This is a genomic window from Mycolicibacterium bacteremicum, from assembly GCF_002086115.1.
GTDB classification, from domain to species: domain Bacteria; phylum Actinomycetota; class Actinomycetes; order Mycobacteriales; family Mycobacteriaceae; genus Mycobacterium; species Mycobacterium bacteremicum.
This window is the reverse complement of record NZ_MVHJ01000002.1, coordinates 168919-226589: the sequence shown is the minus strand read 5'-3', so window position 1 is coordinate 226589 and position 57671 is coordinate 168919. Positions and strand designations below refer to the sequence as shown.

The 57671-nt window shown below is 67.1% G+C and carries 53 protein-coding genes (2 of these 53 only partly in view); 18 read left to right on the top strand and 35 right to left on the bottom strand.

From position 1 onward, the window contains the following. The 5 genes from rpsG to BST17_RS03380 form a co-directional block, all read right to left on the bottom strand. Positions 1-122, bottom strand: partial view of a 30S ribosomal protein S7 gene (rpsG, locus tag BST17_RS03400; protein ID WP_018601866.1) — the start only. It extends 349 nt beyond the left edge of the window; 122 of the gene's 471 nt are visible here — the first part of the coding sequence; the start codon lies at positions 120-122; the stop codon falls past the left edge of the window. Continuing rightward, complete coding sequence (gene rpsL, locus BST17_RS03395; RefSeq protein WP_003929602.1) at positions 122-496, bottom strand: 30S ribosomal protein S12; 375 nt, start codon at positions 494-496, stop codon at positions 122-124. Before rpsL ends, rpsG begins: the two co-directional genes overlap by 1 nt. A 357-nt stretch (positions 497-853) precedes the next feature. After that, positions 854-1420 (bottom strand): TetR/AcrR family transcriptional regulator, encoded by a 567-nt coding sequence (locus tag BST17_RS03390; protein WP_109749976.1) that lies wholly within the window; start codon positions 1418-1420, stop codon positions 854-856. A gap of 62 nt (positions 1421-1482) precedes the next feature. Next, positions 1483-1974, bottom strand: coding sequence for a DUF3558 domain-containing protein (locus tag BST17_RS03385; RefSeq protein WP_083055666.1), 492 nt, complete (start codon positions 1972-1974; stop codon positions 1483-1485). A gap of 31 nt (positions 1975-2005) precedes the next feature. Further along, complete coding sequence (locus tag BST17_RS03380; protein ID WP_083055520.1) at positions 2006-2539, bottom strand: DUF3558 domain-containing protein; 534 nt, start codon at positions 2537-2539, stop codon at positions 2006-2008. 98 nt (positions 2540-2637) lie between these two features. On the opposite strand from BST17_RS03380, the gene BST17_RS03375 reads away from it, so the two are divergent. From BST17_RS03375 to BST17_RS03365, 3 genes are read left to right on the top strand one after another with little or no spacing between them, the layout of a single operon-like run. Next, positions 2638-3015 carry a DUF3060 domain-containing protein gene (locus BST17_RS03375; protein ID WP_083055519.1) on the top strand — a complete coding sequence of 126 codons (378 nt, stop codon included), beginning with the start codon at positions 2638-2640 and terminating at the stop codon, positions 3013-3015. A gap of 3 nt (positions 3016-3018) precedes the next feature. After that, on the top strand, positions 3019-3687 hold the full coding sequence (locus tag BST17_RS03370; protein ID WP_083055518.1) for a M15 family metallopeptidase: 669 nt from the start codon (positions 3019-3021) through the stop codon (positions 3685-3687). 32 nt (positions 3688-3719) lie between these two features. Next, positions 3720-4118: a DUF3060 domain-containing protein gene (locus BST17_RS03365; RefSeq protein ID WP_083055517.1), complete on the top strand. Its 399-nt coding sequence runs from the start codon at positions 3720-3722 to the stop codon at positions 4116-4118. 11 nt (positions 4119-4129) lie between these two features. Here the strand turns inward: BST17_RS03365 and BST17_RS03360 are convergent, their stop codons facing one another. Genes BST17_RS03360 through BST17_RS03345 form a run of 4 tightly spaced genes read right to left on the bottom strand, consistent with a single transcriptional unit; the run spans position 4130 to position 8134 of the window. Next, entirely contained in the window at positions 4130-4897 is a 768-nt protein-coding gene (locus tag BST17_RS03360; RefSeq protein WP_083055516.1) for a crotonase/enoyl-CoA hydratase family protein, read from the bottom strand. Next, on the bottom strand, positions 4894-5607 hold the full coding sequence (locus BST17_RS03355) for a PaaX family transcriptional regulator C-terminal domain-containing protein (protein ID WP_083055515.1): 714 nt from the start codon (positions 5605-5607) through the stop codon (positions 4894-4896). Before BST17_RS03355 ends, BST17_RS03360 begins: the two co-directional genes overlap by 4 nt. Beyond that, complete coding sequence (locus tag BST17_RS03350; protein ID WP_083055514.1) at positions 5607-6518, bottom strand: crotonase/enoyl-CoA hydratase family protein; 912 nt, start codon at positions 6516-6518, stop codon at positions 5607-5609. The genes BST17_RS03355 and BST17_RS03350 overlap by 1 nt, the downstream gene beginning before the upstream one ends. Further along, positions 6515-8134 (bottom strand): acyl-CoA dehydrogenase family protein, encoded by a 1620-nt coding sequence (locus tag BST17_RS03345; RefSeq protein WP_083055513.1) that lies wholly within the window; start codon positions 8132-8134, stop codon positions 6515-6517. The genes BST17_RS03350 and BST17_RS03345 overlap by 4 nt, the downstream gene beginning before the upstream one ends. Before the next feature lie 62 nt (positions 8135-8196). Between BST17_RS03345 and BST17_RS03340 the strand changes: the two genes are divergently transcribed. Together BST17_RS03340 and BST17_RS03335 are read left to right on the top strand one after the other, a co-directional pair. Continuing rightward, positions 8197-8532, top strand: coding sequence for a cupin domain-containing protein (locus tag BST17_RS03340; RefSeq protein WP_165762207.1), 336 nt, complete (start codon positions 8197-8199; stop codon positions 8530-8532). 2 nt (positions 8533-8534) lie between these two features. Continuing rightward, the gene (locus tag BST17_RS03335; protein ID WP_083055512.1) at positions 8535-9131 is read left to right on the top strand and encodes a TetR/AcrR family transcriptional regulator; all 597 of its coding nucleotides are present in this window, start codon (positions 8535-8537) and stop codon (positions 9129-9131) included. A gap of 48 nt (positions 9132-9179) precedes the next feature. Here BST17_RS03335 and BST17_RS03330 read toward each other — a convergent pair whose 3' ends face one another. From BST17_RS03330 to BST17_RS03320, 3 genes are all read right to left on the bottom strand, one after another. Beyond that, positions 9180-10277, bottom strand: a complete 1098-nt coding sequence (locus tag BST17_RS03330; RefSeq protein ID WP_083055511.1) for a phosphatase PAP2 family protein — start codon at positions 10275-10277, stop codon at positions 9180-9182. Between the two features lie 61 nt (positions 10278-10338). Beyond that, positions 10339-11088, bottom strand: coding sequence for a deoxyribonuclease IV (locus BST17_RS03325; protein WP_083055510.1), 750 nt, complete (start codon positions 11086-11088; stop codon positions 10339-10341). A 30-nt stretch (positions 11089-11118) separates the two neighbouring features. After that, the gene (locus BST17_RS03320) at positions 11119-12030 is read right to left on the bottom strand and encodes a calcium/sodium antiporter (protein ID WP_234807526.1); all 912 of its coding nucleotides are present in this window, start codon (positions 12028-12030) and stop codon (positions 11119-11121) included. Positions 12031-12226: 196 nt separating this feature from the next. Between BST17_RS03320 and BST17_RS03315 the strand changes: the two genes are divergently transcribed. Beyond that, positions 12227-13066 (top strand): putative endonuclease domain-containing protein, encoded by an 840-nt coding sequence (locus BST17_RS03315; RefSeq protein WP_083055509.1) that lies wholly within the window; start codon positions 12227-12229, stop codon positions 13064-13066. A gap of 114 nt (positions 13067-13180) precedes the next feature. Here BST17_RS03315 and BST17_RS03310 read toward each other — a convergent pair whose 3' ends face one another. The 9 genes from BST17_RS03310 to BST17_RS03270 form a co-directional block, all read right to left on the bottom strand. Continuing rightward, positions 13181-17134, bottom strand: coding sequence for a DNA-directed RNA polymerase subunit beta' (locus BST17_RS03310; protein ID WP_083055508.1), 3954 nt, complete (start codon positions 17132-17134; stop codon positions 13181-13183). Positions 17135-17173: 39 nt separating this feature from the next. Beyond that, entirely contained in the window at positions 17174-20668 is a 3495-nt protein-coding gene (rpoB, locus tag BST17_RS03305; RefSeq protein ID WP_083055507.1) for a DNA-directed RNA polymerase subunit beta, read from the bottom strand. A 452-nt stretch (positions 20669-21120) separates the two neighbouring features. Then, positions 21121-22191, bottom strand: a complete 1071-nt coding sequence (locus BST17_RS03300) for an ABC transporter ATP-binding protein (RefSeq protein ID WP_083055506.1) — start codon at positions 22189-22191, stop codon at positions 21121-21123. A gap of 168 nt (positions 22192-22359) precedes the next feature. Next, on the bottom strand, positions 22360-22749 hold the full coding sequence (gene rplL / locus BST17_RS03295; protein ID WP_083055505.1) for a 50S ribosomal protein L7/L12: 390 nt from the start codon (positions 22747-22749) through the stop codon (positions 22360-22362). A 33-nt stretch (positions 22750-22782) separates the two neighbouring features. Then, positions 22783-23319 (bottom strand): 50S ribosomal protein L10, encoded by a 537-nt coding sequence (rplJ, locus tag BST17_RS03290; protein WP_083055504.1) that lies wholly within the window; start codon positions 23317-23319, stop codon positions 22783-22785. Positions 23320-23609: 290 nt separating this feature from the next. Then, the gene (locus BST17_RS03285) at positions 23610-24488 is read right to left on the bottom strand and encodes an ROK family protein (RefSeq protein ID WP_083055503.1); all 879 of its coding nucleotides are present in this window, start codon (positions 24486-24488) and stop codon (positions 23610-23612) included. Further along, positions 24489-25055 carry a DUF7158 domain-containing protein gene (locus BST17_RS03280; protein ID WP_083055502.1) on the bottom strand — a complete coding sequence of 189 codons (567 nt, stop codon included), beginning with the start codon at positions 25053-25055 and terminating at the stop codon, positions 24489-24491. It abuts the gene before it with no gap. Further along, complete coding sequence (locus BST17_RS03275; protein ID WP_083055501.1) at positions 25052-29155, bottom strand: glycoside hydrolase family 38 N-terminal domain-containing protein; 4104 nt, start codon at positions 29153-29155, stop codon at positions 25052-25054. Before BST17_RS03275 ends, BST17_RS03280 begins: the two co-directional genes overlap by 4 nt. Positions 29156-29254: 99 nt before the next feature. Next, on the bottom strand, positions 29255-30205 hold the full coding sequence (locus BST17_RS03270) for a helix-turn-helix transcriptional regulator (RefSeq protein WP_083055663.1): 951 nt from the start codon (positions 30203-30205) through the stop codon (positions 29255-29257). A 63-nt stretch (positions 30206-30268) separates the two neighbouring features. Here BST17_RS03270 and BST17_RS03265 point away from each other — a divergent pair, with 63 nt between their 5' ends. Beyond that, positions 30269-30787 carry a DinB family protein gene (locus BST17_RS03265; protein WP_083055500.1) on the top strand — a complete coding sequence of 173 codons (519 nt, stop codon included), beginning with the start codon at positions 30269-30271 and terminating at the stop codon, positions 30785-30787. 1 nt (position 30788) lies between these two features. Next, positions 30789-31391, top strand: a complete 603-nt coding sequence (locus BST17_RS03260) for a DinB family protein (RefSeq protein ID WP_083055499.1) — start codon at positions 30789-30791, stop codon at positions 31389-31391. Between the two features lie 60 nt (positions 31392-31451). Here the strand turns inward: BST17_RS03260 and BST17_RS03255 are convergent, their stop codons facing one another. After that, the gene (locus tag BST17_RS03255) at positions 31452-32276 is read right to left on the bottom strand and encodes a type IV toxin-antitoxin system AbiEi family antitoxin (RefSeq protein ID WP_083055498.1); all 825 of its coding nucleotides are present in this window, start codon (positions 32274-32276) and stop codon (positions 31452-31454) included. 141 nt (positions 32277-32417) lie between these two features. Next, positions 32418-32996 (bottom strand): TetR/AcrR family transcriptional regulator, encoded by a 579-nt coding sequence (locus tag BST17_RS03250; protein WP_083055497.1) that lies wholly within the window; start codon positions 32994-32996, stop codon positions 32418-32420. Between the two features lie 77 nt (positions 32997-33073). On the opposite strand from BST17_RS03250, the gene BST17_RS03245 reads away from it, so the two are divergent. The 7 genes from BST17_RS03245 (at position 33074) to BST17_RS03215 (ending at position 40367) form a co-directional block, all read left to right on the top strand. After that, on the top strand, positions 33074-34063 hold the full coding sequence (locus BST17_RS03245; protein WP_083055496.1) for an oxygenase MpaB family protein: 990 nt from the start codon (positions 33074-33076) through the stop codon (positions 34061-34063). A gap of 52 nt (positions 34064-34115) precedes the next feature. Next, on the top strand, positions 34116-35459 hold the full coding sequence (locus BST17_RS03240) for an ABC1 kinase family protein (RefSeq protein WP_083055495.1): 1344 nt from the start codon (positions 34116-34118) through the stop codon (positions 35457-35459). Between the two features lie 153 nt (positions 35460-35612). Continuing rightward, entirely contained in the window at positions 35613-36509 is an 897-nt protein-coding gene (locus tag BST17_RS03235) for an alpha/beta fold hydrolase (protein WP_083055494.1), read from the top strand. A 94-nt stretch (positions 36510-36603) separates the two neighbouring features. Further along, on the top strand, positions 36604-37473 hold the full coding sequence (locus BST17_RS03230) for a cyclopropane mycolic acid synthase family methyltransferase (RefSeq protein WP_083055493.1): 870 nt from the start codon (positions 36604-36606) through the stop codon (positions 37471-37473). A 268-nt stretch (positions 37474-37741) separates the two neighbouring features. After that, positions 37742-38626 carry a cyclopropane mycolic acid synthase family methyltransferase gene (locus tag BST17_RS03225; protein WP_083055492.1) on the top strand — a complete coding sequence of 295 codons (885 nt, stop codon included), beginning with the start codon at positions 37742-37744 and terminating at the stop codon, positions 38624-38626. A 30-nt stretch (positions 38627-38656) separates the two neighbouring features. After that, positions 38657-39574, top strand: a complete 918-nt coding sequence (locus tag BST17_RS03220) for an endonuclease/exonuclease/phosphatase family protein (RefSeq protein ID WP_083055491.1) — start codon at positions 38657-38659, stop codon at positions 39572-39574. A 331-nt stretch (positions 39575-39905) separates the two neighbouring features. Next, positions 39906-40367: a hypothetical protein gene (locus BST17_RS03215; RefSeq protein WP_083055490.1), complete on the top strand. Its 462-nt coding sequence runs from the start codon at positions 39906-39908 to the stop codon at positions 40365-40367. 408 nt (positions 40368-40775) lie between these two features. On the opposite strand, the gene BST17_RS03210 is transcribed toward BST17_RS03215, so the two are convergent. From BST17_RS03210 to BST17_RS03155, 12 genes are all read right to left on the bottom strand, one after another. Then, positions 40776-41534, bottom strand: coding sequence for an alpha/beta hydrolase (locus tag BST17_RS03210; RefSeq protein ID WP_083055489.1), 759 nt, complete (start codon positions 41532-41534; stop codon positions 40776-40778). After that, a complete protein-coding gene (locus BST17_RS03205; protein WP_165762204.1) occupies positions 41531-42355 on the bottom strand; it encodes a glycoside hydrolase family 16 protein in 825 nt (274 codons plus the stop codon). The genes BST17_RS03210 and BST17_RS03205 overlap by 4 nt, the downstream gene beginning before the upstream one ends. Next, positions 42352-43167 (bottom strand): glycoside hydrolase family 16 protein, encoded by an 816-nt coding sequence (locus BST17_RS03200; RefSeq protein WP_083055487.1) that lies wholly within the window; start codon positions 43165-43167, stop codon positions 42352-42354. Before BST17_RS03200 ends, BST17_RS03205 begins: the two co-directional genes overlap by 4 nt. A gap of 73 nt (positions 43168-43240) precedes the next feature. Next, positions 43241-44380: a hypothetical protein gene (locus BST17_RS03195; RefSeq protein ID WP_083055486.1), complete on the bottom strand. Its 1140-nt coding sequence runs from the start codon at positions 44378-44380 to the stop codon at positions 43241-43243. A 65-nt stretch (positions 44381-44445) separates the two neighbouring features. Beyond that, positions 44446-46191 (bottom strand): DUF2339 domain-containing protein, encoded by a 1746-nt coding sequence (locus BST17_RS03190; RefSeq protein ID WP_083055485.1) that lies wholly within the window; start codon positions 46189-46191, stop codon positions 44446-44448. Next, entirely contained in the window at positions 46185-46538 is a 354-nt protein-coding gene (locus BST17_RS03185) for a hypothetical protein (protein ID WP_083055484.1), read from the bottom strand. The genes BST17_RS03190 and BST17_RS03185 overlap by 7 nt, the downstream gene beginning before the upstream one ends. Further along, positions 46535-47794, bottom strand: coding sequence for a glycosyltransferase family 2 protein (locus BST17_RS03180; RefSeq protein WP_234807513.1), 1260 nt, complete (start codon positions 47792-47794; stop codon positions 46535-46537). Before BST17_RS03180 ends, BST17_RS03185 begins: the two co-directional genes overlap by 4 nt. Then, positions 47791-49134 (bottom strand): polysaccharide pyruvyl transferase family protein, encoded by a 1344-nt coding sequence (locus tag BST17_RS03175; protein ID WP_165762203.1) that lies wholly within the window; start codon positions 49132-49134, stop codon positions 47791-47793. The genes BST17_RS03180 and BST17_RS03175 overlap by 4 nt, the downstream gene beginning before the upstream one ends. After that, positions 49131-50402: a lipopolysaccharide biosynthesis protein gene (locus BST17_RS03170; protein ID WP_083055481.1), complete on the bottom strand. Its 1272-nt coding sequence runs from the start codon at positions 50400-50402 to the stop codon at positions 49131-49133. The genes BST17_RS03175 and BST17_RS03170 overlap by 4 nt, the downstream gene beginning before the upstream one ends. After that, on the bottom strand, positions 50399-51580 hold the full coding sequence (locus BST17_RS03165; RefSeq protein ID WP_083055480.1) for a glycosyltransferase family 4 protein: 1182 nt from the start codon (positions 51578-51580) through the stop codon (positions 50399-50401). The genes BST17_RS03170 and BST17_RS03165 overlap by 4 nt, the downstream gene beginning before the upstream one ends. Next, on the bottom strand, positions 51577-52521 hold the full coding sequence (locus BST17_RS03160; protein ID WP_207573560.1) for a glycosyltransferase family 2 protein: 945 nt from the start codon (positions 52519-52521) through the stop codon (positions 51577-51579). The genes BST17_RS03165 and BST17_RS03160 overlap by 4 nt, the downstream gene beginning before the upstream one ends. Positions 52522-52567: 46 nt before the next feature. Then, positions 52568-53413 (bottom strand): glycosyltransferase family 2 protein, encoded by an 846-nt coding sequence (locus BST17_RS03155; protein ID WP_083055479.1) that lies wholly within the window; start codon positions 53411-53413, stop codon positions 52568-52570. Positions 53414-54747: 1334 nt separating this feature from the next. Between BST17_RS03155 and BST17_RS03150 the strand changes: the two genes are divergently transcribed. From BST17_RS03150 to BST17_RS03140, 3 genes are all read left to right on the top strand, one after another. Continuing rightward, a complete protein-coding gene (locus BST17_RS03150) occupies positions 54748-55212 on the top strand; it encodes a hypothetical protein (protein WP_133053503.1) in 465 nt (154 codons plus the stop codon). A gap of 166 nt (positions 55213-55378) precedes the next feature. Beyond that, a complete protein-coding gene (locus tag BST17_RS03145; protein ID WP_083055661.1) occupies positions 55379-57139 on the top strand; it encodes a DUF4012 domain-containing protein in 1761 nt (586 codons plus the stop codon). A 79-nt stretch (positions 57140-57218) separates the two neighbouring features. Continuing rightward, positions 57219-57671: the 5' portion of a tyrosine-protein kinase domain-containing protein gene (locus BST17_RS03140; protein ID WP_083055477.1), read on the top strand. 1011 nt of this gene lie beyond the right edge of the window; the window shows 453 of its 1464 coding nt (coding positions 1-453); it begins with the start codon at positions 57219-57221; its stop codon lies beyond the right edge, outside the window.

Genomic DNA, 57671 nt, shown 5'->3' with positions numbered 1-57671 from the left:
CGCTCGGCGAGCGACTTCTTACCGTCCAGCAGCACCTTGTTGACCAGCTGGGTGACCAGCTGCGACCCGTAGACGGGGTCGTTGACCAACGGACGCTTCGGCGCGGGGCCCTTGCGCGGCATCAGCTCTTCTCCTTCTTGGCGCCGTAACGGCTGCGTGCTTGCTTGCGGTTCTTGACACCCTGGGTGTCCAGCGATCCGCGGATGATCTTGTAACGCACACCCGGGAGGTCCTTCACACGACCACCGCGCACCAGCACCATCGAGTGCTCCTGCAGGTTGTGGCCCTCACCGGGGATGTAAGCCGTCACCTCGACCGCACTGGTCAGGCGGACGCGGGCGACCTTGCGAAGCGCCGAGTTCGGCTTCTTCGGGGTGGTGGTGTACACGCGGGTGCACACGCCGCGGCGCTGCGGGCTGCCCTTGAGGGCCGCGGTCTTCACCTTGGCGATCTTGTCGCGGCGACCCTTGCGGACCAGCTGGTTGATGGTTGGCATGTACCGGCTTTCTGTGTTGCTAGTCGAACGTCTAAGTCTCTGTACTGCAGTTTTCGCCTGGCCGCGTCCCCCGCGTCCGGGCGTGTCGCAGCCAGCTGGAATCCATCCGTACGATGAAATCTCGATGCCTGCAGACATACGAATTCGCCCGGTGCGAAGGCGGGCTGATTGTTACGGCAGCGCGCGCCCCTGTCGACCAGGCACGAGGCTCCACAATACCCGCCCGGTGCAGTACAGGTCAAAGCGCCGCTGACCAGCAGCGTTACCACCCGAAACGGCTACTCGGCCGCCGTTGGGCCTGACTGTAGCCGCTCTCGGCCGGTTTTTCGGGATTCGCCGTCATTCGCCGGGCGCGAGTCACCGGCGTTCCATGCCGGCCGCGAGCCGCAGCACCATATCGGTGAACACGGCGTCGGTGTCGATGTCGTCCATCACCCCGGTCATCTCCAGGAGCACGAAGCCGTGCAGTGCCGACCAGAACTCCAGGGCCGCATAGAACGCGTTATCGCCGGCCAGTCCGTAGGAGGCCAGGGCCGCCAACACCGGCCCCGCCGCCTCCCGGGCGGCGGCGGTGTACTCGGGGTCGTCGCCGCCCAGCGGCATCCGGGTGAACGCCGAATAGCGACCCGGATGGTGATGGGCGTAGCTGCGGTAGGCACTGGCCATCGTGACGACCGCGTCGTCGCGGGTGCGGCCCTCGCCGACCGCCCGCAGCATGCCGATGATGTCCTGGATGACGTGCATCCGCACTGTTCGGCGCAGGTCTTCCAGGCTCTGCACGTGGTTGTACAGCGACGGGCCCTTGGTGCCGAGCTGGGTGGCCAGCGCATTGATGGTCAGGGCGTCCCAGCCCTCGCGGTCCAGGAATGCCAGCGCGGCGTTGACGATGGCGTCGCGGCTCAGTTTGGTCGCCCGCGTTGCCATCGCGCCCCTCCCCCACATTCAGCAGTCCCCGGAGACGTCTGTCGCGAGGCTGACGAATGACTCTAGTTCACCCGGTCCTGACTCAGCTCGGCGAGCTGATCGGTGATCGAGCACAGCGGGGGCAGGGTGGACGGATTGATGGTCTGGATGGACCAGGTGATCACGTCATCGCCCTTGGCCACATAGATGCTGCAGGCGTTGGCGTCGTAGGCCTTGAAACCCTCGTTGCCGCCGACGCTCAGATCGGTGACCGTGCGCCCGGCCCGCTGTTCCAGCGCTCGCTCCACATCGAGTTCACTGCCCCGGTACCACCACGTCGAGATGCCCATCCCCGCTCCGAAGGTCCCGATGACGGGGTTCTCCTGCCAGAAGCAACCGACATCGTTGATCACCGCCGCGGCGAAGGCCGTCGACCCCGTCGCGCGGGTGATGTCGGCACCGGTGATGCCGTTGCAGTCCGACCCGTCGAAACCGGCACCGGCCACCGTCGGCGCTGCGGGCGCGGCCTGCTCGGCGCGATCATCGGCGCAGCCGGACAGCCCCGCCACCGCCATCAGCGCGGCGACCAGCCGGACGGCACGCACCTCACATGTCCGATCGCAATGTCGCCGACAGCAGCTTCTGCGCGTCGGGACACGGGTCGGACAACACGTCGCCACGGGTCTGCACCCACCAGCTGAGCACCCCGCCGCCGGCGTCCGCGGTCGCCGAGCAGCCGGCACCGGCGGCATCGCGGCGCGCCAGGAACGCCGGACGCCGCTCGATGACGGTGTCATTGACCGTCGCGCCACGTTCGACGGCGACGCCACGCTCGCGCGCCAGTGTCCCGGTGTCGAACCACGCGAACGTCACGTCGACCGGGCCGCTCCGGCGGTCCAGGATGTACTGGCACACCGCGCCGCTGTAGGGCCGCACCACGTCGTCGGCGCCCAGCAGGTCCCCGACGGTGACATCGGTCAGCAACCCACAGCGGTTGTCGGCGTAGCCGTAACTGCGCTCGACATCGGCCGCGCCGGCGGCGGCCGATCGTGCGCTGCCCGAGACGTGCTGGGTGCAGCCGACCGCGGCCGTCGCGGCGAACGCGACGACGAACGTCGACAGCACCGCACGCCCGGACATGGATGGCAACGCTACCGACGCCGGGCCGGGCCGGCGACCGGACGGCAAATCCCGAACACCTGCCGTGAGCGGGCCGCGGCACCGTACTCTGTTGTCCCATGGCGAGCCTCAGTGTCCGAACCCGTTGTCTGACGGCCGGCGCCCTCTCGGTGGCCCTGCTGCTGGCCGGCACCGCCCCCGCGCAGGCCAAGAACGGCGACACCCACATCACCGGCCAGGGCATCGTGCAGACCCTCGACTGCAACAACGCCACGCTGCTGGTCAACGGCACCGGCAACACCATCAACGCCAAGGGCACCTGCTGGGCCGTCACCATGCAGGGTTCGTCGAACATCGTCATCGCCGACAACGTCATCAACGACATCACCGTCTACGGGTTCGACCAGACCGTGATCTACCACAACGGTGCGCCCAAGCTGATCGACCGCGGCCGCGAGCTCGGCATGACCAACCGGATCAACTGGGCGCCCGCCTGACCCGTGCGCCGGTTCCTCACACTGTTCGCCCTGCTCTGCGGAATAGGTGGCCTCGCCGTGAATCCGGAGGTGACATCCCCAGCCCGTGGTGAGCCCGCGCTCGGAGTCTCGGCGGCGGCGCGCGCCGTCGGGTTCATCGATGTCCGCTCCGCGGTACCCGATGCGCTGATCGATCTGCGCTACGCCACCGCCAACAACTTCGTGGGCGTGCCGCTGTACCCGGCGGGCGCCCGCTGCCTGGTGCACGAGTCACTCGCCGGGGGGCTCGCGACGGCGGCGGCGCAGCTGCGGGCCCGTGGCCTGCGGCTGGTGTTCTGGGACTGCTACCGCCCGCACGATGTGCAGGTCCGGATGTTCGAGGTGGTCTCGAATCCGGCGTGGGTGGCCCGCCCCGGCGACTACTCCAAGAGCCACGAATCGGGGCGCTCGGTCGACGTCACCACCTACGGCGCGGGCGGCCTGACCGATATGGGCACCGACTTCGACTCGTTCACCCCGGACGCGCTCGCCTATGCCACCACGGGCGTGAGCGCCGCTGCGCAACGCAACCGCGCCGTGCTGCGCGAGGCCATGGCCGCCGGCGGGCTGTCGGTGTACGACGGTGAATGGTGGCATTTCGACGGTCCCGGCGCCGGCCAGCCGCGACCCATCATCAACGTGCCACTCGCCTAACCTGGAACGCCCAGCCAACGAATCGAGGAAGCATGCGCACCCAGATCGTCGGGATGTCGGCCGCGGCACTGCTCGCGCTCGGCCTGGCCGGTTGCGGGTCCGGCGGCGACACCGGCTCCCCCACCGTGACCGCGGGCAGCTCGGGTGCCCAGGTCGAGATCGGCAACACCATCAATTACGGCTCGGTCGGCACCACCGCCGATATCGACTGCGCCGATGGCAAATCGCTGAACATCGGCGGCTCCAACAACACGTTGACCGTGACGGGCTCGTGCGCCAGCGTCAACGTGGGCGGCGCGGACAACAAGATCACCCTGGACAACGTCGAAACCGAGATCAGTGTCGTCGGCCTGGACAACACCGTCGTCTACCGGGCCGGCAACCCGAAGGTCGAGGATCTGGGTAGCGGTAACAAGGTCGACAAGGGCTGACGCGCGGCTCGTCAGGCCTGTGCGCCGTGCCGACCCGCGCCGTCGGCGAACCGCCGGGCCCCGGCCAGCAGCTCGGCCGATGACTTCTCCAGGCTGCCGAACTCGAAAGCGATTGCCGCCTCCTCGGTTTCACCCCATTGCCGCAATGCCGAGAGCCGGTCGGCGCGCAGACAGGCCTGCGGTAGCTCGGCGAGGCGCGCCGCCATCTCCTCGGCGGCCGCGCGGGCCTGACCGGTCGGCACCACCCGGTTCGCCAGACCGATCTGCAGCGCCTCCTCGGCGTCCACGGACCGCCCGGTCAGGATCAGATCCATCGCCCGACTGTGCCCGATCAGCCGCGGCAACCGGACCGTGCCGCCGTCGATCAGCGGCACCCCCCACCGCCGGCAGAACACCCCGAACACGGCATCGCGTTCGACCACCCGCAGGTCGCACCACAGCGCCAACTCCAACCCGCCCGCCACGGCGTATCCGCTGACCGCGGCGATCACGGGCTTGGAGAGCACCATCCGGGTCGGGCCCATCGGGCCCGGGCCGTCGGGATGCACCCGATTGCTCTGTGGTGTCCCCATCGCTTTCAGATCGGCTCCCGCGCAAAAGGTTCCGTTGTCACCCCAGAGCACCGCCACCGCAGCCGCCGGGTCGGCGTCGAACTCCTCGAACGCCGCATACAGCGCGGCCGCGGTCGGTCCGTCCACGGCGTTGCGTGCGGCGGGCCGGTTCAGGATCACCGTCGTCACCGGGCCGGTGCGCTCGACGCGTACCTCGGAACCGGTCATATCGCCTCCACGTGCTCGTCGCGCCGCGCGACCAACTCGGCGGCGAAATTTCGGTAGGCCAGCCGCAACCGATCACCCGGCCAGCGCGTCGGCAGCAGTTCGGTGGGCAGCACCGGATCGGTCAGCAGATGCCGTACGATCGCGGCGGCCGCCACGAAACGCTCGGGAACGTCGTCCGCGCCCTCGATCTCGTCGACCAGCCGGTTCCCCTCGCGCGCCCAGTCCGTCAGGTCCCACAACTGTGCGGCCAATCCGACGGGATCCTCATCGCGACTGCGCAGCACCCGCGTCCGGGCCAGCACATCGGCGGGAAGCACCACCTCGAGATTGTCCGGCCGCAGCCACACACCGTCGCGTAGCTCGCCGAACCGGTTCTGCACCAGCGTGTTCCGCAGCTCCGCGCGGGTTCGGGCGTCGGCGCCGACGCTGGTGATCAACACCGTCGTCCACGTCCCGTCCCACGGCCGCTCCCGCGGATCGATGGCGGCGTCCTGGCGCCGCTGCCGGGCCAGCAGGCGGTCCGAGAGTCGATAGCCGTCGGCCGAGCGCACCAGATCACCGGCACCCACCATCCGGGTCAGCGCCACCCGTAGCGTCGACTCACGGATACCGAAATCAGCAGTCAGCGTGATTAATTCGGCTGCCGATGCCCACGCCGGGTGAGCGCCGAGCAGCACGCTCAGCACCACCGAACGCGCGGTCAGCCGCATCAGACTCCCGACGCGCGGCGGCCGTGGTCGCCGAGCGGCTCGTCACGGTGCCGCACCGCCTCGCGGAATCCGTGCTCGACGGCGTCGGCAACGAATGCGTGTCCCTCCGGGGTGTGCCGCGCGATGCCGTCGAAGACGGTACTGACCATCCGACTGGTGGCCACCCCCTGGTGCAGCAGCGCGGTGTTGCAGGCCAGCTTGGCCATGATGAGCTGGTTGACAGGCATGGCCGCGATGCGCGCGACGAGCCGTTCGGTGCGCTCATCGAGATCCTGGGGTTCGGGCGCCTCGACGGCCAGCCCCCACTCGGCGGCCTGCGCGCCGGTGATGCAGTCACCGGTGAACAGCAGCCTTTTCGCGCGTTGATCACCGAGCCGGTGCGCCCACAGCCCGGCCGCCGGCACGCCCCACACCCGCATCGGCGGGTAGCCGATTTTTGCGTCGGCGGCGGCGATCACCTGATCGGCATGGAGCGCGATATCGGTGCCGCCGGCCACGCAGTAGCCGTGGATCTTGACCACGGTCGGCTTGTCGCAGTGCATCAGGCTGGCGAAGCCGCGGACGAACCGGCTCATCATCTGATAGTCGATCATCGGATCCCACGGGCGGTCCGGCAGGTGGTTGACGGCCTGGGTCTTGCCGTCGAGCACCGTCCCCCGGTAGTCATTACCGGGCGAGGAGGATCCGTCGGCGTACGCCCCGAGGTCGAATCCGGCGCAGAACCCCTCTCCGGCACCAGAAACCAGGATCACGTGCACGTTCGGGTCGAGGTCGGCGCGCTCGACGCAGGCGGCCAGCTCGACCGGGGTGTCGGCGATGATGGCATTGCCCTTGCCGGGGCGGTTGAAGGTGATCCGAGCGATCCGGCCGGTCACCTCGTAGGTGAGGGTGCTCAGTATGTCGACGCTCATCCCTTGACCATCGCCCGCTCGATCACCGGCGACAGGTCCAACCCGACCGGGAGGGTGCCGAATGCCCCGCCCCACTGCCCGCCGAGTCGGCTGGCCAGAAAGGCCTCGGCGACGGCGGGGTGGCCGTGCCGCACCAGCAGCGCTCCCTGCAATGCCAGCGCGATGTCCTCGGTGATCTTGCGGGCCCGGTACTGGATGTCGGCGAAATCGCCCAGCGATGTCTTCAACTGCGCCACATGCGCGTTCAATCGCGGCTCCGAGGCCAGCGCCAGCTCCTCGAACAGCACGTCGATGCACTCGGGCCGGGTGGCCATGGCGCGCAGCGTGTCCAGGGCGCTGACGTTGCCGGAGCCCTCCCAGATGCCCATCAGCGGCGCCTCACGGTAGAGCCGCGGCATCCCGGAATCCTCGACGTAACCGTTGCCGCCCAGGCATTCCATCGCCTCGGCGGCGTGCGGGGTGGCCCGCTTGCACACCCAGTACTTTGCGGCGGCCAGACCGATGCGGCGCAGCAGCGCCTCCCATTCGTCGCCACGCACCGCGGCGTCGGTGGCACCGGCCATCCGCATGGCCAGCATGGTGGCGGCCTCGGCCTCCACCGCCAGGTCGGCGAGCACGTTGCGCATCTGGGGCTGATCGATCAGATACGCGCCGAACGCCTTTCGGTACTGGGCGTGGTGTACGGCGCGGGCCAGGCCGGTGCGCATGCTGGTGGCGCTGCCCAGCGTGCAATCCAGCCGGGTCAGGTTGACCATCTCGATGATGGTCTTGACCCCGCGGCCCTCCTCGCCGACCAACCAGGCCGTCGCACCGTCGTACTCGACCTCACTGGAGGCGTTCGCGTGATTGCCGAGCTTGTCCTTGAGGCGTTGCAGGAACATCCGGTTGCGGGTGCCGTCGGGCAGCACGCGCGGCAGGAAAAAGCAGCTGACGCCATTCGACGTCTGCGCCAGGACGAGGAACACATCGCTCATCGGCGCCGAGGTGAACCACTTGTGCCCGGTCAGGGTGTAGCTGCCGTCGGCGTTGGGCACCGCCTCGGTGGTGCCGGCCCGCACATCGGAGCCGCCCTGCTTCTCGGTCATCGACATGCCCGCGGTGATACCGGCTTTCGTCGCGGGCACCGCGAGTTCGGGGTCGTAGACCCGGCTGGCCAGCAGCGGCTCGTAGACCGCGGCGAGATCCGGGTTGAACCGCAGTGCCGGCACGACGGCGTAGGTCATCGAGATCGGGCAGATGTGTCCCGGCTCGGGGGTCCACACCGAGGTCTTGGCCGCCCGCACGACGTGCGCCCCGGCGCGGTCATCGGCCCACGGGGCGGCGTGCAGGCCGTGGCCGACGGCCACGGTCATCAGCTCGTGATAGGCGGGGTCGTATTCGACCTCGTCGACGCGGTGCCCGTATCGGTCGTGGGTGTGCAACTCGGGGCGGTGCCGGTCGGCGAGCTCGCCCCAGCGCTGCGCCTTGTCCGACCCGCTGAGCGCGCCGAGCTCGGTGATCTCATCGGCGCCCCACCCGCCGCCCTCGCGGACCAGTGCCTCCATCAGCACCGGCGACGAGGCGGGGTTGTGGTCGCGCAGCGGCGGAACCTGGTTGGTGACGACGTGTGTGGCCATATCTCACTGTTACATTTTTGCGACAACTGCACAAGATCCGTAACACGGTGCATACTCGTGCGGTGCAACCCAATACCGTCGTCCACGCCGCCGACCTCACGCTCGAGCACGAGCCGGTGCCCGCCGAGCAGTCGGTCGCGGGCGACCCAGGCACCGCGGCAACCACCCTCACCGAGTTCGGCGGGCTGGAGGTCGGCGTCTGGGAGATGTCCGCCGGCACCATGACCGACACCGAGGCCGATGAGATCTTCGTGGTGCTCTCCGGCGCCGCCACCGTCGAGTTCGCCGACGGCTCCCCCGATCTGGAGCTACGTGCCGGTGATGTCGGGCGGCTCGCCGCGGGTGCGCAGACGACCTGGACCGTCACCGAGACGCTGCGCAAGATCTACCTCACCTAGCCATGCCCTACATCGAAGCCTCCGTACGCAGCAAGCAGTTCGTCGCTGCCGCCCGCGCGGTGATGGCCCGCCAGGGTGTCGCGGCCACCGCGCTGCGCGCCGTCGCCGCCGAGGCAGAGGTGCCACTGGGCACGCTGCAGTACGTGTTCCCGAGCAAGGAGCTGCTGCTGCGTGCGGTCATAGAGGATGTCATCGCGGAGATCGCCACCGTCCTCACCGCCGGCGTCGAGGTGAATTCCGGTCTGGCACATGCCATTCGGCAGGGGCTCACGGTCTTCTGGTCCCAGCTCGTCGCCGGGAAGATCGACTCCCAGCTGATGCAGTTCGAACTGGTCAATTACGCACTGCGCCAACCCGGCCTCGACCACCTGGCGCAGTGGCAGTACCAGCGCTACTCCGATGCCATCGCGCAGTGGTGCCAGACCGCCGCCACCAACGCCGGCGAGGTCAGCGCGGTCCCCTATGACCAACTCGCGCGCCTCATCCTGGCCGGGATCGACGGGCTCACCATGCAGTACGCCTGCGATCCCGACGACGCGCGGGCCGCCGCCGATCTGGACACCATCGCCGACATGGTCATCACGCTGGCCCGGATCTGACGCCCGTTGCCTTCGGCGGGGCAGCGAGACCGCGACCGCGCACCCGGGCTATCTGGACGGCGCGATCGAGTCCGGCGTGCGAGCGGCCGGCGAGGTCATCGCCGCGCTGCGACGCGACTCGTGCCATCGCAGGGCGTAGAGCACCACCGCGGCCAACGCCCAGCCGAGCAGGATGTCGATGACGTAGTGCTCGGCGGTGTAGACCAGGGTGAACGCCATGATCAGCGGGTAGGCCAGCAGCGCCGGGCGCCACCCGCGGTTGAGCCGGTTCCACAGGAACACCGCCAACGCGGCGGACATCCCGGCATGCAGGGAGGGGATGGCCGCGACCAGGTTGACGCTGGCCTGCCCCTGATCCAGCAGCGCGGTGGCGGTGTGCAGATCCAATGCACGCCAACCCCGCCCGACGATCCGTTCGATCCAGTCGTTGGCGCCCTCGATGTTGGTCTGCATCGCGCCGAGCACGCCACCGTCGGGAACCCCGCGCGCGGACCTGAACATGCAGTCCGGGCCGGACGGCCCGTCGGCGACGTCGGCGGCCGTGCAGCGCGCCGCGGCCCACGGTGGGGCGGCCGGCACCAGCGTGTAGATGACCAGGCCGACGAAGTTCAGCCCGACGAACAGCTTGACGAAGCTCTTCCATTCCTCGCGGTTACGCAGCCACAGCACACCGGCGATCACGTACGGGAGGATGAAGAAGGACATGTAGACCGAGCTGATCAGCACTTCCCACATCGGGGGTTCGGGCAGTTTGAGTCGTTCCTGCAGCCACACCGTCGGCATGGTCCCGGAGAACAGCCACCGGTCGGCGTCGGCCTGCCAATGCCACAGCGTCGGCCGGCCCACCAGATCCGCCGCCCCGCGACTGAGGTCGTAGGCGATGAGCAGCAGCGCGAACGGCAACCAATCGCGGATGACATAGAGCATCCTGCGGCCCTGGCCGATGCTCGCGGCCATCAGCCCAGTGCTGATGTAGACCAGCACCAGCTCACGGTTGAACGCGAAACCGTCGGTGACGGTCCGGTACACGATGACCGCCGCCCAGATTGCGACCGCGGCGTAGCGCAGGTATCTCAGCCGCTGCGCGCGGCGGTCCGGGGCGGCCAGAGTCGGCACGATCGACTGTTCCTCGTCAATCGTGGCCACGATACGGCAGCCTAGTTCACCTCTGGGTCACCGGACGTTTGCCGGAGGTTGCGGTGTGGTGTCAGATGTTGTCGCGCAGGAACGCGATGTCGTCCTTGCGCCCGTCCTCGGACGTCTCGCAGATCACCGGGGCATCGGCGGCCCTGACGACGGCGACCAGCAACTCGGGATCGATCTGGCCGGTGCCGAAGTTGGCGTGCCGGTCGGCGCCGGAGCCCGCGGCGTCACGCGAGTCGTTGCAGTGCACCAGGTCGATGCGGCCGGTGATGGCCTTGATCCGGTCGACGGCGTCGATCAACGCCTCACCTGCCGCCCAGGCGTGGCAGGTGTCCAGGCAGAAGCCGATTCCCTTGTCGCCGATGCGTTCCCACAACCGGGCGATGGTGTCGAAATGCCGCGCCATGGCGTGATCGCCACCGGCGGTGTTCTCCAGGTAGACCGGCACGTCGGTCTCCAGGTAGTCCAGCGCCTTGGCCCAGCGCTCGAAACCGGCCTCCATGTCGTTGTCGTCGGCGTGGCCACCGTGCACGATCACCGCGGTGGCATCGATCGCGGCGGCGGCATCGCAGGTGTCCTGCAGGATCTTGCGCGACGGGATGCGGACGCGGTTGTTGGCCGAGGCGACGTTGATCAGATACGGCGCGTGCACGTAGAGCGGGACGCTCGCAGCCTTGAGGGTCTCGGCGTCCTCCCGCGGCTTGGGCTTCTTCCAGCTCTGCGGGTTGCCGAGGAAGAACTGCACGACGTCGGCGTTCTCGGCGGCGGCCGCGGCCAGCGGGTCGTCGGGGTTCACATGCGATCCGATGAGCACCCGGCCAGTCTAGGCGCGCGGGGCGACAGCTCAGCTCTGGGTGACGAGCAGGAAGGTCAGGTAGGCGAGGTAGATCGCGACCATCGCGCCGCCCTCGCCGCGGCTGACGCGACGCCCGGTGACGAAGATCGGCACGCACGCCAGCGCGACCGCCACCATGATCGGGATGTCGATGCGCACCAGGCTGGCCGGCAGCAGCAGGCCGTCGCCGGCGACCACACAGGTGAGGCCGAGTATCAGCAGGATGTTGTAGATGCTGCTGCCGAGCAGGTTGCCGACGGCGATGTCACGGTTACCGCGCACCGTCGAGACCACCGTCGTCACCAGCTCCGGGGCGCTCGTCCCGATGGCGACGACCGTCAGACCGATCAGTGCATCGGAGACCCCGAATCCGCGGGCCATGCCGACGGCCCCGTCGACCAACCAGTCCGCGCCGACCACGACCACGGCGATGCCGGCCACCATCATCAGCACATGCACCCAGGTGGGCCGCGTCGTCGTCGCGACCTCCGTCGGGGCGTACGTCTCGGTGTACTCCCCGGCCACCACGCGCGATTCACGCCGCGTCATCCGGACCACCGCGACGGTGTAGGCGATTGCACAGCCGACGAGGATGATGCCGTCGACCCGGGACAGCTCCCCGTCCAGGGACAGCACCAGCATCAGCACGGCGGCGCCGGCCATCACCGGCAGCTCGAAACGCAGGGTGCGCGTCGCCATCGCCAGCGGCAGGATGAGGGCGCTCAGGCCGAGGATCAGCAGCAGGTTGACGACGTTGGTGCCGGCGATGTTGCCGACCGCGAGTGCGCCGCTGCCCTCCTGCGCGGCGACGACGCCGACGGCCAACTCGGGCAGGCTGGTCCCGATCGACACCACGGTCAGCCCGATCACGATCGGGCTGATGCCCAACCGGGCGGCCACCTCGGCGCCACCGCGGACCATCACCTCGGCCCCGAGCACCAACGCGGCGAGGCCGATCACGAACCAACCCGCATCGACCCACACGGCGATCACCCTAGAGGCACGCTCGAATGTGAATCGTCGACGGGTCCCGGCCGAATTCTCCGCAGAGATTTCCTATTCGGCGCCAGCGGAACTCTCAGAGGTCTCATAACACGCGCGGACCGACACTTTTCGGATGGGCACACCGTTTCTCGGCAGCGAAGCCGTCGCCGCCGGCGTGCTGACGGCACACCGCCTACGCACCCGGTACGACGCCCTATATCCGAACGTCTACCTGCCCCGCGACACCGAGATGACGGCAGCGCTTCGTGCCGAGGCGGCCTGGCTGTGGTCGAAACGACAGGCGATCGTCGCCGGGAACTCGGCTGCCGCACTGCACCGCACCAAGTGGATCGATGCGCGCAGTCCTGCCGAGCTGATCTACGCCAACCGACATCCGCCGCGTGACATCAACACCTGGGGTGACCGCATCGAGGCCGACGAGATCATCGAGATCCGCGGGATGCGGGCCTGCACGCCGGCGCGGGCAGCACTGGACATCGCCTGCCGGTACCCGCTCAATCGGGCCGTGGCCGCAATCGACGCGTTGGCCAACAGAACACGGCTGGACATGGTGGCCGTCGAGAAACTGATGTCCCGCTACCCCGGTCGCCGCGGACTCCGCAGAGCTCGTGCAGCGGTCGATCTCGTCGACCCCGGATCGGAATCTCCGCGCGAGACCTGGCTGAGGCTGCTTGTCATCCGAGCCGGATACCCGCGCCCGCAGACGCAGATCCGCGTGCGGGACCGCTACGACTACGAATTCGCGCGCATTGACGTCGGCTGGAAGGAACGAAAGATCGGCCTGGAGTACGAAGGCCGCCATCACCAGACCGACCCGGTCACCTATGAGCGCGACATCCGACGGCTCGAAGAACTCGCGCGGCTCGGCTGGACCATCATCCGGGTCACCGCCGCCGACACCGAGGACAGCGTCCTGGTCCGGCTCGGCGATGCGTGGACCCGCCGAGTGTGAATCGTGTGCGGCTCAGCGCCCTGGAACCCGACGACGATTCACACTCGGTGACATCGGCCCCTGACAACGAAAAGAGCCCTCGGAACGAATCCCGAGGGCTCTTCTCTGTCGTGCTTACCGGTAGTCGGAGTATCCGTAATCGTCCAGCGGCACGGCAGCGCCGGTGCTCTGGCCGAAGTCCGGGCTGTAGTACTGATCCTCGTAGGACGGGATCGTGTACGCCGCAGCGCGGGCCTCTTCGGTCGGGTTGACCTGGATGTCGCGGTAGCGGGCGATACCCGTACCGGCCGGGATCAACTTACCGATGATCACGTTCTCCTTCAGACCCATCAGCTTGTCGCTGCGGCAGTTGATCGCCGCATCGGTCAGCACGCGAGTGGTCTCCTGGAACGACGCCGCCGACAGCCACGAATCGGTGGCCAGCGATGCCTTGGTGATACCCATCAGCACCGGACGTCCGGCCGCGGGCTCGCCACCCTCGGCCACGACGCGACGGTTCTCCGACTCGAACTCGGCACGCTCGGTCAGCGAGCCGGGCAGGAACTCCGTCGAACCCGAGTCGATGATCGTGACGCGACGCAGCATCTGCCGGACGATGACCTCGATGTGCTTGTCGTGGATCGACACGCCCTGGGCCCGGTAGACCTCCTGGACCTCCTTGACGAGGTGGATCTGCACCTCGCGCGGGCCCTGCACACGCAGCACCTCGTGCGGATCGGCAGCACCCTCCATGAGCTGCTGGCCGACCTCGACGTGGTCGCCGTCGGAGAGCAGACGCTCGGAGCCGTCGTCGTGCTTGAACACCTTCAGGCGCTGGCGACGGGTCAGCTTGTCGTAGACGACTTCCTCGCCACCATCGTCGGGAACGATGGTGATCTTGTAGAACTTGTCGGTCTCCTCCAGCTGCACCCGGCCGGTGACATCGGCGATCGGGGCCTTGTTCCGCGGAACGCGGGCCTCGAACAGCTCCTGCACACGCGGCAGACCACCGACGATGTCGGCGCCACCGGTGACACCACCCTGGTGGAAGGTACGCATGGTCAGCTGCGTACCGGGCTCACCGATCGACTGCGCGGCGACGATACCGACGGCCTCGCCGATGTCGACGAGCTTGCCGGTGGCCATCGAGCGGCCGTAGCACATGGCGCAGACGCCGGTGCCGGTGGTGCAGGTCAGCACGGAGCGGACCTTCACCTCGGTGATGCCGGCGGCCAGCAGCGCATCGATCGCGGGATCGCCGAGATCATGGCCGCGGGCGACGACGACGTTGCCGTCCGCGTCCACCGCGTCGGTGGCCAGCGTGCGGGCGTACGTCGAGGTCTCGATGTGCTGATCGCGGACCAGCGTGCCGTCTTCCTGCTTCTCGGCCAGGGTGACGTTGATACCGCGCTCGGTCTGGCAATCGGTCTCACGGACGATGACGTCCTGCGACACGTCCACCAGACGACGGGTCAGGTAACCCGAGTCGGCGGTACGAAGCGCCGTGTCGGCCAGACCCTTACGGGCACCGTGGGTGTTGATGAAGTACTCCAGCACGGTCAGGCCCTCGCGGAAGGAGGACTTGATCGGGCGCGGGATGTACTCACCCTTCGGGTTGGTCACCAGACCCTTCATGCCCGCGAGCGTGCGGGTCTGGGTGATGTTGCCCGTGGCGCCGGACTTCACGATCGTGATGATCGGGTTGTCCGACGGGTAGTACTCCTCCAGCGCCTTGCCGACCTCTTCGGTGGCCTGCTGCCAGATCTTCACCAGCTCGCCGTTGCGCTCGTCGTGGTTGAGCTTGCCGCGCTGGTACTGCTTCTCGATCGCGTCGGCTTCGCCCTCGTAGCGCTCCAGGATCTCCTGCTTCTGCGGGGGAACCAGCACGTCGGCCATCGACACGGTGACACCCGAGCGGGTGGCCCAGTAGAAGCCGGCGTCCTTGAGCTTGTCGACGGTCTGGGCGACGACGATCATCGGGTACCGCTCGGCGAGATCGTTGATGATCGACGCCTGCGCCTTCTTGAACATCTGCGCGTTGACGAAGGGGTAACCCTTCGGCAGCAGCTCGTTGAAGAGCACGCGGCCCAGCGTGGTCGACGCGGTCCAGGCGTCACCGGTGTTCCAGCCCTCCGGGAACAGTTCGGCCTCGATGTCGGCCGGCGGACGCAGGGTGGTCAGCCGCACCTTGATCTTGGCGCGCACGCTCAGCACACCGCGGTCCATGGCCATGATGGCCTCGGCCGGGCTGCTGTAGACGCCGGTCTCCGGGGTGTCCTTGGCGGCCGGTGTGTATTCGCCCTTGTCACCGTCGATCTCGGTGGTCAGGAAGAACAGACCGGTCACCATGTCCAGACGCGGCATGGCCAGCGGACGACCCGACGCGGGCGACAGGATGTTGTTCGAGGACAGCATCAGGATGCGCGCCTCGGCCTGCGCCTCCGCCGACAGCGGAAGGTGCACGGCCATCTGGTCACCGTCGAAGTCGGCGTTGAACGCCTCACACACCAGCGGGTGGAGCTGGATGGCCTTGCCCTCGACCAGCTGCGGCTCGAAGGCCTGGATGCCCAGGCGGTGCAGGGTCGGTGCACGGTTCAGCAGCACCGGGTGCTCGGCGATGACCTCTTCGAGGACATCCCACACCTGGGGACGCTGACGCTCAACCATGCGCTTGGCGCTCTTGATGTTCTGCGCGTGGTTCAGGTCCACCAGGCGCTTCATCACGAACGGCTTGAACAGCTCGAGCGCCATCAGCTTGGGCAGACCGCACTGGTGCAGCTTGAGCTGCGGGCCGACGACGATGACCGAACGGCCCGAGTAGTCGACGCGCTTACCGAGCAGGTTCTGACGGAAGCGGCCCTGCTTGCCCTTGAGCAGATCGGACAGCGACTTGAGCGGACGGTTGCCCGGCCCGGTGACGGGCCGGCCGCGCCGGCCGTTGTCGAACAGCGCGTCCACCGACTCCTGCAGCATCCGCTTCTCGTTGTTGACGATGATCTCGGGCGCACCGAGGTCGATCAGTCGCTTCAGCCGGTTGTTGCGGTTGATGACGCGGCGGTACAGGTCGTTCAGGTCGGAGGTGGCGAAGCGGCCACCGTCGAGCTGAACCATCGGGCGCAGCTCCGGCGGGATCACCGGAACGGCGTCGAGCACCATGCCCATCGGCGAGTTGCCGGACTGCTGGAACGCCGCGACGACCTTCAGTCGCTTGAGCGCGCGCAGCTTCTTCTGGCCCTTGCCGTTCTTGATGGTGTCGCGCAGCGACTCCGCTTCGGCGTCGATGTCGAAGGTCTCGATGAGCTTCTTGATCGACTCGGCACCCATGGCGCCGGTGAAGTACTCGCCGTAGCGGTCGACGAGCTCGCGGTAGAGCACCTCGTCGACGATGAGCTGCTTGACGGCCAGCTTGGTGAAGGTGGTCCAGATCTCGTCGAGCCGGTCCAGCTCACGCTGGGCCCGGTCGCGCAGCTGGCGCATCTCGCGCTCGCCACCGTCGCGCACCTTGCGGCGCACGTCGGACTTGGCGCCCTCCTTCTCCAGCTCGGCCAGGTCGGCTTCGAGCTTCTGGGCCCGGGCCTCCAGGTCGGCGTCGCGCTGATCCTCGACGGCCTTCTTCTCGACGACCATCTCGGCTTCGAGCGTGGACAGCTCGTTGTGCCGCATCTCGGTGTCGACGGCGACGATGACGTAGGCCGCGAAGTAGATGATCTTTTCCAGATCCTTCGGGGCCAGGTCCAGCAGGTAGCCCAAGCGCGACGGGACGCCCTTGAAGTACCAGATGTGCGTGACGGGTGCGGCCAGCTCGATGTGGCCCATCCGCTCACGGCGCACCTTGGCGCGGGTCACCTCGACGCCGCAGCGCTCACAGATGATGCCCTTGAAGCGGACACGCTTGTACTTGCCGCAGTAGCACTCCCAGTCGCGAGTCGGTCCGAAGATCTTCTCGCAGAACAGGCCGTCCTTTTCCGGCTTCAGCGTGCGGTAGTTGATGGTCTCCGGCTTCTTGACCTCACCGTAGGACCAGTTGCGGATGTCGTCCGCGGTCGCCAGACCGATGCGGAGTTCATCGAAGAAGTTGACGTCTAGCACGTAACTCCCTTTCCCCTTGCGGGTGTTGAAACTTGACTATCAGGCCAGATCTTCGACAGAGGCGGATTCGTTGCGCGACAGGTTGATTCCGAGGTTGGCAGCAGCACGCTCCAGGTCCTCGTCATCACCGTCACGCATCTCGATCGCCGCGCCGTCCGAAGACAGCACCTCCACATTCAGGCAGAGCGACTGCAGCTCCTTGAGAAGCACCTTGAACGACTCCGGGATGCCCGGCTCGGGGATGTTCTCGCCCTTGACGATGGCCTCGTACACCTTGACGCGACCCACCGTGTCGTCGGACTTGATGGTGAGCAGCTCCTGCAGCGTGTAGGCAGCGCCGTAGGCCTGCATGGCCCAGCACTCCATCTCGCCGAACCGCTGACCACCGAACTGCGCCTTACCACCGAGCGGCTGCTGGGTGATCATCGAGTACGGACCGGTCGAACGGGCGTGGATCTTGTCGTCCACCAGGTGGTGCAGCTTCAGGATGTACATGTAGCCGACCGTCACCGGGTACGGGAACGGCTCGCCACTGCGGCCGTCGAACAGCTCGGCCTTACCCTGCGCATTGACCATGACCTCGCCGTCGCGGTTGGGCAGCGTCGAGCCGAGCAGGCCTTCGAGCTCCTTCTCCTGCGCGCCGTCGAACACCGGGGTGGCCACGATGGAATCGGCCGGGGCCGACTGCATGCCCTCGGGCAGGTTGCCCGCCCATTCGGGACTGCCCTCGACGTTCCAGCCGGCCTTGGCCACCCACCCGAGGTGGGTCTCCAGGATCTGGCCGATGTTCATACGACGGGGCACACCGTGGGTGTTCAGGATGATGTCCACCGGGGTGCCATCGGGCATGAACGGCATGTCCTCGACGGGCAGGATCTTGCCGATGACGCCCTTGTTGCCGTGGCGTCCGGCGAGCTTGTCACCGTCGGAGATCTTGCGCTTCTGCGCCACGTAGACGCGGACCAGCTCGTTGACACCGGCGGGCAGCTCGTCGTCATCCTCGCGGCTGAACACGCGGATGCCGATGACCTTGCCGGACTCACCGTGGGGCACCTTGAGCGACGTGTCACGGACCTCGCGGGCCTTCTCACCGAAGATGGCGCGCAGCAGGCGCTCCTCGGGGGTCAGCTCGGTCTCACCCTTCGGGGTGACCTTGCCGACCAGGATGTCGCCGTCGCGGACCTCGGCGCCGATGCGGATGATGCCGCGCTCGTCGAGATCGGCGAGCACCTCATCGGAGACGTTCGGGATGTCCCGGGTGATCTCCTCGGCGCCCAGCTTGGTGTCGCGGGCATCGATCTCGTGCTCTTCGATGTGAATCGAGGTGAGCACGTCCTCCTCCACCAGACGGTTGGAGAGGATGATCGCGTCCTCGTAGTTGTGACCCTCCCACGGCATGACCGCGACCAGCAGGTTCTTACCGAGGGCCATCTCACCGTTCTCGGTGCAGGGGCCGTCGGCGAGGACCTGGCCGGCCTCCACACGCTGTCCGGTGTCCACGATCGGGCGCTGGTTGGCGCATGTGCCGTGGTTGGACCGGGCGAACTTGCGCATCCGGTAGGTCTGGCGGCTGCCGTCATCGGCCATCACGGTGATGTAGTCGGCCGAGACCTCCTCGATGACACCGGTCTTGTCGGCGACGACCACGTCACCGGCATCGATGGCGGCACGAAGCTCCATACCGGTACCGACCAGCGGTGCCTCGCTGCGGACCAGCGGAACGGCCTGGCGCTGCATGTTGGCACCCATCAGGGCACGGTTGGCGTCGTCGTGCTCGAGGAACGGGATCATCGCGGTCGCGACCGACACCATCTGGCGCGGCGAGACGTCCATGTAATCGACGTCGGTGGCCGAGACGAACTCGACCTCGCCGCCCTTACGACGGACCAGGATGCGGTCCTCGACGAAGTGGCCGCTGCCGTCGACCGGCGAGTTGGCCTGCGCCACGATGTGGCGGTCCTCCTCGTCGGCGGTCAGGTAGTCGATCTGGTCGGTGACGACACCGTCGACGACCTTGCGGTACGGGGTCTCGATGAAGCCGAACGGGTTGACCCGGGCGTACACCGACAGCGAACCGATCAGGCCGATGTTCGGACCTTCCGGGGTCTCGATCGGGCACATCCGGCCGTAGTGGCTGGCGTGCACGTCGCGCACCTCCAGGCCGGCGCGCTCACGGGACAGACCGCCGGGACCCAGCGCCGACAGGCGGCGCTTGTGGGTCAGACCCGACAGCGGGTTGTTCTGGTCCATGAACTGCGACAGCTGGCTGGTGCCGAAGAACTCCTTGATCGCCGCCACGACGGGACGGATGTTGATCAGGGTCTGCGGCGTGATCGCCTCGACGTCCTGGGTCGTCATCCGCTCGCGGACGACGCGCTCCATACGGGACAGGCCGACCCGGATCTGGTTCTGGATCAGCTCACCCACGGTGCGCAGACGACGGTTGCCGAAGTGGTCGATGTCGTCGACCTCGACGGGCACCTCGACGCCGCCGGGCGCGGTCATCACCTTGTCGCCCTGGTGCAGCCGCACCAGGTACTCGATGGTGGCGACGACGTCCTCTTCGGTCAGCGTCGAGTTGGTGATCGGCTCGCCGGCGTTGAGGCCGAGCTTCTTGTTCACCTTGTAGCGACCGACGCGGGCCAGGTCGTAGCGCTTGTCCTTGAAGAACAGGTTCTCCAGCAGGGTCTGCGCCGACTCCTTGGTGGGCGGCTCGCCCGGGCGCAGCTTGCGGTAGATGTCCAGCAGCGCCTCGTCGGTGCCTGCGGTGTTGTCCTTCTCCAGCGTGCTCATCATGATCTCGGAGAAGCCGAAGCGCTCGGTGATCTGCTCGTTGGTCCAGCCCAGCGCCTTCAGCAGCACGGTGACCGGCTGGCGACGCTTGCGGTCGATGCGGACACCGACGGTGTCGCGCTTGTCGACGTCGAACTCCAGCCACGCACCGCGGCCGGGGATGACCTTGACGCTGTGCAGGTCCTTCTCGGTCGCCTTGTCGATCGACGAGTCGAAGTACACGCCCGGCGAACGGACCAGCTGGCTCACCACGACACGCTCGGTGCCGTTGATGATGAAGGTGCCCTTCTCGGTCATCATCGGGAAGTCACCCATGAAGACCGTCTGGCTCTTGATCTCACCGGTGTTGTTGTTGATGAACTCGGCCGTGACGAACAGCGGGGCCGCGTACGTCATGTCCTTGTCTTTGCACTCGTCGACCGGGGCCTTGACCTCGTCGAAGCGCGGGTCCGAGAAGCTCAGCGACATCGAGCCGGAGAAGTCCTCGATCGGGGACAGTTCGGCAAGGACCTCTTCCAGGCCGCCGACGGGGTTCACATCGCCGCGGTCGACTGCCTTGGTGCGCCACTTGTCCGAGCCGACCAGCCACTCGAACGAGTCGGTCTGGACGTCGAGCAGCCCCGGAACCTCAAGAGGCTCGCGGAGCTTGGCGAAGGAAATACGATTGGGCGCTCCCGGAACGGAGCTATTAGTGGAATCTGACTTGCTCTGGCTCGAGACTGCCAAGATGCACCCTTCCAGCTATATCTGCATCGGTTCGGCTGGCTCTCCGAGCCCGGATTCCTCTCCGAGCCATGGCACGCGTCTAGCTCACTGAGCAGGGCTCAGGCTAGGTCACGAACTCAGGTGCAGTGAAGGGTGGGCAGGATGCAGCCAGCGCAACGTCCAACAATAGCGGAACATGGCGCATTCCTCAACCACAGCATGTATGGGGTGCGTCCGGCGCTGGCTGGCGGCTGGATCCTGCACATTGCGTCATACATTGCTGCCCAACAGACTGGCCCGTTTGCCTCCGTCCGTCAAGAGATAGGGCCGTGTCGGCTGTGGAGTTTTCAGATTTGCCGGTACGCAATGTTCCGCTGACAGCCGCGCCGTGCCTATCTATCCACGACGGGGCTGACAGGGGAACATTGCGATCCGAACGAGAAACCGCCCGGGCTGACAGCCCGGGCGGTTTCTCGTGTACGGCGGCGTTACTGGTTGGACACCGGGATGGACTGCGTCGGGGCGTCGTCCTCGTGGTGGGCGCGGGTGACGTGACCCGGCTCGTGCGAGGCGTACTTGTGCGTGCCCTCCAGGTCGTCGCGGATGGCCTCCTGGGCGGCCGGGGGCAGCGTGTGCAGGATCTCGCGCACCCGCGCCTGCCGGCGCGCCACACCCTTGCGCTCGGGCATACCGGGGGTGGCCGAAAGCTGCGGCGGCACACCTTCGATCTCTTCCACACCACCGTCGTGCTGACCGGCGTCCAGCATGGCCTGCTCGGCGGCCGCGGTCGCCTCGTCCTTCTCCTCGCTCATACCGATCGGGCCGATACGACGACCGTTGAGGAACTGCTTGACCACCGGCTCGTCGGAGGTCAGCAGCACCTCGCGCGGCCCGAACATCACCAGCTGCTTGCGGAACAGCATGCCGATGTTGTCCGGCACCGTGCGGGCGATGTTGATGTTGTGCGTCACGATCAACACCGTCGCGTCGATCTGGGCGTTGATATCGATCAGCAACTGCGACAGATAGGCCGTACGCACCGGGTCCAGACCCGAGTCCGGCTCGTCGCACAGGATGATCTGCGGGTCCAGCACCAGCGCGCGGGCCAGACCGGCACGCTTGCGCATACCGCCGGAGATCTCACCGGGGAACTTGTGCCCGTCGTTGGGCATACCGACCAACTCGAGCTTTTCCATCACGATGTTGCGGATCTCGGACTCGCTCTTCTTGGTGTGCTCACGCAACGGGAAGGCGGTGTTGTCGTAGATGTTCATCGAGCCGAACAGCGCGCCGTCCTGGAACAGCACCCCGAACAGCGTGCGGATCTCGTAGAGCTCCTTGGCCGAGCACTCCAAGATGTTGGTGCCGTCGATGACGATCGACCCGCGCTCCGGCCGCAACAGACCGATCAGCGACTTCAGGAACACCGACTTACCCGTACCCGAGGGGCCCAGCAGCACGCTGACCTCACCCGCGGGAATCGACATCGTGACGTCTTCCCAGATCTTCGACGACCCGAACGACTTGCTCAGATTGGTCACGTCGATTTGGACGCCCATAGGTGTTCCTTCCGCTTGCAGCCCCGCCCGTGCCACCTGCCAGGAGCGCCTGTGGCTTGAGTCACTGTAACCTACCCGGTTTTTCAGCAACGACGAACCGCAGCACTGCAAACCCGGAAATGACTGGGCCCCGGGTCGAACATCGCCCCGGCCCACAGTGCGAGTGAACTACTTGACGGTGACGGTGGCGCCGGCGGCCTCGAGCTTGGCCTTGGCGTCGTCAGCGGCTTCCTTGTTGACCTTCTCCAGCAGCGGCTTGGGAGCGCCGTCGACCAGATCCTTGGCTTCCTTCAGGCCCAGGCCGGAAACGATCTCGCGGACGACCTTGATGACGCCGATCTTCTTGTCGCCGGCACCCTCGAGGATGACGTCGAACTCGGACTGCTCCTCGGCGGCCTCGGCCGGGGCACCACCGGCGGGGCCGGCAGCGGCAACCGCGACGGGGGCGGCGGCGGTGACGTCGAAGGTCTCCTCGAACTGCTTCACGAACTCAGAGAGCTCGAGCAGGGTCATTTCCTTGAACGCGTCGAGCAGTTCGTCGGTGGACAGCTTTGCCATGGTGATTCCTTATCTCTGTGGGTGGTGGGTTGCTTATGCGGCGTCGGTGTTTTCCGAGCCGGCCTTCTTCTCTTGCAGAGCTGCAGCCAGGCGGGCGATCTGGGACGCGGGCGCCACGAACAGCGCCGCGGCCTGGGACTGCTTCGCCTTCAGCGCGCCGGCCAGCTTGGACAGCAGGACCTCGCGCGATTCCAGATCGGCGATGCGGTTGACCTCATCGACGGAAAGAGCCTTTCCGTCCATGTAGCCGCCCTTGACGACCAGGGCCTTATTGTCCTTGGCGAACTTCTTGATCGCCTTGGCGGCATCGACGGGCTCGCCGTTGATGAACGCGATGGCGGTCGGGCCGGCAAACAGGTCGTCCAGACCCTCGATGCCGGCTTCGGCGGCCGCACGCTTGACCAAGGTGTTCTTGGCAACCGTGTAGGTGGCTCCGTCGCCCAGCGACCTGCGCAGCTCGGCAAGATTGGTCACCGTCAGGCCGCGGTACTCGGTGACGACGGTGGCCGTCGCCTCCTTGAACTTCTCGGCGATGTCGGCGACCGCGGTGGCCTTTTCAGCCTTGGCCATGCTTGCCTCCTCGTGATGGTTGGGTCGTCCACCGCCTGAGGGGCCGGAAATCACAAACGCCCCGACGCAGACAGGTCGGGGCGCGCAAGAATGCTTCTACCTCGTCCTCCTGCGTGGGCCGCCGGGAAATCCCGGACCTTCAACCTGTTGCCAGGTGACCTACGGTCTTCGGTGGAACCGCCAAAGAATAGCCTGCCGGGGCACGATCAGCCAAAACGAGCGCCGAGCGTCGGCGTGAATGCGGGTTTCAACCCGGAAGATGGCACACCCGTCGACGCTGGGCGGGCGGCTCAGAGCGCCAGCGCACCGGCGCCGATCAGGCCCGCATCGGAACCGAGCGCGGCAGGCACCACCCGCAGATCGCGCAGGAACGTCAACCCGGCGTAGTCGGCCAGCGCCGCGCGCAGCGGGTCGAACAGCACCGGCCCGGCCTTGGCCACCCCGCCGCCGATGACCACCAGGTCCAGGTCACACACCGCGGCCGTCGACGCGATCATCGCGGCCACCGCGGTGGCGCCACGACGGAACGCCTCGACGGCCACCGGGTCGTTCTCGCCGACCGCGGCCGCGAGTTCCCGGGCGTCGGCACCCGCCCACCCCTGCGCGCGGGCCCACCGGGTCATCGCGGGACCGGAGGCCACCGTCTCCACGCATCCCCGACCGCCGCACGGACAGCGCTGCCCGTCGAGCTCGATCACCGTGTGCCCCACGTGCCCGGCGTTGCCGGTGCGGCCGTCATAGGGCAGGCCGTCGAGCACCAGTCCCCCGCCGATACCGGTCGAGACCACCATGCCGAGCAGGAACTGCGCATCCCGACCGGCACCGAAGCGGTGCTCCCCGAGCGCCATGCACAGCCCGTCACCGCCGAGTCGTACCGGCAGGCCGGTCAGCTCCGCGACCCGGGCCACGATCGGGAAATCGCGCCACACCGCGATGTTCACCGGGCTGACGGCGCCGGCGCCGAGGTCGACCGGTCCGGCCGAGGAGATACCGATCGCCTCGACCTCGCCGACGGACAGCGTGTCGGTGATCAACGCCGCGGTCGCCTGCCAAGCGTCCTGCGCCGAGGTCTGCGGGGTCGGCACCTGCGCCCGGTGGGTCAATGTGCCGTCGTCGACGAGCGCGGCCGCGATCTTCGTGCCACCGATGTCTATTGCGAGAACCGTCATTCAGTGCCTGTGGGTGTTGTCGGGTTGGCGGGGGTCGCCGGGATGCTCATAGCCCGGTGACAGCTGCACCAGTTCGGCGCAGCGGGCATCCAACCACTGTCGGAACACGCGTCGCTGCGCCGCCGAGCGCAGGTGTTCGGCGATCAGCAGGTACGCCTCGTCCAGTGGCAACGGCACCGACCGTCGGGAGGAGAAGCGGCCGGGGTTGCGCCGGTGGTAGTCGGCGATCTCGATATCGGTGATGTCGACATCGGCGGTGACGACCGCGAAGGCTGCCCGACCGGCGGTGGTGGTGAGTACCGCCGCGGCGATGCTGCCGATTTCCAGTCGCGCGGTCATATCGGGCAGCACTTCTTCGATCGACGGAACCGATTGCCGGGAAACATCTTCCAGCTCGACCACTCGTTCGGCCACCAGCAGCTGGGTGAGCCAGCGCCGCAGCTGACGTCCCTCGCTGGTGCCCGGACGGGGTAACGCCCACGCGCCGTTGCTCTCGCGCAGGGCGCGCTCGGCCGCATCGACCTCGGCGACCGTGACGGCGACGCCGGCCACCAGCGCCGCGGTCACGTCACCACCACCCAGACCGCCGGGGAGTAGATCAGCCGACCCGCGCCCGCCACCCTGACCAGTGCCCACCACCGGCCCGGGGTCACCCATTCGGGCGGGGTCACGTCGAAGTCCAGGGTCGTCAGGCCCGCGGCAGGCAGCTCCGCGCCGATCACCGCCGGCCCCAGCCATTCCCAGGTACCCCACGGGCTGATCAGGTGGCCCTCCACGGCCAGATCCGCGCGGGCATCGGTGCCGACGGTGACGTGCAGGCGACCGCGTCCGCCACGCCGCACCCGTACCTCCGACGGCCCGGCCACCAGCCGCAGCACCTCGTGGCCTGCGGTGTCGCCGACCTGTACCAGGCACACATCCTCGACGACCTGCCGCCACGAGGTCGGCAGACCGCGCCCACCGGTCACGGCCAACTCGACGCGCACCGGGTACAGCCCGGGTGCGGCATCGGCGGGCACCTCGACGGCCACCTCGGCATCGAGGTACTCCCCCGGCGGCAGCACGAAGGTCACCTCGCCCGGATCCGCGGACCACTGCGGCGGACAGATCAGCCGGACCCGGCCCCGCAGTGCGGCGTCGGTGCAGTCGCTGGCGGCGGTCAACCGCAGATTCAGCTGCGTCCCGGGTTCGGTGCGGACCTGGTGCGGATGCACATGCGCGACGACCGGCAGCCCACCCAACGGCGCCGGGCCGCGGTTGTGCAGCCAGTATCGCGCGTAAACAGGCTGGGCCGCTTCGGCTTCCGGACCGATCGACTCGTTGTCGGCATGCAGGATCTGCACCGTGTCCAGATGTGCCAGCAGCGTGGCGATCTGATAGCCGTGCAGGGTCTCGGTGGCCGGCCCGGTGTCGTTCTCCAGCAGGTCCGCGTGGCGCAGACCCGAGACGGCGCACAGCCCCGAGCGCACCACGAAAGGTGTCTGCCTGCCGTGCGTCTCGACCAGCCGCAGCGCCACCGACCCCGGGTCGACGCCGGCGACACTGGCCGAGGTGATCGGATTCCCCGCGGCCTTGAGTGCCCCGAGGTGGACACCGTCGGCATCGACATCGAGGAGGGCGCCGTGCGCAGGCAGCCGGTCGGTACCGGCGCGACGGTTGACCAGCGCCAACAGGGGGTGGCCGAATTCCGCGCTGTGGCGTGGCAATCCACAGTCCCGCCAGTCGCCGTCGCCGGCTACCACCGCATAGTCGAAGGTGTGCGTCCAGTGCTGAAGCTGGAAGTTGGACCCGTCGGGTGCGGTGCGCCGGGGCGGGTCGATCCAGGTACCGGACGGCCAGCCGGTGCACGAGCGCATCAGCGAGGTGTGCAGGGTGCCGTCCGGTTCGACCGCGAAGCCGGGGACGCCCCGATTCAGCAGTGCCACCGTCGCCGGTTCGAACGGCTCCAGGCCGGCCGGCGCCTGCTGGGCGACGACGATCTCGGCATCGGCGATATCCTCGATCAGCGCGGTGAGCCCGCCGGCGACGATCAGCACCGGCAGCGCCCGGTCACCACGCAGGTCGGCACCGGGCACCCATTCGTCGGCCAACGGAGATACCGCGGGAACCCATACCCGGGCCGCGCCGGTGGCGGCCAGCTGCCGGTCGAACTCCGCACGGTGGTCGGGTGCGGACGCCAAAATCGCTGCGGTGAAATCGTTCTCGTCGGGTCCGCCGATGGCGATCCGGGTGTCGGGCAGGTTGGAGTCCACCGCCAGGTCACCGTAGCGGGCGCGACCGGCCACGCTGCAGGTCGCGGTGACACCGGCCCGCACCAGCGCCACCATCAGCTCACGCGCGTCGAACTCCTCGTCGGGGCTGACCACCTCGGCCACCGCGATGGCCCTCACGCCGGCCCCGATGCGCACCCGCAGCGTCGCGGACAGACCGAACCAACCGTAGGCCGGATTGTCCAGGGTGGACGGGTGCACGGCCGCGTCGACCGCATCGCCGCCCTGATGGAAGAGTCCGAAGCCGCGGCCGATGACGGCATCACCGACCTCACTGACCGGGGTCGCCCCGGGCACCGGGCACGGCCACCGCAGTCGCAGCAGCTTGTCCGACCCGACGAATTCGTCGACGACGGTCCGGCATTCGACTCGCTCGACACCGTGCCACAGGGTGATGGTCTGGGTATAGCTCAGCACGTCCTGGATGTGCCCGGTCACCACCACCCGCTCCCCCAGCGCACAGCGCCAGACCTGTACCGCCGCAGGGTGTTCCGACGAGCAGGTGACCGGCCCTCTGGGCAGCAGGTGCCACGGCCCCTCGCCGGCCTGCGGGTGGGCCGGGTATTCGTCGTATACGGCCAGTTCGTTGCCGACGCGGCCATCGGCGATGAGTTCGCGACCGTCGACCAGCAGTGAACACACCGCGCCGCCACGTTCGGGATCGACGGTCAACGAGTGGCGCGCGGTGGTGATGCTCACCCCGTCGTGGGGCTCCCAGCGCGAGCCGCGGCCGTCGGCGTCGAGCCGGTAACCCTGCCAGCCCAGCGAGCCCACCCCGGCGGCCAGCCAGGTGACGGTGTGGTCCTCGATCAGGGTGGGCAGCGCGGTGCCGTCGACGTCACGCACCACACCGGTGAAGCTGTGCTCCAGCTGTGCGGTGACGATATCGGTCCTGTTGTGCGCCAGCGGATTCCACACCACCACCGCGGCATTGACCGCACCGGAGAGCAATCGCAGGGCGTTGTCGCGGGTCCCCCGGCCGATCTCCCAGGCGTCGCGCCAGCCGGTCAGCAGGTCCAGGTACACCTGGTCGGACTCGGACCCGGTGATGGCGTCATGGTGGGCGCCGTAGGCCAGCTGTACCCAGGCCTTGGCCAGGGCGGCCTGCGGATACGTTGCCCCGCCCAGGATTCCGGCGAACACCGCAAAGCGTTCGGCCTCCAGCACGGCGTTCTCGGCGGCCCGGTTGGCCTGTTTGGTGTCGATGTAGGAGACGTCTTTGCCGGTGTAGATCGGGTTCATGTCCCGTGTCTGCACCGAGGCGCGGCGTCCGCCGGCAGCGAGTTCGGACCGGACCGCGGCGAAGAACTCCCGCGGCAGCGCGCAGACGAACCGCGGCCACGTGTAGCGGGCGTTCCAGTCGCGGTGGATCTCGGTGACCCACTTGTTCGGCGGGGTGTAGTCGGTGCCGACCGGCAGCAGCACGTTACGGGTCAGGGCGACCTTCTTGAGCCCGGTGAACAGTTCGAAGGTCTGCGCCTCGGCCTCCGCCAGGGTCGGCGCCGAGTCCATCCACCAGCCGGCGGCGTAGTGCGCGGGCATGTAGTGGGTCAGCAGGCCGCGACCGGACGGGGCGGTCCACTCGAACTCGCTGGCGAACTGCATCCGCTCCGGGTCACCGTGATCTGCCATCGGCCCCCACTGGTGATGCGGTCCGCGCGCCCAGGAGCTCGATGTCAGCCCGGCATCGGCGGCCATCCCGGGGAACTGCGGGTCGTGACCGAAGACGTCGAGCTGCCAGGCGGTGGCCGGGTCACCGCCGAGCACGTCCCGCTGGAATCCGATGCCGTGCACGAAGTTCCGGATCGCCGTCTCGGGACTGGTCAGGTTGGTGTTGGGCTCGTTGTAGGTGCCGCCCATGATCTCGACGCGTCCCTCGGCGATGAGCCGGCGCAGGTCGGTGCGTTCCTCGGGGTGGGTGTCCCAGAACGGTTTGAGATAGTCGACCTCGGCGAGCACGAATTTGTACTCCGGCACCCGGCGGGCCATCTCCAGATGCGCGGTGACGAGGTCGAAGCCGTTGGTCTGCCGGCAGGCGCCGGGCGGGTCCTCGGTCCACACGCTGGTGTAGGCGGACTGGGTGTTCCACCAGACCGGGTCGTAGTGGAAGTGGCTGATCATGTGCATGGTCCAGCCCGGCTCGGCAACCACGAAATCAAAGGTGGTGTCCCCGATCCGCGCCTGGCGCACCTGGCCGGGAACCGGGTCGTCGACGTAGACCGGGATCTCGACGGAGGTGTCACCCGGTTGGGCGACGGCCTCGCCGTGGATGCCGTATCCGCTGACGCGCACCGGGGTGGGAACCGTACCGGCGGTGTGGTGGGCGCGGACCAGCTGCAGTGGCGCATCCGGCGGACCGACGAACAACTCCGTCGACTCCGCAGCGGTCACACGCATGCTCCGCACCCTACGTTCGCCGACCCCGACTTTCCGCCGAAACTCGCGTACCCGGGGTCCTCGCGCGCGTGCGGACCCCCGTTGCGCGTGATTCGGGGGTCATCGCGCCCCCGCGCGCTGCAGTCGTTCGGCCGCGGCCCGCACCGCATCGGCCACCTCGACCGGTTCCAGCACCTCGAACTCGCAACCCGGCATCGCCAGGTACAGGGCCATCACCGCTGCGTCGTCGGCGCCGGTGGTCAGGATGCAGGCGTCGGCGCCGTCGGGTTCGATGTGCACCGAGGCGGCCGAGAACGTCTGCGCCACAACGTCGCGCGGCGCGTGATACCGGACCCGGGCGATGTAGCGGTAGGGAGAACTGCTGATGGCGCGTTGCACATAGTCGGCGGCGTCGGGCGCGGGCCGGGGCGCGAAGGTGCTGCCCTGCGCGCCGACGGTGTCCATCCGGTCCAACCGCAGACTGCGCCAGTCCTGCTTGTCGCGGTCGAAGGCCAGCAGGTACCAGCGCCGCCCGGTGGTGACCAGCTGGTAGGGCTCCAGGCGTCGCTGTGTGGCATTGCCGCGGATGTCGGTGTAACCGCAGGTGACGTGTTCGTGGTCGCGGCAGGCCCGGGCCAGGGTCATCAGTACCTCGGGGTCGACGGGCACATCCCGGCTGGTCGGGGTCAGCGTGACGGTGGCGTCGTGTACGGCGGCGACCTGCGAGCGCAGTCGCGACGGCATCACCTGGTCGAGTTTGGACAGCGCGCGCAGCGCCGACTCCCCGACGCCGGCGACGCTGCCACCCGCCGCCAACCGGAGGCAGACCGCCATCGCCACGGCCTCGTCGGGGTCCAGCAGCAGCGGCGGCAGCGCGGCCCCCGCGCCGAGTTGGTAGCCGCCACCGTGCCCCTTGCTGGCATGCACCGGATATCCGAGCTCACGCAGGCGGTCGACATCGCGACGGACGCTGCGGGTGGTCACCTCGAGCCGCTCGGCCAGTTCCTCGGATGTCCACACGCGGCGCGACTGCAGCAGGCCGAGCAGCTGCAGAACCCTGGCGGTACTCATGTCCACCATGCTGCCGCATTCATAGGACCAGAACTGTCCTATATGGGTGACAGGCTTTGTGTCATGAACACCGAACTGCTGGCCGATCAGCTGGACTTCCATTGGGAGAACCAGCTGCGACCCCGACTGGAGGGCCTGCGCGACGAGGAGTATTTCTGGGCGCCCGTGCCGGATTGCTGGACCGTGCATCCCGACGGCGGGGTGGATTTCGCGTATCCGCAACCCGAGCCCGCGCCGTTCACGACCATCGCGTGGCGGATGGCGCACGTGATCATCGGCGTGCTCGCCATGCGCAGCCATTCCCATTTCGGCGGTCCGGCCGCCGACTACGAGACATGGTCGTACGCTACCGACGCGGCGACCGCGCTGCGCCAGCTCGACGAGGAGAAGGCGCGCTGGACGGCCGGGGTGCGCGCCCTGTCCGATGTGGAACTGCAGCGCCCGTGCGGTCCGGCCGAGGGGCCCTATGCCGAGTACCCGATGGCCGCGCTGATATTGCACATCAACCGCGAGGTGATCCACCACGGCGCCGAGATCTGTGTCATCCGAGACCTTTTCACCCACACCAAGAAGGAGAACTGATATGCCCGCCATGCCCCCTCCCGTCGCCGACGAGCGCGCCGGCCTCAAGGAGTACGTCGCCGCCCAGCAATACGCCTTCCGGGCGATCGCCTTCGGCCTGACCGACGAGCAGGCCCGGTCGACTCCGAGCGTCAGCTCCCTGTCCATCGGCGGATTGATCAAGCACGTGACCAGTTGCCAGAAGGGGTGGATGGAGCGGGTGGCGGCGGCTCCGCAGCTGCCGCCGGCCGACGACCGCCCGATGGAGGAGTTGCAGCAGGAGTACGCCGAGCAGTTCGTGATGGGCGAGGATGAGACGCTCGCCGGCATCCTGGCGGCCTTCGACGAGCAGAATGCCGAGACCATCCGCCTGATCGAGAGCGCGGATCTGGCTGCGGCGGTGCCGGTTCCGCAAGAGGTGCCGTGGTTTCCCAAGGATGTCGCGGCGTGGTCGGTGCGCTGGGTGATCTTCCACATGATCGAGGAGCTGGCCCGGCACGCCGGGCAGGGCGACATCATCCGGGAGAGCATCGACGGCGCGACGCTCTACGAGCTGCTGGCCGGCCTGGAGGACTGGGAGCCGACGCCGTGGCTGACCCCGTGGGGCAAGGAGGCGGTCTCCTAGCTCGCTTGTCGCCGAGAGTGACGCTATGGCCGCATTTGTCGCCTGATAAAAGCCAAAGCGTCACTCTCGCGCAGACCCGGACCACCCGCGCGACTCCAGCGCGGCCCTCGCGTGCCTGATGATGTCGTCGCCATGGTCTTCCTTGATGACCCGGACCACGTGCCACTGCAGCCGTTGTAGCTCGCGGCCGACCCAGACGTCGCGGGCGTACACCGAACGTTCCGCCAGGTGTTGCACCCCGTCGTACTCGGCACCCACCTTGTAGTTCTCCCAGACCATGTCGAGGCGCCTGACGTACCTCCCGCCCTCGGTGCGGACGACGAATTGGGTTCGCGGCCTGGGCAGCCCGGCGTCGATGAACAGCAGCCGAAGCCAGGTTTCCTTCGGCGACTCGGCCCCGCCGTCGACCAGGGGTAGAGCGAGCCGCATCCGCCGGAGACCCCGCGCGCCGGGGTGCGCCTTCGCCAGTAGCTCGACATCGTCGATCCTGAACGGCGCCTCGCGCATCAGGGCATCCAGCCTTGCGACGGCGGCGTTGCGCGGCAGGCGGCGCGCCAGGTCGACTGCCGTGCGCTCGCGGGTGGTCACCGGCACCCCGCTGACGGACTCGATCTCCGCCGCGTCCAGCACGTCCTTGCGGATTACCAGACCCGCCTGCTGCCTGCACCGCGCGAACACCTCGATGGGTGCGTCGTCGTCAACCCATCTGGCGCCGTGCAGCGCGGCGGCTGCCACGCCTCCGATCACACCGCCCGGTACGGCCAGCAGAACCGCATCGATCCGTTGCCGCAACGTAGGCACATGATCTCGCGGTACGTGGACGCCGCGAAGGATCGGCCGGTAGCGATGCCGCAGCTGACCCCGGGTCACGCGGCCGGCTGCCATGGCATCGCCGCCATCGAAAGGGAGTTGCACATCTGTTCAGACGCAGCGCGCCCGCGTTTGGACCCATCCTGCGCCGAAAGCGACGAAATGGTCGCAAATTCGGCCTAGGAGCGACCATTGCGTCACTCTCGGCGCACACAATCAGAAGAACCGGACTGCGTGATCCACCACGACGTCGAGGTCCTCGCCCAGTGCGCCGGACAGCCACTGCTGGGCGAGTTCGGCCATCGCGCCGGTGTACATGGCCGCCCCGATGCGGGTGGCCACCGGATCCGAACCCGGGTGTAGCCGCGACCCCTCGGCCAGCACCGCGGCCAGCAACTGGTCCTGCAACGCCGCCCGCCGGGAAGTGAGCACCGGGTTGGCGCGGGCATCGGTGAACAACACCCGGCCCCGGCGCGGGTCGGCCGAGCTGAAACCGAGCACCGCCGCAATGCCGGCCCGCGACCGTTCGACCACCGAATCCGCGTCGACCAGTGCCGCGTCCACGAACGCCCCGAGCTCGAAGGCCACCTTGTCGAACACCGCGCCCAGCAGCTCGCCGACATCGGCGAAGCTCTCATAGAAGTAGCGCGTGTTCAGCTCGCTCTGCCGACACACCGAGCGGACCGTCAGCGCGGCCTCGCCGCCGGCACCGAACAGCACATAGGCGGCGTCGACCAACAGCGCGCGACGCTCGGCACGCCGATCGGTCAGTGCGACGCCAGCCCACCGGGTCATCGGCTCAGAATAAATCTGGTCACGCCCGTATCCAAACAGTAGTCTGGCTACACACGTGACCAGAGAGGGGCGCCGGCGTGGACATGCCGCACCAGATGCTCGAAGGAATGCTGCAGCGCAAATTCGACAAGGACATCCGACGGCATTACTTCAAGGGCCTCGAGTTCGCCGGCCCGGCCGGGGATCCGGGCTGGTTCGGGCCCGGCAGCGCGGTCTGGCATGTGCATTCACACACCGAGGCGCTGATCTTCGGGCTGCAGTGCGCGGCCTACCTGGAGCGCCTCGACCCATCCATCTACTGGATGGGCATGCACCACTCGCGACTGGTCAAGCGCGACGACGACGGTAACGCCATCCCCGTCATCGACCCGCAGGGCGCCGCGGTGCGGTTGGGACATTCGATCGCCTTCTTCATCGGCACCGCATACGGCAACACCGAGACCGCAGAGCGGGTCGCCCGGACGGTGCGCGCCATGCACCACACCATCAAGGGCACCCGCCCCGACGGAGCCACCTACGACGCCGACGACCCCGAGTGGTTGCGTTGGAACTACGCGACCGTGGTCTGGGGATTGGCCACCGCGCACGAGTTCTATCATCCGAATCCGTTGCGGGGCAAGAAACTCGACCGCTACTACGGTGAGTTCACCCGGGTCGGGCATGCCCTGGGCGGCACCGACCTCCCGACCACCAAGGCCGAGACGCTGGAGTGCCTGCACTCCTATCTCCCCCGCCTCGCCCTGACCCACGGTGCGGCGATGGCCACCGGACCCAATCTGCCGATGCCGCAGAGTGCGGTCGACTGGGCCATGCGCGACACCATGCCGAAATGGGCCAAGCAACTGATCGGGCATACCGACCCGAACCCGATCGAGCGGGCAGGCCGGCGCGCCATCGTGTGGTCGATCATCAACGGCCTGCACACCGCAGCCGGCACCGGCATCGAGTTCAAACAGGCCCAGGCCCGAACAGCCCACGGCACCACCACCGCGCACACCGAACCCCAGTACGTGCTCGGAAGCGATCCCGAGCGCAGTCGGGCCGAGATCGAACACGCCTTCGTGTGACGCAGCGCACAGTTGTTTTTGGCGGTACCGCGGGTTTTGAGACACTGCACCCATGAGTACGCAACACCGAGAGGGAGCCCGGCTGGACCGGGTGCCGTTAGCGGTGGAGGCCGCCCGCGTCGGTGCCACGGGGTGGCAGGTAACCCGCACCGGCGCCCGCGTCGCGGGCAGCCTCCTGCGTAAGGGCTCCCTGCAGCAGAAGGTCATCAAGCAGATTCCGCAGACGTTCGCCGATCTGGGACCCACCTACGTGAAGTTCGGGCAGATCATCGCATCCAGCCCGGGCGCGTTCGGCGAGCACCTGAGCCGGGAGTTCCGCGGCCTGCTGGACCGGGTTCCGCCCGCCGATTCGAAAGCTGTGCACAACCTGTTCCGGGAGGAACTCGGCGACGAGCCGCAGAACCTGTTCAAGTCCTTCGACGAGAAGCCGTTCGCCTCGGCCTCGATCGCCCAGGTGCACTACGCGACGCTGCACAGCGGCGAAGAGGTGGTGGTCAAGATCCAGCGGCCGGGCATCCGCCGCCGGGTCGCCGCGGACCTGCAGATCCTCAAGCGCGGCGCCAAGCTCGTCGAGTTCGCCAAGCTCGGTCAGCGGCTGTCCGCCCAAGATGTCGTCGCCGACTTCGCCGACAACCTGGCCGAGGAGCTGGACTTCCGGCTGGAGGCCCAGTCGATGGACGCCTGGGTGGCGCACATGCATGCCTCCCCGCTGGGCGAGAACATCCGGGTGGCCCAGGTCTACTGGGATCTGACCAGCGAGCGGGTGCTCACCATGGAGCGCATCCAGGGCACCCGCATCGACGATGTCGCTGCGATCCGCAAGCAGGGCTTCGACGGCGAGCAGCTGGTCAAGGCATTGTTGTTCAGTGTCTTCGAGGGTGGGCTGCGGCACGGCCTGTTCCACGGCGATCTGCACGCCGGCAACCTCTATGTCGACGAGGCCGGCAAGATCGTCTTCTTCGATTTCGGCATCATGGGACGCATCGATCCGCGCACCCGCTGGTTGCTGCGCGAACTGGTCTACGCCTTGCTGGTCAAGAAGGACCATGCGGCCGCGGGCAAGATCGTGGTGCTGATGGGGGCCGTGGGCACCGTCAAACCCGAGGCACAGGCGGCCAAGGACCTGGAGAAGTTCGCCACCCCGCTGACCATGTCGTCGTTGGGTGATATGAGCTACGCCGAGATCGGCAAGCAGCTGTCCACCCTGGCCGACGCCTACGACGTGAAGCTGCCGCGCGAGCTGGTGCTCATCGGCAAGCAGTTCCTCTACGTCGAGCGCTACATGAAGCTGCTGGCCCCGCGTTGGCAGATGATGAGCGATCCGCAGCTGACGGGGTACTTCGCGAACTTCATGGTCGAGGTTAGCCGCGAACACTCCGAGGAGCTCGACAGCTAGTCGGCTTGTCACGCGCTCCACCGAACCGGGACTGGAGTTCGCCGACGACCTTCTCGGCGTTGGCCAGCATGAAACCGGCGGCCTTGACGAGCTCAGGGGCGTCCAGGTGATCACCGAGAAGGTTGTGACTGAGCAACGAGTTGGAGGTCAGATATGCAGATCCGTACGGGTACCGCACGCGCCGGCGAACTGGACATCGTCTACGACGACATGGGCGACCCGGAGCATCCGGCGGTGCTGTTGGTCATGGGCCTCGGCGCACAGATGGTGTTGTGGCGCACCACTTTCTGCCAGAAGTTGGTGGATCAGGGGCTGCGCGTCATCCGGTTCGACAACCGCGACGTCGGGCTCTCGTCGAAGCTCCCGCATGCCCGCAGCGGCGCGCCGCTGATCCCCCGGATGGCCCGGTCACTGGCGGGCATGAAGAGTCCGTCCGGCTACACCCTCGAGGACATGGCCGACGACGCGGCGGGACTGCTGGATCATCTAGGCATCGAGCGCGCGAATATCGTGGGGGCCTCGATGGGCGGCATGATCGCCCAGGTGTTCGCGGCCCGGCATGCCGCCCGCACCCGGTCCCTGGCGGTCATTTTCTCCAGCAACAATCAGGCCTTCCTGCCGCCGCCGGGTCCCCGCCAACTACTGACACTGCTGTCCAAGCCTGCCGACACCAGCCGCGAGGGCGTCATCGCCAACACGATTCGCGTTTCCAAAATCATCGGCAGCCCCGGGTATCCCAAATCCGACGAACAGTTACGGGCCGAGGCCGCCGAAAGCTACGAGCGCTCCTACTACCCGGCCGGAATCGGCCGGCAGTTCGCGGCAATCATGGGCAGCGGCAGTCTGCTCGCCTATGACCGGCAGATCACGGCTCCGACAGTGGTCATCCACGGCAAGGCCGACAAGCTGATGCGGCCGTCCGGGGGCCGGGCGATCGCCCGCGCGATACCCGGAGCAAGGCTGGTCCTGTTCGACGGAATGGGCCATGAACTGCCCGAACCACTCTGGGATGACATCATCGGCGAACTGAAGGCAAACTTCTCCGCCTGATTCGGTCAACCACAGCCTCGGGGCGTAGAGTCGCCGCATAAGCCGGGTCACGACTGAAACCCGGGGACGCAGTATGTCGCCGTGGGGGCAATGTATGACAGGACGCAAGAAGCTCGAACCGCATTTCTCGGATGTACAGGCACACTACGACCTGTCCGACGAGTTCTTCGCGCTGTTCCTGGATCCGACCAGGACGTACAGCTGCGCGTACTTCGAGCGCGACGATATGACGCTGGAGGAAGCCCAGCTCGCCAAGATCGACCTGGCGTTGGGGAAGTTGGGCCTCGAACCGGGCATGACGCTGCTCGACATCGGCTGCGGCTGGGGCGCCACCATGATGCGCGCCTTGGATCGGTACGACGTCAACGTCATCGGGCTGACGCTGAGCGAGAATCAGAAAGCGCATGTCGAGGCCGAGTTCGCCCGCTCGGAATCCAAGCGCGACAAGCAGATTCACCTCAAGGGTTGGGAAGAGTTCGACGAGCCGGTCGACCGCATCGTGTCCATCGGCGCCTTCGAGCACTTTGGCTTCGAGCGGTACGACGCGTTCTTCGAGATGGCCTACAACGTCCTGCCGGATGACGGCGTCATGCTGCTGCACACCATTTGCGGCAAACACTTCAAGCAGATGATCGCCGAGGGCATCCCACTGACCTTCGAGATTGCCCGGTTCGTCAAGTTCATCCTCACCGAGATCTTCCCCGGCGGACGCCTGCCGTCCATCGAGAAGGTCGAAGAGCACGCCACCCCCGCGGGCTTCACCATCACCCGTCGGCAGTCGCTGCAGTTGCACTACGCCCGCACACTGGATCTCTGGGCGGAGGCGCTGGAGTCCCACCACGAGGAAGCCGTGGCGATCCAGTCCGAAGAGGTCTATCAGCGTTACATGAAGTATCTGACGGGCTGCGCGAACGGCTTCCGGACCGGCTACATCGACGTCAACCAGTTCACGATGGTCAAGTAACCCACAATCAAGATCAACCGCCGCGCAGGCGAACTCGGGGGAGACCGCACTTCCCCCTATGCGGTCCGGGGGCACCGGGGCGGACGCTAGAGTCACGTGCAGACGTTCCTTTTCAGCAACGGCGCTGCGGGGGGACGACCAGTATCCGAGGACACGCTGCGCGGATCCCGGGGCACCGGAATCCGGGCAGGTAGGGTGCCACGTCAAGTGGGCACCGCGAGATGGTGGACGGCGTAGTCAGCACCCACCGAGAAGGGCAGGCCAGTCAATGTCTGACAACTCAACCGACACGGCGGAGATGCGCCCGCATTTCGAGGACATCCAGGCTCACTACGACCTGTCCGATGATTTCTTCGGCGTCTTCCAGGACCCGACGCGCAAGTACAGCTGTGCGTACTTCACCGGCCCCAACGTCACGCTGTCGGAGGCTCAGGTCGCCAACGTCGACCAGCACCTCGACCGGCTCAACCTGGAACCCGGCATGACGCTGCTCGAAGTGGGCTGCGGCTGGGGTCTCACGCTGCAGCGCGCCATGGAGAAGTACGACGTCAACGTCATCGGTCTGACGCTCAGCAAGAACCAGCAGGCCTATTGCAACCAGTTGCTCGGCGGTCTGGACACCGAGCGCACCTTTGATGTCCGCCTGGAGGGCTGGGAACAGTTCACCGGCAAGGTCGACCGCATCGTGTCCATCGAGGCCTTCGAGCACTTCGGCTTCGAGCGTTACCCGGCGTTCTTCAAGACCTGCTTCGACAGCCTGCCCTCCGGTGGCCGGATGACCATCCAGAGCAGCTGCGGCTACCACCCCAATGACCTGACCGCCCGCGGCAAGAAGCTGACCTTCGAACTGGCCCGCTTTGCCAAGTTCATCCACGAGGTGATCTTCCCCGGCGGCCGGATCCCGACCACCCAGATGATGGTCGAGCGCGGCGAGGAGGCCGGTTTCACCGTCCCCGAGACGCTGTCGCTGCGCAACCACTACATCAAGACCCTCGGCATCTGGGCGGGCCGGCTCGAACACCACAAGGACGAGGCGATCGCCGCGGCCGGCGAGCAGAGCTACAACGACTACATGCGGTATCTGACCGGCTGCCAGTACTACTTCGTCGACGAAGCACTCGACGTCAGCCTGGTGACCTACGAAAAGCCGTAGTTTCGCCTCCGGCGATCGCGGCGCCACCGCGTGATCTCGGCGCTCGGCGTGATCGGCGTGACCGTCGCCGCCGGCGCGCTGGTGGTCCGGTTCCTGCCTGCGGTCAACCGTCCGCTACTGGGCATTGCGGCTCTGTCGCCGTATCTGATGCTCGGAGCCCCGGCGGCGACGCTAATGTTCGCGCTGTCGCGCCAATGGTCGCCCGCCGCGGTGGCCGCGGCCGTGACGGTCGCGGCCGGCGCCGTGCAACTGCCGCTGTTCACCGGCAGAGCCGCGCCGACGAGTGGCGAGCGGGTCCGATTCGTGACGGCCAACCTGTTGCTCGGCCGGGCCTCGCCGGCGGCCGTGGTCGCCCTGGCCCGTGAACGCGCCGACGTGCTGGCCGTGCAGGAGCTGACGCCCGAACTCGCCGACCGGCTCTGCGGTGAGCTGGCAATCGACTTCCCGTTCCGGGTGCTGCGTCCGCGGGAACGCGCCGCCGGCGTCGGACTGTGGAGCCGTCACCCGATCACCGCTTCGGGCACCGATGAGCAATTCAGCCGCGGGTTGGTCTGGGCGCGGCTGCGGGTGGCCGAGGTCGACGCGACTGTCATCTCTACCCATATGCCTCCGCCCCGGTCGGCCTTCCCGACGTGGCATGCCGAGATCACCCGGCTCGGACCGGTGTTACAGCAGTTGCCCGAGACGGCGCGAGTTGTCGTCGGCGGTGACTTCAACGCCACCATCGATGTCCACCAGTTCCGGGCGCTGCTGCGCGGCGGGTACCGCGACGGTGCCATGCAAGCCGCCGCCGGGTTCACCCGGACGCACCCGAGCCACTTGCCGATGCCGCCGCTGCTGGCCGTCGATCGCATCCTCACACGTGAATCGACAGCAACGTCAATAAAGGCCGTCCGGCTGGCCGGATCAGACCACCGCGCACTGGTCGCCACGATCGTTCTGAACTAGCTCGACCCGATCGTCGCGGACTCGCCGCCGGACCGATCGCCCGCCCTACCAGCAGCGAGCGAACCCTCGGCAGATTCTGGCAAACATCAGGCCCGTCCACCCGGCCGCCAGATCCCCTCCAGCGAATTCTGTACACGACGACAATTGGACGCAGAACCAGCGAATAAAAGAGCCGGGAAGGCCACGGTCCCCGGCTTGCGCAGCGCTACACCCCGCCCCGTGAATGGCACGTTACGAGAAACGCAAAGATGCTCTAACCTGCGCAAACCGGTTGACAGCAAACCTCGGTTCTGCGAATCTTTGACCACCAGCCGGCTCACTAGGGGGACAGATGTCAGCCATCGCTCGCAAGATCAGCAGCGCCACCGCGGCCTGCGCCGTAGTCGCTGCAGCAACATTGAGTTCGGCATCGATCGCCAGCGCCGAGCCCGAGATCGCACCCATCGCATCGCTGGGATCACACGTCGGCGAGGCCCAGTGCGTGCCGGATGCGACCACATCGTGCGCCCCGGTCGGGCTCCCGACGGCCGCCGCCGTGCAGGCCGCCGACCCCACCTTCCCCGACAGCCTGATCCAGAACGACTTCTGGTGGCTCGGCCGCGCCAACCCGAACGCTCCGCCGCGGTCCACCATCCTCGAATTCACGCCGATGAGCCTGGTGCCCGGTTTCCTCAAGCCGGTCTGGGGCTGGTTCTTCGCGAAGTGGGATCTCGAGGTCTGTGTCTTCGGCCTCACCGCGACCATCGGGCCCTACGGAACCACCAAGGTCTCCGTCGGCCGGGGCTGCAACTAGATCAACTCTGCGAAAAGCCGGATACCGCCGCGGCGGTATCCGGCTTTTCGGCGTTCATCCCGCCCGGTCGGACCTGTCCGACTTACGTTGCAGCGGAACAATGTCGGCGCCCTTCTCACCAGCGGGTGAGCTGTCGGTGGTGCCGTCGGGGCGGTGATCCACACTCGTTGCCGACGGGGCAGGCGCGGGCTTCAGCTTCGCAACCAGCGCCCGCCAGCGCGACCGGCGCGGACCGTCGTAGGCCTGGCACACCTGTGGGCCGCACAGCGCACAATCGGTGCCCGGTCGATAGTGCTCGTGCGCTGCCCGACCGTGGCCGCACTGACAGATCTCCTTGGGCACCTCGCCACTCTACGCCGCACGTCACAGGCCACGCGGCGATTCCCGGGGCACCGCCCGGATACCCGGTCAGCCGATACCGGACAGCCAGTTCACCAGGTCGGTTCCGTCGAAGCAGGTGTCGGCCACGTGGCCGCCGTGGCACGGCACCACCTCGACATCGGCCGCGCCGCCGAAACGCTCCGCGAAATCCTGACCGGTGGCGCCGGGCGGGATCACATCATCCTGATCACCGACGTAGAGCCTGATGCGATCACCCGTCAACGCCTCCGCCGGCCAGCTCATCGGGTCCGCGGACTCCGGGACCTGCCCGCCCCACGGGGCCACCACGAAGTCCATCGACCGCACCCCGACCGGCATTCCCATCGCCGGCGTGATGCCGACCATCGCCCTCACCTCGCCCGGCGGCAGCGTCGACCACAGCAACAGCGCGGGTAGCGCCCCCATCGACTCGGCCACGAAGATGACGCGGTCACTCGCGTAGCGAGCCCGGGCGGCCGCGATCAGGTCCCGGTAAGCCTGCTGGGACGCCGGATTGCCGAATGCGTTTCCCTCGGCGTCGGCGCTCACGACCGCATACCCGGCCCGCAGCAGGTCCTCGGTGAGTGCCGTGTGTTTGTCGTCCATCCGGGTGACCTCGGCATTCTGGTCCATGCCATGGAAGTACACGATGATTCCCGACACCGGCTTGTCGGCAAGCGAGAGCCCCAGGGTGCTCAGGCCGTCCACCTCCTCGGCCGTCACCTCGAAGTCCGGCCCGCCGGGCGCGCAACCCACCAGCACGACCGACAGCGTGATCGCGATGAGAAGCCGCAAGATTGTCGTCATTGATAGAACCTCACCCAGTCGATCGTCATCTGTGCGGGCAGCGCCGCGGGGTCGAGCGGGCCGGGCCACTCCCCCGCGACCGCCACATTGAGCAGGGCGAAGAACGGATTGTCCTGCACCCAGTCCGCGCCGGGCGGCAGCTGTTCCGGGCGAAATTCCGCCAACGGTGTCTCGTCGATCCCGATGATCAGCAGACCCGGTTGCTTGGACACCCAGTAGGTGTGGAAGTCGGCCGAAAGATCCGCGCCGAGGCTGTTGGTCGACAGCTTCCATTTCGGCGCAGCCGGATCGGTCATCGGACCGTGCACCGAGATGTAACCCCGGTGGCCGTCGTTGACGATCTCGATGATGTCGATCTCGCCGCTGCCGGGATAACCGACCTCGTCGAGCGTGTTACCCAGCATCCAGAACGCCGGATGAAGGCCCTGGCCGGCCGGCATCTTGATGCGCGCCGCCAGTACCCCGAACTGCAGGTCCGCCTTGCCCTGGGTGTCGATACGCGCCGCGCTGATGGTGTCGCCGTCCAATCTCGCCTCGATCACCAGGTTGCCGGCGCCGTCCAGTCGGACGTTGCCCGGACTGGCGGTGTACACCTGCTTCTCCCGGTTACCCCAACCGCCCGCCCCGGTCCTTATGTTCCACAGGGCAGGGTTCGGCGGCTGCCCGGCCGGGCCGTCGAACTCATCGGAGATCCGCAGCGTCTTGCCCGCGGTGGCCGTCGAGAAGCCCGTGGCGACCATCGGTTCGGCACCCGCGGCGGCGGGCTGCATCACGACTGCGGTGGCGGCCAGCAGGCACCACGCCGCAAGCAATGTCCTCATCCGTATATCCGCACCCAGTCGACGAGCATCTGGGCCGGCAGCGCGCCGGGACCGACCTCGCCGGGCCATTCGCCGCCCACCGCAAGGTTGAGCAGTAGATAGAAAGGCAAGTCCTGCACCCACTTTCCGCCGTCGGGGAGCTGCTCGGTGGTGAATGTGGCATACGCCGTGTCATCCATGCCGATGGTGATCGTTCCGGTTTCCTTGCTGATCCAGTAGATGTGGAAATCCTGCGACGGCGCCGCGCCGGGCTGCAGTTCGTCGGACAGCTTCCATTTCGGATCGGGTCGCGGACTCGCCGATATCCAGGGCCCATGCGCCGCGGCGTGCACCGTGGGTTCGGTGCCGATGATCTCGGCGATGTCGATCTCGCCGCTGCGGGGGTAACCGACCTGGTCGATCGACGTGCCGAGCATCCAGAAGGCCGGGTGCAACCCCTGACCTGACGGCATCTTGATGCGGGCCTGGATCATGCCTCGCTTGAAGTCGAGCTTCTGCCGGGTGCTGATCCTGGCCGAGGTGATGACATCGGCATCCCAGCGCGCCTCGATGACCAGATGTCCTGAGCCATCAACGCGGACGTTGGCGGGCCGATCGGTGTATACCTGCTTCTCGTCATTGCCCCACCCACCGCCGCCGGTTTCGATGGACCACAGTTTCGGGTTCGGCAACGTACCTGCCGGGCCGGAGAATTCGTCACTGCCGTACAGCGTGACCTTGCGCTGGAGGTCGAGCCGGGCGCTGCGGACTCCGGGATCGCCGACGGCGGCGTAGACCCCGAGACCGGAAAATCCGGTCACGACGATGGCCATGAGCAACGCCGCACCGGGTACCGGTATCAGGGCTACGAGCCGACGGACGGTTCTCCCACCGAGACCGCGAACGCTATTCACCGGCACTCCCCGCGATCAGTTCGTCCGACCGTCGGCGCAGCAGCGCCAGCATCGACTCGATACGGTCCGGTTCGTGGGCGGCGGCATTGAACGAGCATTGCACCAGTACCGACTTTCCAACCTCGACCAATATGAACGAGATCCCGTTGAAGCCAACACCTTCGGTGGTCGCGATGTAGGCGCGCTCCGATGACCGCCAGGGCAGGGTACGTTCGTCGACGGCGCGCCCGATATCGCTGAACGACACCACGGGTTTCGCGGGCATCGCGACCCGACGCGGACCGGGTCGTAGCGACTTCACCGCACCCAGTCCCATCGCGGCCAGCGGCCGGCCCGCGCGCAGTGCGGTCTGCACGCGCTCCGAGAGCAGCTCGGCGTCGAAAGGGTCGGGGAAGTCGAATTCCAGGCCCACCGCGAAGTTCGCCAGATAGGCCCTGGCAGCCGGGCGGTAGCGCCGCGCATCTGCCAGCACGATCACCCGTTCACCGAAGTCGATGCCACTGTGTCTGAGCGCCTGCGCGATCGCCGAGAACCACATGGTCGCCTCGGTCGCCCGGGGCGCCGCCGCCGTCATCCTGGCCAGCAGCACCGCCCTGGTATCCGGTGCGATGGTCGTCCACCGCAGCGTCGGTTGTGCCGGGGGCAGTTCACCGGGGTCGTGCCAGCTGACCGGGTTGACCGCGGTGGCGCGGGGCAACGCGATGAGATCGGCCAGCCGGCGCGGCTTTTCGCCGAACCACCGCACGATGGTGGTGCCGAGCATCGCTCTGGCCGGCGGTTCTGCCGCCCACGTCGGGGCGGCGGAGGACAGCAGCACGTTCTGCAGCAAGACGAGCAACCGCGCGTCACACAGCCCATGGGATACCGCGGTCAGCAGGAAGTCGCCGGCAATACAGACCCGTATTCCCTCACCACGATAGTTCTGCGCCATCCGCGACATCGCCTCGTCGAGATCGGCCAGTGTTGTCGGTGCCACGATCTCGACACAGTTGAACAGGTCGGCCGGGGTGTAGGCCCACCACAGCGAGGACGGCGAGGGACGCAACCCGACGCGGGTGTGGGTCCCCATGGCCGCCAGTGCGACCAGACGGTTGCGGATGACGTCGGCCGAGGGCATCACCATCGGTCCCACGGCACTGACGATGCAGGCGCCTGCCCGGCCACGATCAATGGGTGACACGAGGTGTCTGCGTGCCATCACGCACCTCCCTCTGCGTAGGAGAACACCACGGTGTCCGCGTCATCGATCACCCGGATCCAGTGCGGCCGGGTGGACAGCTTGTCGATGAGGAGGTTCACCGCACCATCCCGGAACAACCCGTAATAGTCGCTGTAGGTACCGGTTTGGCGCGGCAGCACCAGGTACAACGGATTTCCGCCGGATCGGGCCAGCAGTTCCAGCCGGTCCATGTCCCGGTCGGTCGGGAATCCGGTGGACAGCGAGTTCTTCAGGAAGACCAGCGGTTTGTCGTAACCGGAGTCGGCCAGCGCATGGCCGACGTAGTCCGCGGTGGGCCGCTCGGGCCAACCGGCAGGCGCCATCACGGTGATGGTCGCTCCGGCGGGGTCCTTGCTCAGCAGCCAGCGACTCTGTTCCAGCTGGTTGCGCGTCATCGTCACGTAGGACCACCCGCCGAAATACCCCTGCATGCTGGCCAACACAGCAACGGCTGCCACCAGCCACACCAGTAGGAGCGTGACCCGGCGGCGCACACCGTGCAGGTCGAGCGCCCAGACGGCGACCGTGGCGATCAGCACCGCGCAGCCCGGCAGCGAGTAGAGGAACACCCGGAAGATGGCTTCGCCACCGTAACTCTGACCGCCCAGCAGCATCATCGAGGAGAAGGCCATGATGCCTGCCGCCCAGGGCATCCCGACACGTCGCCAGATGACCGCCGCGCAGAGTAACGCCAGCACCCACATCGACGCGGACAATGAGCGGTCGACCAGCATGGTGAAGACCCGGCCATCTGATCCACGGGTCGGCACATTGGAACTGCTGTTGGCCAGTGGGTTGGATCCGGTGAACATTCCGTAGCGCCGGATCTGGTCGAGTCGCGGCACCAGGTAGGCCGCCACCACCGCCGCATAGACCAGCGGCAGCCAGACCGGGCGGATCTTTCCGAACACGGCGAGTGCCACCACACAGGCGCACAACCAGATGGGGGTCAGCTGGTGTGACGGCACGAGCACGACGAACACCGCGACCGAGATGTAGCCGGCCACCGGATACCGAACGGAATGGGCGAGCAAGGCCAGGCAGGCGATGGCCATCACCAGCCCGGTGGCCTGCGGTGCGAAGTAGTCCTGCCCCACCCAGTTCAGTAGTTCGGTGATCATCGCAGCCGCCAGGGCCGCCCGCATCGGCAGACCGAGACCCCGCGCGAGCGCGCCGGTGAGCACGGCCATCAGCACGTGAACCACCGGTGCGAACCAATGCGCCATGTGCACGGGGTCCAGGCCGGTGATCGAACTGAACCACGCCATGGCGGTGAAGAATCCCGGCCACTGGTTGTAGATGTCCACCGCGGCCGGTGCCAGGCTGCGGTTGCGGATGATGTAGTCGACCAACCCGATGTGCTTGTAGGTCCAGGTGTAGATCGGCACCTCGGTGATCAGCACCACCGTCACCCGCTGGAAGACGATCACCAGCAGGATGGCGGCCATCGCGTAGATCAGCCGATTACCGGCCAGCGAAACTCCGAACATGGTTGCAGCACAGAGAACCGAACCCGCCAACAGGACGCCGCCCGGGGTGGCGAGCAGGCCGTACTGACCGAAGTCCGCGGTGCGCTGGAGAGCCCCGACAGCCGCGATCCACAGCACCGTCGACGTGCAGGCCAGCACGATGAGCGCGGCGTCGGTGCGCGGACCGGGCCGTCGGCCGCTGCCTTCGCTCAGCCCCTCTCCGACCCTGCCGTGCCAGGCGGAGACGGCTACCACGACGGGGCCCGCTCCCGGCGAAGGATCTGGATGCGGACGGCTCCGGTGACTGCGACTGCCGACGACAGCAGCAGGCACGACATCGTGGGCTCCCACATGTGCAGCCACGCCGCGGCGGTCGAGGTCGCCACCACCGCAGCGACGCTGACCCCGATGGTGCCGGCGACCGCGGCCGCCGCCGGTAGGTCGGTCCAGCACATGACGGCGCTGCCCGCGCCGGCGACGGTCAAGGCCAAGAGCAGCACCGCCTGGCTTGCGGCGTGGAACGGAATGGTCGATGCGATACCGCAGGCACCCGCCACGACGGCCAGCACAGCCAGGGTCCGTTGCTGCCCCGCGGCCGTCATGAGGCCAGCGGAGTCGGCCGGCGGCCTTGCCTGCGGGCTGTCGCCAGGGCGACGGGTCCGCGGACGATGCCGATCAGTTGCGTGCGCCGCAGTGACTCCGGTGGAGCGAAGTCATCGACGTCGGGTGACTCGGTGATCGTCCGGAGATGTCGCAGCGCTTTCACCGTGCGTCGCAGCGCTATCGGGCGCAGGGTCCGGTCCAGCGCCACCTTGGCCAGCCACGCGCCCAGACCCTGCCCGTACCCCCGGGCCTGGGACTGCAGGGCGGCGACGTCATCGCGGTGCCGGTGCCACACGATCGCCGCCGGCTCGTAGACCAGTTGCCGGCCGGACACCAGCACGCGGACGAACATGTCGATGTCTTCCCCGCCGCCGGTCGGGCTGCCCGCGCCGAGCGCCTCGTCGAACCCGCCCATGTCCAGGACCATCCGACGTCGCAACGCGAAGTTGGCCCCGGTCCCGTACAAACCGACCTGAAAGGGGAACAGCGGGCTGTTCGCGGGCGGTCGGGTCACATCGAAGGCGCGCCGCTGCAGGCTCTTTGCCCACGAGACACGCTGTTCGAAGAAACTCTGGGTGGGTGTGCGGAGTTCGCCACTGGGCACGATTCCGGTGACGCAACCCACGCGTTCGTCGGCACCGAATGCATCGGCGATCCAGCGCAGCCACTGCGGGTCGACCACGACGTCATCATCGGTGAACGCGATCAGGTCACCGCCGGCTGCCCTGATCCCGGTGTTGCGGGCACCGGCCAGTCCCGGCAATGGTTCCCGTACGAGGGTGACTCGTGGATCGTTCAGGTCGGCGATATAGCGGGACGCGGAATCATCGTCGGAGGCATTGTCGACGACAACGATGTCGACGCGCGGATAATCGCAGTCCAACACGGAACGCACTGCGACGCGCAGTGAATCGAGACGATTGCGCGTGCAGATGATGACGGTGATGGCCGGACGCTCGCCGTCATCGGAGTCGGCGCCGGTGCCGGCGGCGGCGTTCCATTCCCGAACCGAGGCGGCCAGATCCGGTCCGGAGATCGCGCCGTCGACTACGTCGAGCTCCACCATGGCCACCGGCCGGCCGACAGCGCGCACCAGCATCCGCGCGCGCCGATAACCGCCGGCCGATTCGAGTTCGATCCGTTCTGCCGGTTCGATGGGAAGGTCGACCAGGCCTACCCATGTTGCTGAATCCCACTGCGGGGTTCCCATGCTGGGCATCGCCGGTGCCAGTACAGATAATGCCGTGGGATTCATGCCGAGCTCCTGTCGCCGACTCCCGATCCGACGACGAACTCCGAAAGCCACTCCGTGCAGCGCTCTTCGAGCAGCACCCGGTTCGACTCGCAGACCGCGGCGAGCGTGCGGCGCTCGGTTTCCGAGCCGATCCGCGGAGACAATGCGGCCACCACATCCGCTGCGCGGACCGTCGCGAAATCCCCGACGCAGTCCGCGAGGCCGACGGTGGCCATCACCCCGGTGGTCTTGTGTGTGAAGTAGGCGATCGCGTAGGTCGGGGTGCCCGACAGCATCGCCAGGATGGCCGCATGCAAGCGCACGGCGATCATGCAAGCGCTCTGCCCGTAGAGCCAGGCCAGCTCGGACGGGGACAGGTCCTCCTGCAGATATGTCACCGGCAGATCGGGGTACTGTCGCCGTATCCGCTCGGCGAGTGCCTGCGACGGCCCACGGTCATCCTCGATCTCGGTGGGACCGACCGTATGCGCGACGACCAGCACCCCTGCGCATCGTCCTTCGGCGGCCAATCTTCCGACTGCCCCGGTCAGTTCGCCGATGACCCGGCCGTCGGCGACGGCGCCGAGCGAAGGGTGTCGACGCACGGCGACCACCGCGGTCTGCGCGGCCGGTACTGGTAGCGAGGCCGCGACGGCCCGCACCCGCCGGGTCGGATCGGGTCGCAGGGCAAACGCCATATCCGGTGCCAGTTCGATGCGGTCGATACCCAGCTGCTCGGCCACCGGAATCGATTCGGCCTCCCGGACGACGACCAGATCGGCGACGCCGATCATCCGGCGTGCCATTCTCTGCGACAGCCGCCGAGCGACGGGGAACGGGCCGAGCGTGTGCCCCAACATCAGGACGGGACGACCAGCTTTGACGGCGGCCGGGATGGGGGCGACCAGGGTGTAGAGTCGCGCCGCACTGACCATGGGATGCACACTGGCCGAATCGTGCAGGTTCGAACCTCCCACCATGACAACGACATCGGCGGCATCGATGAGCGATCGAAGGCCGCGCGGGGTGCGCCCGGAGAGCGAGGCGACGACCGCAGGCCCCAGGCGCGCCAGCCAGATCGGCACATCGAGCAGTGGTCGCGCCACCTCCTTGGCACGCAGTTCGGTCGGCAGCCTGCTCGGCAGGGTGTCGACGTCCGGCCAAGACGTGCGGACATGGCGGGTGGCGGTCTGCGACAGCGGACCTGTCTCATTGAGGCCGACGATGGTGAAAACGGCGTCGATCCCGTGATTTTCGAATGCGTGTTGCAGGATGTGCAACGTTCCATCGGTGATCGCGGAGTCGCCCTTGTTGTCGTCATGCCACGCGTTGAACAGCACCACATTCATCGATTCGGTCATGCTGCTCCTCCGCGTGTGCGGACCAGCGCGACCGCGCCGATCGTCCCGAGAATCGCCGAACCGGCCGTCAGCCCGGCGGCGGCACCCACGGCACCCCATTGGGACGTGCAGAAAACGATGAGTGGCAGTGCGATTGCCACCGCAAACCCGTTGACCCGTAACAGTATTCCTGTTCGCCCCTGCGCCCGCAAGGCGGACGCCCAGACCACGAACGACACCCGCACAGCGGATCCGAGCAACAGGACGGCGAGCACCAGGACGATGGGATGGTCGCGGTAGTTGGGCCCGAGCACCGCCATGATGAGCGGTGCGCAGGCCAGCACCGCGATGCCGGTCGCCACCACGGCGCCGGAGGTCAGCGCCCAGGCCCGGCGCACCCGGGCCCACATCCCCTCCGGCCGGGCCGCAAGGCCACGCGTCAGCGCGGTTCCCACGCCCGCGGACACCAGATCGAGCACCTGCGCCACCGATAACGCCAACGCCAACACCGCGCCTTCCACCGGGCCGGCGATCGCGGTGGTGATGAAGGGCAGTGCCAGCACCACACCCAGCGACATCGCGCTGGCCACGCCGTCACGAATCACGAAGAGCGACATGTCCCGTCGCGTCGGTCCGGCCTGCTCGTCGACCGCCGAACTGCTGCTGGCCACCAGCCGCGGGATGATCAGGCCGATGACGACCGCCGCGGCCACCGCGGCGGCGACCAGAGTGGCGAGAACGGCCGAATGCGCGAAAGCGGCCACCAACAGCGGAAGCAGACCGATCTTGGCGAGATTGGCGATCAGATTCTGCAGTGGCAACTTGGCGGCCCCGCCGAGCCCGATCACGGCCGAGTCCTTGACGGCGAAGTACGCCATCGTCACCGCACCCGCCACGGTCCACCCGATCGTCGACGCCACGCCCAGGTGCATGGTCGCCGAGCCGATGAGACCGGCGACCGCGCCGAGTCCGACGGCCATGGTCCCGACAAGCAGGTATCCGTCAAGCAGGCGCTGCCGACGGGCGCACCCCGGGACCGGCAACAGTGCGGTGAACGAGTTCCCGGTGCCGATCGCGGCAATGGTCCCCGCGGTGGTCATCAGCGACAGCAGCGCAGTATCCACACCGAGTTGGTGCGGGGTCAGTAATCGGGCAGCCAGCGTCCAAAACAGGAATCCGGTCGCAGCGGTGAGCCCGGACGTGACGATCAGTGCGACGGAGTCGGCGCCCACTCCGCCGCGCGCGTACCGTTCGACGATCTGGCGCAGCGGTTGAACCGACGTGGTCATACCGCAACCGCCGTCGTTCCACACACTGCCGCAAGCAATTCGGCATTGCGACGTGCCTGGCGGGCAATCCCGTGCCGGATCACGGCGCTGTAGCGGGCCGCGCTGGCCATACTGCGTCGCATGTCGGCATCCTCGATCACCGCTTTGAGGCAACGGGTCAGATCATCGACCTGCCCGGGCGCCGCGAGCAGACCGGTCGCGCCGTGGCTGACGGCTTCGGGAACACCCGCGACCCGGTATGCCACCACTGGTACGCCGCAGGCCTGCGCCTCGAGCATCCCGAGGGGCATCCCCTCCACCATCCCGGCGTGTAGCAGAACATCCGCCTCGCGGAACAGGCCGGCCATATCGTCGCGGTGACCGCAGAACACAATTCGAGAGCCTGCCCGGCTCCTGGCCACGGCGAGCATCTCCCGTTCGTAGTCCGGGAACTCGCTCGTCGACCCCGCCACCAGCAGCTTCACCCGCGGATCGGCGACGGCCGCGACCGCCTCGACCAGATCCTCGATCCGCTTGCACGGGTCCAGGCGGGTGGCGGCCAGCACCAGGATGTCGTCGGCGCGCAGCCCCAACTCGGCGCGCAGCGCGGACGATCCACGGTGATCCGGCGACGGCGACAACTCGTCGGTGTCGACACCGTTGGTGATGACATCGACGCGATGCCGCACGCTGCGGGGCAGCCCGTCGGCGACAGCAGTGCTCACCGCCACGGAGCGCGTGGCGGTTCGAACGGCGCCGGCCCGCAGCCAGGTGCCGATACCCGGCACGGATTCCTCATGCAGATGCAGAACGGTCGGCACGCCACAGTGCCGACCTGCCAGCGCAGCATCGAGGTGGATCCAGTGCCCGTTGGCCCAGATGGCGTCGAAACCACCGGAGCGCACCACCCGGGAGATCCGTCGCGCGACATCGGGTATTGCGGCGCCCTGGGCCACCATGGCCGACAGACTGGCCCGCCCGCCCGTGCGCACATTGCGTTCCGTCGGCAGGTCGATATCGATGGCCTCGAATCCCATCTTGCGCCAGACCTCATGCAGATCAAGTGATTCGGGACCCCCGAGAGTCAGCTCGATGCCGAGGTCGCGCAACAGTGGCGCCAGCCGCAGCAGATAACGTTGGGCGCCCCAGACACCCTTGCCTTGGTCGAGGGCGAGAACGCGCAGTGGCGTGGCGATCATGTCTTGGCGTCCCAGAACGTGCGCACCATCGCGTAGCCGTACCCGGCGGCGGTGGCCGCCAGGCCCAGCACGATCGCTGCGCCTCGGGCACCCGCAGCGCGCCGCGCACCGCGGCCGACGACCATGTCTCGCAGGGCAACCAGGACACCGATCGGCAGCACCCGGGTCACGTAGCGGCGCTCGCTGCTCAGCGCGTCCGACGTTCCGACGATCCCACCGACCCGGTACTTCGACAGTCCTTCGCCGAAGCACCGACTGAGGAAGTACTTCAGGCGTACCCGGTCATCGCTCACCGAATGATCGACCCGGACGGCCGGATCGAACAGCAGCCTGGCCGATGGGTCGTGTTGGGAGATCCGGATGCACAGTTCCGTCTCCTCGCATCCGACCGGCCGCTTGCCCACTCGCCCCACCGTGGTGTTGAACCGGCCGACCTGTTGGAACACATCGCGTCGGAACGACATGTTGCAGCCGATGAAGTTGCGCACCGGCGCCACCGATGTCGGCAGGCCCAGGTGCGAACATCCGACCACCCAGTCGTATTCGGATGGCATCCAGGCCGGCCGCCGAGTCGGCCACACCGGCGTCGCGTGCCCGCCCACACCCGCCACGGATGGGTCCAGATAATGCCGTCGTAGTTGCTCCACCCAACCCGGCCGGACCTTGGCGTCGTCGTCGACGAAGGCCAGCACCTCGTTGCGCGCAGCCTCGATGCCTGCGTTGCGCGCGCCGGAGAGGCCGCGTTCGAAGCTGTTGCGCATCACGGTCGCGACCTGCCCATAACGAACCGCGACGTCGGCGAACAGCGCTTCGTTGTAGTCGATCACCACGATCAATTCGTCAGCGCCGCTCAGCTGTTGCAGTAACGCGTCGATTCCGCTGATCAACACGGCATACCGGTCCTGGGTGTAGGCGCACACGATGATCGACAAAGTGGCCACCCCTGCGCGGTCAGCCGGTACGTCCCGGACGGGAGCCGTCACAAGGTCATCCCGCCTGCTCGGCTTCCAGCGCCTCGACAGTCGCGTGCGGTGCCTCGAGATTCAGGGTCACGGGTGCCTGGCCGGTTCGCATGCGCGCCGCGCGTCGGGTGTCGCGGTACTCGCGACGAATGGTGCGCAGCACCCGTAGACCATCGGAGACCGCGTTGAGATTGCTTGCGCCGTGGATGCGGTCTTTCTCGAAACTGCAGACCTCCGCGATCGTGAGTCCGCTCGCGGCCACCCGGACGTTGATGAGCGTCTCGATCTCGAAGCCGTCCCCCCACTGCGGTTCCTGGCCCGCGGTACTCGGCAGCCGCATGACATCCAGGCAGCGCCTGCTGAACGCGTTGTACCCGTAGCAGAGGTCGGTGTACTTGGTCCCGAACAGCAGGTTCACCAAGGCATTGAGCCCCCAGTTGCCGATACGTCGCATCCTGGTGATGTCCGAGCTGCCGCCGCCCTGGATGAACCGGGACCCCTTGGCGTAGTCGGCGCCGGAGGTCAGTGCCGCGAGATAACGCGGAATCTCCATCGGGTCGGTACTGCCATCGGCGTCGATCATGACCACGATGTCCCCGGTGGCGGACTCGAAACCGCACGCCAACGCATTGCCCTTGCCACGGCGGGTTTGAGTCACGATCTTCGCCCGCGGCCACAGGCTTCGCGCCACCGCGACGGAGTCGTCGACGGAATTCCCGTCGACGAAGACGATTTCATCGATGCCGGTCGGCATCCGGGCCGCGACATGCGGCAGGTTCCTGGCCTCGTTGAGGGCAGGAATGATCACGGACACCGTCGGCCGCTTGAAGTCATGCGGTACGCCATCCCAGAGTCCCACTAGTTTTGCCACGCGTTGCTCTCTTCAACGAAGGAAGTCCGATTTCCGGACGGCAGCCGCGGGCGGACATACCGCACCGCCCCAACTGCTCATCAGATTTGCCGGTAAAGCGGGCCGGGCACACGCCGTGGTGCCGAGCCCATCAGTAGATCAGTGCACCGCAGCGGCCCCGCGGTGAATCACGCCCATCAACAGCAGCTTTGAAAAACCGAATGAACTGGGATTTCGATCCTCCCGAAGTCGAAATAACTAGTAGCCCACAACCCAGCCGTTGCTGCCGGGCTCGGCAGTCCACTTCCCCCTCGAAGTCGTTGCCAGAATCGCACGTGCGGTGCAGATTCGCAATGCGGCCGCCGTATCCGGAATTCGTTTCAACCCAACGGACTACAGCCCGGCCGAACTTCGAAACACCGGCGAAACACCCGACTCACGGCATTCATAAATGTCTCCGGATCACTCGACGATCGATGGTTTGCATACCGGCCCCGGTGCCGCGCGGGAATACTGCCTTGAGTCGACAGCCACCACTGACGGCAATGATGACACCGGCATATCCACAGCGCATGTTCAGCCAAAACAGTGGTTGCGCAAGCAATCAGCTACTCTTTGCCGAGTTACCGCAGGTATCCGATCACCGGAAGCTCAGCCACCCTCACGCACGCAGGGCGGGGATACGGAAAGCCCTCCAGCCCAACCCAAGTCAGCCCATCACGGCAATATCGATCAACCGAGTCGGCTGGGCCGCCGCTTGCCGGGAACGGCTTTTTGATTGCCGGCACCGCTACAGCGCGAAATCTTTCGTGTCCACCAAGCGAACCGAACGACCAGCCGTGGCTCGCCGTGGCGCGAGTCGAGGGGGGTCGGCGACGTCCACGGAGCCCGCTTCGCGCAGTGGCCCCACCGAGACGCCCACTCCGGCGGCGAAATAAACAGCAACGTCAATATCTGGGGCACTTGTCGTGGCCGTGTAGTCGGCGCTAATTCCGACCACGAGAACCGGACCCATACCTCCGGCACTTAGGACACTTACGACCTCGTCAAATGGCCGCCGCGCCCGCCGTCGACAGCCGCCACATGACAGTTTCAGCAATCTGACCGCGGCCGACGCCGAGTCAACACCCAGCAAACTGCAATCAAGATCGATAAAGGCGCCATTTGCGCAACAGCAGAGCGGAAATAAGCGAAGCGATTAGCGCAATATCGGCGGAACGAATACCGCCAGACATGGGATTGTGGTAGCCCCCGCCAGGGCCCGAAGATAGGCTGTTAGCAGCGCGTTTCAGTTGACAGCCCCCCTACGGTCTGGGATGCTTCTCGCAACTTTCAGGGCCATTAAAGGGGACAAAATGTCAGCGTTAACTCGCAAGATCAAATTGGGCGTAGCGACCGGCGCGCTTGCCGCCGCAGCAACCCTCACCCCGATCAATGTGGCGCAGGCTCAGCCCGCTCCGGCACCCATCAGCGCACTCGGCGCCCAGATCGGTTCGGCCCAGTGCGTCCCGACCGCCACCGATCCGTGCACTGCCGCACTCCCGACAGCCTCGGCGGCGCTGCAGTCCGCCACCCCGGGTGGCATCGTCCGCAGCATCTTCCAGAACGACCTGTGGTGGGTGGGCCAGGCCAACCCCAATCCGCCGGCCCGGTCGAACATCGTCGTGTTCACCCCCATGAGCCTGGTCCCCGGCTTCCTCAAGCCGGTCTACGGCTGGTTCACCCAAAATCTGAACTTCGAGGTCTGCCTGCTGGGCGGCTCGGTCAAGGTCGGCCCCTACGGAACCACCACGGTCTCCGTCGGGCGAGGCTGCAACTAGGTTGACCATCACGCAGTATTCGGTGTCAACGGCGCGGATCCGCTTCTCGGATCCGCGCCGTGCCTATCTGGGAGCTCTCTGAGTGCCGGACATCTTCCCCGCCGACGACGAACGTGCTGCGGCAGAACGTGATCGCGAAGGACGGTTGGGTGGGCTCAAGGACACCATGCGCCGCCGGCGCCGTCCCCTGCTGCTCGGCAGCCTGCTGGTCCTCATCCTGATCGTGGCTTTCACCGGCATGGTCATCAAGAACGCGTTCGACGCCAAGTCCGGACTGGAGGCGGCGCGCTCCAGTGCCCAGCAGGCCAAAAGCGCGCTGCAGCAGGGCGAATCCGAAGAAGCCCTGCGCTTCGCCGACGAGGCTGGGGCTCATGCCCAGAATGCCCACGACGCCACGCACTCGTTCTCCTGGAGCATCGCGTCGTTCGTCCCGTTCATCGGCAGCCCATTCGAGACCGGTCGGCAGATCTCGGACGTGGTACTGGGCCTGGCATCAGATGTGTTGAAGCCCGCCGCACAGACCGGCACGGCGCTCAGCCCTGATCGGCTGATCGACGGCAGCCGGGTCAACGTGCAGATGCTCCGCGACGAGCAGTCCAACCTGAGCCAGCTCGCCGATTCCGCGAGTCGCCTCGACGCCGCAGCGCGGGCAATACCGGATGCCGGATTCGTCGCGATGCTCGACGAGGCCCGCAACCAGTTGCAGGATCAGACCGGCGAGATCACCGGCCTGTTGGACAACACCGCGCTGGCTGCCAAGCTGGCACCGGCCATGATGGGCGCCGACGGACCGCGCAACTACTTCATGGCCTTTCAGACGAACGCCGAGGCTCGCGGCACCGGCGGCCTGCTCGGCGGGTTCGGAGTCCTGAACTTCGACAACGGCCAGGCCGAAGTCGATACCCTGGGCGCCAATACCGAACTGGACAAGCCCTTCACGCCGATCGATCTGGGTGTCGAGTTCGAAGAGAACTACGGTTACGTCAATCCATTCGGTGACTACCGCAACAGCAATCTCAGCTCGCACTTCCCCTATGCCGCACAGATCTGGAAGTCCATGTGGGCTCAGCAGACCGGAATGACCGTCGATGGTGTCATCGCTCTCGATCCCTTTGCGCTGAGCTACATCCTCGGCGCCGCCGGACCGGTCACCATGCCGGATGGCGAGCAGGTGACGGCCGAGAATGTGGTCGAGTTGACCGAATCGACTGCCTACCAGCGTTTTCCGACTGACCAGGCGGCCCGTAAGCGGTACCTGCAGGACATCGCCGGCGAAGTCGTGTCAAAGCTGACCACATCGACCGGCTCACCGCGCGCGCTCCTCGAGGCCTTGGGCAAGGCTGTGGGTCAGGGACGCATCGCCGTCTGGAGTGCGGTGCCCGAGGAACAGCGGCTCCTCGAAGAAACACCTCTCGCGCACGCCGTGCCCGCTGATCCCGCTCCGTATGCCGGCGTGGTCATCAACAACCTCGGCGGCAACAAAATGGATTACTACCTCGAGCGCGAGATCGAATATGTGGCCGACGGCTGTGTCGGCGACACCAGGAACTCCACCATCACTGTCCGTTTGAAGAATGCTGCCCCACAGGAATCTCTACCCGATTATGTTGCCGGTTCAGGCGGCCTGAACGAGGCGCTGCCCATCGAACTGCAGAGTGGATCGATGGCGACCTCGGTTCGCCTGCTGGCCACCACCGGCGCCAAGCTCGAAAGCGCGCTGTCGAACGGTGAGCGGGTGCAGGTGTTCACAGGTACCGAACTCGGGCATCCGACCTTCGAAGTGCAGGTTGTCATCCCGCCTGGCAAGTCAGGCGAGCTGAGCTTCCGGCTCACCGAACCGACCGCGGCTGGGGCGGCCCGTGTTCCGGTACAGCCCCTCGTCGACGATGTGGTTCCCACCGTCTCGGTGCCCGAGTGTTCCCAATGATTCGAGGTCACATGTCAGAGATTTCACCGACTGCTAGCGGTGGGAAGCAACTCGGTCCAACTGTTGCGAGGGGGCAGCTTTGAATCTCCAGGACTTCGTCAAGCTGCTGCGAACGCGATGGATCACCATCGCAGCTACTGCGATCGTCACACTGATGGCCGCGGTGATCATCACGTTGATAACGACACCGCTGTACGAGACGTCGACAAGACTTTTCGTGTCGGCTTCCGATGGCGCCACGCTGGCAGAAACCTACCAGGGGAATCGCTTCTCTCAGGAGCGGGTGCTGTCGTACACCGAACTGCTCATGGGCCGCACCTTGGCGGAACGCACGATCGAGAAGCTGGATCTGGACTTGAGCGCCGATCAACTGCAGGACCGCGTCAAGGCCAGCGCGAAGCCTGACACCGTCCTGATCGACGTGGCCGTGGTGGACGAATCCCCGGTGCAGGCACGCGATATCGCCAATACCTTGTCGGACGAGTTCGTTGCAATGGTGCGAGAGTTGGAGACTCCGGAGGACGGCACCGCG

Excerpts from the sequence above, each read along its gene's own strand:
- rpsL (WP_003929602.1), bottom strand. The coding sequence starts at position 496 with ATGCCAACCATCAACCAGCTGGTCCGCAAGGGTCGCCGCGACAAGATC.
- BST17_RS03390 (WP_109749976.1), bottom strand. The coding sequence starts at position 1,420 with ATGGCAACGCGGGCGACCAAACTGAGCCGCGACGCCATCGTCAACGCC.
- BST17_RS03385 (WP_083055666.1), bottom strand. The coding sequence starts at position 1,974 with ATGGCGGTGGCGGGGCTGTCCGGCTGCGCCGATGATCGCGCCGAGCAG.
- BST17_RS03380 (WP_083055520.1), bottom strand. The coding sequence starts at position 2,539 with ATGTCCGGGCGTGCGGTGCTGTCGACGTTCGTCGTCGCGTTCGCCGCG.
- BST17_RS03375 (WP_083055519.1), top strand. The coding sequence starts at position 2,638 with ATGGCGAGCCTCAGTGTCCGAACCCGTTGTCTGACGGCCGGCGCCCTC.
- BST17_RS03365 (WP_083055517.1), top strand. The coding sequence starts at position 3,720 with ATGCGCACCCAGATCGTCGGGATGTCGGCCGCGGCACTGCTCGCGCTC.
- BST17_RS03360 (WP_083055516.1), bottom strand. The coding sequence starts at position 4,897 with ATGACCGGTTCCGAGGTACGCGTCGAGCGCACCGGCCCGGTGACGACG.
- BST17_RS03355 (WP_083055515.1), bottom strand. The coding sequence starts at position 5,607 with ATGCGGCTGACCGCGCGTTCGGTGGTGCTGAGCGTGCTGCTCGGCGCT.
- BST17_RS03350 (WP_083055514.1), bottom strand. The coding sequence starts at position 6,518 with ATGAGCGTCGACATACTGAGCACCCTCACCTACGAGGTGACCGGCCGG.
- BST17_RS03345 (WP_083055513.1), bottom strand. The coding sequence starts at position 8,134 with ATGGCCACACACGTCGTCACCAACCAGGTTCCGCCGCTGCGCGACCAC.
- BST17_RS03335 (WP_083055512.1), top strand. The coding sequence starts at position 8,535 with ATGCCCTACATCGAAGCCTCCGTACGCAGCAAGCAGTTCGTCGCTGCC.
- BST17_RS03320 (WP_234807526.1), bottom strand. The coding sequence starts at position 12,030 with ATGGTCCGCGGTGGCGCCGAGGTGGCCGCCCGGTTGGGCATCAGCCCG.
- BST17_RS03315 (WP_083055509.1), top strand. The coding sequence starts at position 12,227 with ATGGGCACACCGTTTCTCGGCAGCGAAGCCGTCGCCGCCGGCGTGCTG.
- BST17_RS03300 (WP_083055506.1), bottom strand. The coding sequence starts at position 22,191 with ATGGGCGTCCAAATCGACGTGACCAATCTGAGCAAGTCGTTCGGGTCG.
- rplL (WP_083055505.1), bottom strand. The coding sequence starts at position 22,749 with ATGGCAAAGCTGTCCACCGACGAACTGCTCGACGCGTTCAAGGAAATG.
- rplJ (WP_083055504.1), bottom strand. The coding sequence starts at position 23,319 with ATGGCCAAGGCTGAAAAGGCCACCGCGGTCGCCGACATCGCCGAGAAG.
- BST17_RS03285 (WP_083055503.1), bottom strand. The coding sequence starts at position 24,488 with ATGACGGTTCTCGCAATAGACATCGGTGGCACGAAGATCGCGGCCGCG.
- BST17_RS03275 (WP_083055501.1), bottom strand. The coding sequence starts at position 29,155 with ATGCGTGTGACCGCTGCGGAGTCGACGGAGTTGTTCGTCGGTCCGCCG.
- BST17_RS03270 (WP_083055663.1), bottom strand. The coding sequence starts at position 30,205 with ATGAGTACCGCCAGGGTTCTGCAGCTGCTCGGCCTGCTGCAGTCGCGC.
- BST17_RS03265 (WP_083055500.1), top strand. The coding sequence starts at position 30,269 with ATGAACACCGAACTGCTGGCCGATCAGCTGGACTTCCATTGGGAGAAC.
- BST17_RS03260 (WP_083055499.1), top strand. The coding sequence starts at position 30,789 with ATGCCCGCCATGCCCCCTCCCGTCGCCGACGAGCGCGCCGGCCTCAAG.
- BST17_RS03255 (WP_083055498.1), bottom strand. The coding sequence starts at position 32,276 with ATGGCAGCCGGCCGCGTGACCCGGGGTCAGCTGCGGCATCGCTACCGG.
- BST17_RS03250 (WP_083055497.1), bottom strand. The coding sequence starts at position 32,996 with ATGACCCGGTGGGCTGGCGTCGCACTGACCGATCGGCGTGCCGAGCGT.
- BST17_RS03240 (WP_083055495.1), top strand. The coding sequence starts at position 34,116 with ATGAGTACGCAACACCGAGAGGGAGCCCGGCTGGACCGGGTGCCGTTA.
- BST17_RS03235 (WP_083055494.1), top strand. The coding sequence starts at position 35,613 with ATGCAGATCCGTACGGGTACCGCACGCGCCGGCGAACTGGACATCGTC.
- BST17_RS03230 (WP_083055493.1), top strand. The coding sequence starts at position 36,604 with ATGACAGGACGCAAGAAGCTCGAACCGCATTTCTCGGATGTACAGGCA.
- BST17_RS03225 (WP_083055492.1), top strand. The coding sequence starts at position 37,742 with ATGTCTGACAACTCAACCGACACGGCGGAGATGCGCCCGCATTTCGAG.
- BST17_RS03215 (WP_083055490.1), top strand. The coding sequence starts at position 39,906 with ATGTCAGCCATCGCTCGCAAGATCAGCAGCGCCACCGCGGCCTGCGCC.
- BST17_RS03210 (WP_083055489.1), bottom strand. The coding sequence starts at position 41,534 with ATGACGACAATCTTGCGGCTTCTCATCGCGATCACGCTGTCGGTCGTG.
- BST17_RS03205 (WP_165762204.1), bottom strand. The coding sequence starts at position 42,355 with ATGAGGACATTGCTTGCGGCGTGGTGCCTGCTGGCCGCCACCGCAGTC.
- BST17_RS03200 (WP_083055487.1), bottom strand. The coding sequence starts at position 43,167 with ATGGCCATCGTCGTGACCGGATTTTCCGGTCTCGGGGTCTACGCCGCC.
- BST17_RS03185 (WP_083055484.1), bottom strand. The coding sequence starts at position 46,538 with ATGACGGCCGCGGGGCAGCAACGGACCCTGGCTGTGCTGGCCGTCGTG.
- BST17_RS03180 (WP_234807513.1), bottom strand. The coding sequence starts at position 47,794 with ATGAATCCCACGGCATTATCTGTACTGGCACCGGCGATGCCCAGCATG.
- BST17_RS03175 (WP_165762203.1), bottom strand. The coding sequence starts at position 49,134 with ATGACCGAATCGATGAATGTGGTGCTGTTCAACGCGTGGCATGACGAC.
- BST17_RS03170 (WP_083055481.1), bottom strand. The coding sequence starts at position 50,402 with ATGACCACGTCGGTTCAACCGCTGCGCCAGATCGTCGAACGGTACGCG.
- BST17_RS03165 (WP_083055480.1), bottom strand. The coding sequence starts at position 51,580 with ATGATCGCCACGCCACTGCGCGTTCTCGCCCTCGACCAAGGCAAGGGT.
- BST17_RS03150 (WP_133053503.1), top strand. The coding sequence starts at position 54,748 with ATGTCAGCGTTAACTCGCAAGATCAAATTGGGCGTAGCGACCGGCGCG.
- BST17_RS03145 (WP_083055661.1), top strand. The coding sequence starts at position 55,379 with ATGCGCCGCCGGCGCCGTCCCCTGCTGCTCGGCAGCCTGCTGGTCCTC.